Source organism: Leifsonia sp. 1010 (assembly GCF_031455295.1).
In the GTDB taxonomy this organism is placed as follows: Bacteria; Actinomycetota; Actinomycetes; order Actinomycetales; family Microbacteriaceae; genus Leifsonia.
The window spans coordinates 57,078-113,928 of record NZ_JAVDSL010000004.1 but is presented as its reverse complement, the minus strand read 5'-3'; the positions used below and the strand labels follow the sequence as shown (position 1 = coordinate 113,928).

Genomic DNA, 56,851 nt, shown 5'->3' with positions numbered 1-56,851 from the left:
ACTTGGAAGTCGAGCTGGTCGAGCGCGCGGCGGCAGTTGTCGCGGCTGACGGTCGTCAGGGGGTGGTCTTCGCGCGCCACGGCGTGAGTCCATTTGCTCGAGTTAGAGCGGACGAACTCGCGATCGCTATTTTCTGGTTCGACGTTCAGGGCGGCACGCTGGACGGTGTGAACATGCTTGGCCGTGATTTGCTTGCGAAGGCTGCAGCCTCGCCGGACTAACGGTCGGGTCATCGGACGCCGACGGAGGAAGGTTGAGGATCAGGAGCCTTGACGATCTGTGCTGCTGGCGTTCGAGCAGTTCGCTTTAGTTCGGCCTGCGCCGCGGCTCGGGACTTCGCCATTGTCTCTTCGAGTGCGCTTCGTTGCATCATCTCGACCAGTTGCGACTTGGCTGAGTCCGCGGTCGAGGCCACCAGGACTGCGGCATTGTGGTGCTTTCCACGAGTGAGCCCGACATAGAGGCCCGCGGCATCGACACCGGGTCCAACTAGGGCGCGGTCGGTGGTTTCACCTTGGACTCCGTAGACGGTTGTCGCGTAGGCGAGGTGAATGTGCTCTTCGGCGTAAGCGAGACTGACTTTCCGAAGGTCGGTCGTGTCGGTACTGGCGGCAAGAATCACATTGTCGTTGCCGATCGCCTTCACTATCCAGTTTTGACGGTTCTGCACGTCTGCGGTGCTGTCGTTACGTCGCGTCTGGACGACGTCGCCCACGAAGATCGATTGCCCGAACTGCCCGTAAAGTGCACGCCCAGGACGGATCGCCCCGGATTCGAGTCGGCGGCGTTGTATGGCTTCGCTGATCTCCTGCGCTTCGGCGTGGGTCGATGTGACCAGAGCAATAGTTTGACGGCACTGCGCGGCGTCAAGCCATCCTTCGACCATCGCTTCGCGGGCGGACATGTCGCTATCTGCCAATACGACATGCTCCGTCCGGATGAGCTGGTTTGCGACCTCGCGAATTTCGTCTGGGCCGTGTGGATCGCGGAGACGAAGAGCGAGTTGCGCCCACGCTTGGTCGTCAAAACGGTGGGTAGCTGTGAGCTCGACGCGATCAGGTGACCGGCGCCAGAAAAGTGCCATGGCTCCGGAGTGCCCGACCGGCAGTGCTTGGCGCTGGTCGCCGACCAGAGCCACGCCGGCTCTGTTGGCATACGCGACATCCAGAAGTGCCGACGCGGCCTCAAGATCCAGCATTCCGGCCTCATCGACGACAATGCGATCGCCAGGGTTGATGCGGATCCGTGGGCCGCGGTAGCTGGTCCCTGTGTCCGGGTCAACCTCACCGACCAAGAGCCGCCGCCATGCAGTTGCCCCCGATGCGACGGTCGCCCAGCGCCATCCGTAGTCGTACAGGAGTTGGTGCAGCGACGACGAGGAACTCATTGTTTCGCGTCCCGCTACGGCGGACGCCTTCTTAGTCGGCGCGACGATGATCATCCTCTGGCCACGTCGCCGCAGAGCGGCGCCGGCGATCTTGAGCATGGTGGTCTTGCCGGTGCCGGCCGGCCCAGAGATGACGACGTTGCCGGACGTGCCACTGATGGCGGCCGCACCACCGAGCTGTCCCTTATCGAGGGTCCGCTCAGGCTCAATTGCCCGCGCGATCGCGGCCACTTCTTCGATATCGAGCACCTGCCCGGGCGCGGAAAACGCCTCGATCTTTTGGGCGACGGTTGCCTTCAGGGTGGCGGTCGAGACCGCCATGAGGTGTTTGACGTGGTTCGGGGCGTCCGGTTCGGAGATTAGAGTCACGGTTTGCGAGCGCGCCACGACTTCCTGAGCGATGCCGGCGAGTTCGTCTCGGTCGGCGACAACGCCAGTCGCAGCGACGGCGCGGAGCGCACCGGCCCGCACGTCCATGGTGCTAAAGCGGCCACCGCTGGCGGTCGATCGGACGTCGGCGTCGACGACGGCCTTCGCGGCCAGCAACTCGAGGTCGAGATCCTGGACGGCGACGGAAGTCAGCGGCGCAGGAGATCGCTGCATGCTGAGTGTGGGGTCTGCGGCAAAGAGTTCTTCCCGGATGAGCGCGGCCCATCCGCCTTCGTCCAGGTCGCCGGGCTTGTTGGGTCGGCCGACAGCCCACGCCCAGTGGTCGATCTGGCCGAGCACATCGTGCGAGGGCTCCTCCCCGGGGTGCTGCTCTTTCCACCAGGCCGTCCGTGCGGCCTTATTGGCTTCGATCTGTGCGGACCTCTTCGATAGCGGTCGCACCAGGTGCTGAAGTTGGGTGATCTCCCCGTCTTCGTTGAGCGTGAGGCCTTTGGCTGCGAGAGCTTGGATCCAGGCGGGGTCGGTGCGGGAGGCGAGGTCACCTTCGGCGTTGATGACGTTCTGGAATCGCAACGCGACGCGGGTGTCGATGTTGGACCATTTGCCGTCTTGGCCTTGGACTTTGACGTTCAGCCAGAGGTGACGGTGCTTGTGCGGATCCAGGGAGCGCGAACGTTCGTGGCAGAGTTCGACAACCTCGATCCGGGCCAGGTTCTCTCGGACGGCGCCGCCTTTGCCGCGGCGGGCGTTGAGCTCGGATTGCCACAGCTTGATGATTCGGTCCCGGAGCCGGTCTTGGAGGTCCTGGTATGCGACGGCGATGTCGGGGTCGAGCATGGCGGCGATGGAGAACGATTTCGGTGCGTTGATCGTCGCATCCAGAATCAGATCAGCGACGGGGGACTCGAGATCCCGCCCACGACGGTCACCGGTGAGCGGGTCGAGTCCGTCGACCCAGTCCTTGAGCTGCTCCCGGGTGAGGAGGTCGTCGCGGATCGCCCCGTTCTCCACGATGTACCGGGTCATAAGGGCGTCAGCGTAGCCGGCGGCGGCGATGACGCCGTCAGCGGTTCTAGCGGTGAGGGTGGCGTCGCAAACGCCCGAGAAGGCGTAGTTGACCGCTTGCTTGACCCCGTGGGACTGTTGTCCCCGCTTCCATCTGGCTACTCCGCCGCGCACCTGAACTCACCTCCCTCGGCTTCCAAAATTCGGCAGTCTTGCCCCTGTTCGAAAAACTCCCTCTACTTACAAGTTCCGGTTCGGAGGGCATTTTGGCGCGCATTTGGCGCGCACCCGGGTTTTTCCGGCAAGTCGTCCCCTACCGGACCGGCAGGGAATAGCCTGATCCGGTACGCCACCGAGCCCGTCGGCGAGCTGCGCCGCGGTGCGGTCGCCGGAACGAATGCCCTCATACCTACACGTTGTGTTTCCCAGCCGGTTTTGACGCGCAAATCCGAAAGTCGTTGGGTCCAATCCCACGGCAAAGACCTCTACCGGGTGCCCCCGAGCCGGGTCAGATTGACGAAGGGCACACAAGCCGTCTCTGCGGTGAGTGCGGCGAGCCACCCGATAGGGGTGTGCGGGTCGGCGGCGATCGCCCACCCATCCAGTACGTAATGGCTGACGGTCTCCACGCATTCCTGCTTCTCTGTGGCGGTCGGGTTTGTGGACCCTTCGACTCCCAGGAGTCCGCTTTGCAGTTCGGGGGCCATGTCTCTGGTGTCGATAACGAATACCCGCATCTCGCTCACTCCCAAGGTCGATCGTTTTGAGTGCCTTTCCGGCGGGTGATCGAGAGCGAGTGGTAGGTGCGCAGTGCCGGGTCCGTGGAGTACCGGAGGGAGCGAAGCGGAGGGAGGATACGCCGCGAAAGCCCGGTACGGAGCACCGGGAGGGAGCTACGATCGGGCGGCGGAAAGGCCCTCAAACCTCAGCAGAGCAGCGCCGCGTGCGGCGTCTTCGACCAGAGCCCTGAGTCGAAACGGATGCGGCCGCTGGGTCGCGCAGGGGAGGCAATGACGGCCATGAGGCGCGAGTCTGCAGCCCGCAGCGGCAGACAATTTCGCCCTCGTTGCGGGCGGCCCTGCCGCGCGCAATATTGAACTCGGAGCAGTGCGCGGTCCACTGCAACTAGGTTGACACGGAACCCCTGCTGAACCGGGACGCTAGAGGCCCTTCCACTTAAGTGCCTACGTGCATTAGTCCTTGAATTAGTCCTTGACTAGCCCTTGGCTTCCATCTCTCATTGCCTTGGTCTCGTCTGCGTGTATGTCCCTCGTTCTTTCGCCGTCATTCATCCTGCTCTGCTTCATCCGTTCGAATTGAACTCCATTTCTTGATCCGATGCTTCGTTTGGCCTGTCATCGGTGCGCTCGAATTCATATTCCAAACATTCGAGCGACGACGGCGCAAACCGCGGTTCACTCGAAGGTCGGTTCGCCGCAGCGTTTAAGGGCGCAATGCGAAGAATGTCGGTGGCGTTGGGCCGAGCTACAACGCGCGAACGACGGGACGACCCATTACGACCGTGCGCTACTGCGCGTAGGTGACGATTCGCTTGTGCCAGTCCTCAAGCCGCTTCAGTTCCGCCTCCAACTCGTCGCATGAGGGAGCCACGAAGTTCACCTCTTCGCTTTTGTCGTGACGGGGCGCCCATTTTGAGACCTGGCTATAGCCACTCTGGAAGTCGGCGTTGTCGTCGTCAGTGATTCGAGCTAGGAGCTTAACCATCTTTGGACGCACTTCGGTTGTCCCGCGATCGACGACCTTGCCGACTACGTCGTTTCGAACCACGCGCTCCCAGGTCTCGGAGAGCATTCCGGCCCAGAGCTGTACTCGGCGACCATGTTCCTCAGGTGGAAGGTCGACCTGCTCCTTCCTGAGCCTCGCTAGTCCCTCGCGAAGATCGCCCAGTCGCTTCTTTGCGTCCTTGGCTTTCCATGGATGGGTTTCGAGCACGTGGCCGGGGATGCCCTTTCCGTCCTTAGTGATGGATCGCTCCGCGAGCGCCACGTCTTCTTCGTCTGCTGCGCGAATGAGATCCCCAAGGAAAGTGAGGTCATGTGTGAACACGATGACCTGTCGCTCGCCGGCAAGCGCAGCGATCCGCCTCGCCACCTTCTCGCGCCTCCCATGGTCGAGCGACGTGATCGGGTCGTCCAGTACAAGCGCCGACTTCGATGCATCGAAATTGACCTCGGTAAGGAGCCCTGCTAGACCGAGGGCCGTCTGCTCGCCCTCACTCAGCACATCACGGACTGACTTGGTCATGAGGCTCGCACCGAGCAGGGCGGGCTTGTGTCGGAGCTTTCCCTTACCGCCACCCTTGTCATCGAGCTTGACGTGTTCGAGGCCGAGCCGATCTGTCTCGCGGGCAAATCTGTCGTTGACCCGCTCGTTGACGTGAATGCGCGTGAGCGCAGTCGATTGCTTGGTTATCGGTTGAGTGCTGATTCCATTCTTGATTGCCGTTATGTCCCGCACGGTGCGCAGCCGAGCGGCTTCCGTCTTCAACGCAGGCGCATGCTTTGCGAGCTCGATCCGGTCGGCGAGATCGTGCTTTGCGGAAGTCGCCGCCTTCAGTTGTTCGGCGAACTGCGTGGGATCGATTGCTGAAGCTTTCTCCCGAAGTGTCTTGGCCCGGGATCGAAGGGCACCTGTGTCCGGGAGCTGAAGATCCAAAGCGGGCTCGGTGCTCTCCTTCCGAAGCCGCTCACTGATGCGAGTCTTGGCGTTCGAGGCCCTCTCGAACGCCGACCGGAGAGTAGTCGCGAGATCGCGGTCGTCGCCTTCAATTGTGATGAGAGAAGTCGTGATCTCAACATTCATGACTTCGAAGGCCTTGAACGCCGATAGCCCCTGATCAGCAGCGATCTCTGCCGCCCTCGCGCGAGTTGCCGTCTGCTCGTGCACGAACGCCTTGAAGCGAGCGAGCCGTTGTGCGCCGTCGGGCTGAAGAGGCTGTTGGCAGAGCGGGCACCGCGCGCCAGACTCGACGAAGGGAAATTCGTGCTCGTGATAGGCCTCGCCAACGGAGTACTTCTCCGCGGCGTCCCACAGGACGCGCCACGTCTCCGAGCCGACGCCATCGAGTGGCTCGTCGGTGAAGCTCTCCTTGGAGGCGAGATCCGCAGCCGCCCTCAGCGAGCGTGCCGTCTCGATCCCGTCGTCGAGTGCCGCTGCCGCGGTGGGACCAAGCGCAGACTCGAACAAATCAAGATGGTCCGCCACTCGGTCGAGCGCTCTCGCCACATTGTTGAGTCGATTCTGCTCCTTGACGGGACTCGTCGTTTGGAGGCGACTCTCCTCTTGGATGAGTCTTGCCAGGGAAGACTCCGCATCTTCGGGAAGCTCGACGGCGGCATCGATCTCGGAGTCGGTCACATCTGCCGAAAAGTTTGCGCAGAAGTTGCTGGAACTCGTGCCGCTGTTGAGACCGACCACTTGGTACGACGGAGCGTTGTGCCTGGCGAGTTGCGCGTCGATAGCGACGCGAAGGCGATCGGTTGCCTCAATCAGGTCGTCGAGGAAGGCGAGCGCCGAAGGTCGGTAGCTGAGCTCCGTGTCGTTAACGAGGTAGTGGTCCCCACATGCTTCGTCGTAGAAGTGCACCTGCGTAAGTTCGGTGTCTTGCTTCGCCGGCCACGCAAGGGACCGTTCTGCGCCGTTGACCCGATAGATGACAGTGGCGCTCTGCGCCTTGGACGCAATGGGGTCAAACGCGTTCGGCAGGATCGGCTGATGGTGTCGAGCGCCCACCAACTCTTTTACGAGCCGAGCGAATCCCGACTTGCCGCTCCCGTTGTCACCGTAAATCACGGTCAGGCCTGACTGGCCGAACGTGAGGGAGCTACCCTTCTCGAGCGCGTTTACGTTCTCGAGGTCCTGGATGCCTAGAAGCTCCACCGTAGCCCCGGTGCTGACCGTGCTCGGGAAGTCCGCCGCAGCGAATGCCTTGACAGCAGGAGATGGCGTCTTGGCGACGAGCTGCGTCGCGAGAGCCTGGACCGCGGCTTGATCCGCGACTCCATGAGCCATGATGGTAGCCGCCAGATTCTTGACCCACGGAAGTCGGTCATTAAGCCAGGCGGCCAGCTCTTCCTCTACAGACGGCATTATGAAGCTCCCCCGAGTTCCATATCGATCCGGAAGCCATCCACGTCGGTTGTGTTGGTGTAATCGACGCTCGGCACAGGAGCGGCAGCGAAGTGTCTGGCAGCAAAGCGGATACGCATCCGCTCGTCCCATTTGAGGTCGTGAAGGTTCAGGGTGTCCTTGGTCTCGCGAACCAGGTAAAGCCGTTCCGTCCCGTCCTGGTCGTAGACGATCGCCCAGTCCGGCGAATACTCGCCAACAGGCGTGCGAACACGGAAGCGCCGCGGCAGCTTCGTGAAGATTCGAACTTCACCCTCAGCACTCTCGAGACGTTCGGCGAAGTTGCGCTCCACATGGCTGTCGTAGTCGACGTGGTCATATAGGTTGAGGCCTCCTTCGGGCGCCTTGACCACACCAGACTTCGGGTCGGGGTTGGTCGCTGTCGCAGGGACTGGCGTCTTGGTCTCCACCGGCAACAGGACGGTATTTGCGTCCCAGCTGTCGAACGATCCGAGAGGCTCGTAGATGATGCCCTTCACCATCTCCTCGATTGTTACGGTCCGGATCGCCTGCGCAACGATGCGGCCCCAACGATCCGGGTCATCGATCAGCCGGCCCACGTATTCCTCGGGGACGTTCCCTAGGATCTGCGCAAGGGTGCTCCGGGTCAGCCGAAGCGGGAACTTCCCGTACTGGAGCTGATCTTCGACGAGTTGAACAACGTTTGGCAGGTGCTCGCCAACAATCATGATGCGTTCACCGCGTCCCTCCGACACAGCAGTGTCTCGGGTCACGACGTTGCCCTCCTCGTCGTAGCTGAGGTCGGCACTCTGCACCACGTTTGCACGCTTCTGGATGTACCGAAGCTGCTCGAGGATCTCTGAGTCGGCGACCAGCTGCGCGAGCGTCGAGCCGTCAAGGGTGACTCGATAGCGAGCCTTAAAACGGATTCGCTCCCAGAGCTCAGCAAAGGCTGAGCTGTCGAAAAGGTCGGACCGACGTCGGATGATGACCTCGTCATCTGAGTTGTCGAGCTCGGGCGTTTCTGCGTTGGAACCCTTCGGCGCCTCCCTGACGTACTCAGCGTTCAGCCCATCTCGAAACTCAACGAACGACTCATCAACGACTAGTGTGAGGCGGTTAAGCACTGGGTCAAAGACGCGAAGCCCATCCGAGTCGACCGGTAGTCGAAGCCCTCGTCCGATCTGTTGACGGCGTTCGCGGTCCGACTTCGAATGGCGGAGGAACCCAACTTGGAAAACGTTGGGGTTGTCCCAACCTTCTCTTAGCGCGGAGTGGGAGAAGATGAACGCGCGCGGATTGGCGCGATCAAGAATAAGTTCCTTGTTGGCGATGATCTCTTCATATGCGCGCGACTGCTGTTCTTGGTCGTCCTTGGAATTTCCAGTAGCGTCCTTCAGGATCCCGGTCTTCGTAGACGGAAAATACGCGACACGAACGTCCGCAGGGTCGCCGAGGTCGGCTTCTTTCTTGCCCGCTCTGATCCACTCAGCGCGGAACACCTCGTCGAACATGGCAGGCAGAGGTGCGTTATCCCCGACGTAGTCCGCCACCCGCTCAACGAAGAAGAGCGAAAGCACCTTCACTTCGCGCCCCGACCCGTCAAGCTGGTCCTGACGTTCCAGATGTCGCCGAATGGTCTGCCTGATCTGGTCTTTCCACACAGCGAGACTGTCGACGCCGTTCTCGTCGCCGAGCTGCATGACGAGGCCATTATCAAAGATCACCCGGTCGGGCTTGCGAGCGATCTCGTCGACAACCAGGCCGCGGTAGGTGCTCGGCGCGCCGAAGTCCTCGATCAGGTCCGACCCCGCCTGCAGTACGACTCTCTGGCGCTTCGTGCCAGAGCTAGTCGCGCGGTCAATCACCGCGTCTGCCATCAGGCGCTTCTTTACGCTACGGACCTTCTCCACGCGGATGTATGGGGTGCCATCTTCGCCCGCGACTATTCCCTTGACCGACACGCGCTTGACCAATCCCGATTCCGCGGCCTGCTTCGGTCCGAGGCGGTGAACGAGATTGAAGGGTTCCGCGTGCGTAGCGCTGAACCGGAGAGCCACCAGAGGATTGAGTGTGGCGATGGCTTTGCGCCGCAGAGTGGTCGCCATATTCTGCGGCTCGTCGATCAGGACGACCGGGCGCGTCTCGGCTATCTGAGCCACGCCGCTCATCGCGTTGCCCCACAGCTGCGGCTGCTCCTTGCTCGAGTACAGCGTGTTCGTGTCAGGCTTGTCGAGCGACTGGATGCTCGCGATGAGGAACTGGACGTCACTCGAAGGGTCGGCGAAGTCAGTCAGTGCAGCGGTTTCCCCCAGAACGCCCCAGCGGTACTTGAGTGACGGAAACTTAGTCGCGAAATGTTCACTCGTTTGCTCGAAGGTCTTGACGACGCCGGCACGAATCGCGACCGAGTGCACGAGGATCACAAACTTGCGTAGCCCGTATAGCTCGGCCATTCGCAGGGCGGTCTCGATGTAGACGTAGGTCTTGCCCGTACCCGTCTCCATTTCCACGGAGAAGTTCGGGAACGCGCGCTCGACGTCGCGAAGGTCAGTGTCCTCCAGCTGAATCAGTGCATCCTGCCTCGGGACAGACTCTCGGTCCGTCACTTCTGCCAGGTTGGCGGCCAGCGAGTCAAGGTCTAGCCGAAAGTTGACATGTCCCTCGGCGCCAGGCGCAAGGCCGGCAACGAGGTCCAGCGGCGGCAACAGGGCACCCTCGAACAGGTCGACGACTGAAGCTACGGCCGCCGCCTGATGTGGCTGATCGTCAAAGCGAAACTTCACGAGGCACCCGCTCCAGGAGGATCAACTTGGACTGGAGACGCGGCGCAAGCGTCAGGGTCACGTCGTCCGAGATTCGGTCGGTGCGCAGAATCAGGGTGTCACTGTCCTGGAGGCCAATGGCATCAGCGGTGGCGAGTGAGAACGCACCGAGGCTCACAAGGTAACGTGTGCCATCTTCCGGGGAGTCTGCGCGTGCAAACTCGTAGACGTTGACCCCTCCGATGTCGGAAACCGTCACGCGCGCGTCGAGCTGGAGGTTGGTCGCTTTGAGCACGACCTCCCACGCTACGTCGAGCTCGACTGCATCGTCCTTCACCGGCGGCTTTATCGCCCGGTCGATCGCGGCGGTTAGCAGATCCTGACCAGACATCCCCTCGGAAGCGATAATCGGGGACTCTACGACAAGATTTGTCTCCGTGGTGCGGAAGACTCGAATTCCCGGCGCGGAGCCGTCGGCTTGAGGTGTTATCAAGGCTGCACGACGAAGTCGTTCAGCGGTCACTTCAAAAATAGTGGCGTAGCCCTGCTTGATCGCGTTTTTGCCAGACTCGGTGCTCGTGTCGGGTTTCTCGGGGCGTTGGACAAGGACCCAGCGGCGCGTCTTGCCGTCTCGCGGATTCTGCTCCCAGACCGCCTGCCCAGTGGACCCAGAACCAGCGAAGAAGTCGACGATGATGTCGCCGTCATCAGTCATGCTGTGGAAGAGGCGAGCGAGCACGTCTGTCGACTTCGGGTCGTCGAAGACCTTGACTCCCATGAGCTCGTCGAGCGCAGTTGAGGCAGCACGACGATCTCGGTAGAACACCGAAGCCGGGGCCCAGGTCTCACGCATCGGCAAGTAGAACTTGATTTTGACGCGCTTGGTTTTGTCCTCGGGATATACGAGGCGCCCTTCAGAATCGAGCTTCTCCATAGTTTCGCGCTCGTATCGCCACCCGTTTTCCGGAGGCTCATAGCCCTTCCACGTGTAGCGCAGGTTTTCGCGAAAGTTGGGACTCGTGATGTTGTCGCCGAACCAAACTCCGAGGTCGTCGATCTTGTTGTAGTGGGCGTGCGCCTTCGACGGGTCCTCGTCAGAAAGCGATCGATACCATTCACGGAGTGCCGCAGACGCCGCGTCGTAGTCCGCTCCGTACTGGGTCTGGAGCTCCGCAACCTTGGCGTACACAGGCTCGAGGCCTTCCTTACGCTCGCGCCACTTGATGTCGTTGGCCTGGAGAAACGCGCGATCGCGCGCATAGACCAAGATGTAGTCCTGTCCGCCTCCGGTGAGCTTTGCATCGCCCTTTCGCGCGCCGCGCCAGGTCATCATGTCTACGAAGTTTTCGGGCCCGAAGATGGCATCGAGGAGGAGGCGCAGGTGATGAACCTCGTTGTTGTCGATCGACGCGAGGAACACGCCGTCCCTGCGCAGCAAGGTGCGTGCGACAGTGAGTCTTGAAAACATCATCGTGAGCCACGGGTCGTGCTTGCGGCCGCTCGTTTCAAGTCGGCTCGTCATGGCGTTGCCCTGCTCGTCGACCTGGCCGGTTGCTTGAAGGTATTCGCTCTCTGGCACAGCGAAGTCGTCGTTGTACGTGAACGAATCTCCGGTGTTGTAGGGCGGATCGATGTAGATCAACTTGATCTGGCCGGCGTATCCCTTCTTTAGCAGTTTGAGTACCTGAAGGTTGTCGCCCTCGACCAGCACATCTCTGGCGGTGTCCCATTCCACGGACGCGTCTACATCCGGTCGAAGCGTGGCTGTCGTTGCGGCGCGAGCCTCGACTCGAGCCATCTCGATTGATGGCCAAGAAAAAGCGAATGCCGGGGCCGAATCGTCATCAGAGAGCCCCAGCGCGTCGAGAAGGGCTTCGCGATCCAGTGCGCCGCCATCGGCGAACGCCGCGGGGATCAGGTCCCGGAGGTGAGCAAGCAGCTCAGCTCGCGCGTCCTCCGTCTCTCCCGGCACAAAGTCAGTCATATGTAGTTACTCCTTGCGCGCTTGCGCTCGCTAAGTTTCCGATCCTCAGGTGAGGTGAGATCACACTATCGGCGGCGTCAGACCTCGCGCTTGAGTCGGTCCGGCGCGCTCCACATTCGGGAGCGATCCCAACCAGCTGCGAGTGTGTCTCGCCAGTACTCACAACTGCGCGGCCTCGTCAGACCGGCACGGACTCGCATTCTAAGCATCAGGGCTGGGCCAGCGGGAAGACACGCACAAGTGTTACGAGCGTACGTGTCACTGGGTGCGCATAATCTGGCGCTGTGACAATTGGTGATCCCTTTGATTCTCTCCGAGAGCGTCGGTGGGCGTCGCCGCTGGGCTACGGGCTCCTGGTATTTTCGGCGGGGCTGATCGTAGCTGCGTCCTTCACTAGCCATGTCCCCCTTGTCACCCAGGGTCTTTCATTGTTGGCAGGCTTCGCGATCGGGATTGGTTACCAGTTCCAGCCTTTCCTGCATGCTCGTCGTCGGGCGCGCGCCAGTCGGATACTCGGTGCTTCGTTTGTTTGCAGCTCAGCGCTTCTGTTTGTCGTGGGTCTCCTCGTTGTAGGGGCCGGCTGGGCACCCCAAGCCGGGGGCTTGGGCTTGTTGTTGCTGGGTTTGTCGGTCGCCGTGCTACTGCTGGGTTTGACGGAGTTCTATCCGGAGGGTGCGAATCAGCCCGGACTTTTTCTCATCCCGGTCGGCCTTGACGGGCTGATGCTGCAGTCGTTCGCTCCGCTTTGGTCTACCCCGGCTCAATTTGTAATTGCCGTGGCACTATTCATGCCGGGCACGATTGCCGCAGTCGTGCTGACTGTATGGGCGTTCCGTGTTCGGCGCGCCGACAAGGCCAGCTACGCGAAAGCTACGGAAACCGCGCGCGGGGTTCTCTGGGCCTGGGCCCTTCTTGTTGCCGGTGTGCTTGTCTGGACCTGGTTCGGAATCAAGTTCACTGATACGACGTGGATGAATCCGGTGGTGTGGGGCCTGCCATTGGTCACTGTGGGGTCGGTGCTAGCGACGGCGACGGCTGGATGGTCTAAGTACGTGGAGGCGCGAGCCGAGATCGAAGCGACGCGCGACCTTCCCAACGGCTGACACTTTCTGCGAGTCTGTCCGGCGAGAGGTTCAATGAGGCGGTTGATTCACGAGACTCGTCCTCAGGCCAGAACCGCTATCGATGGGTCGAGATGTCAGAACGCTCATGATCCCGCAGTCACTTTTTTTGCCCACAATTTGCCCACAATCGAGTGAGTTCCTAGGTGATCGCAGTCATCTCGAGGGGGATAAAAAGCGCGGAATTCCGCGGATTTTGGCATCACGGGAACGGGGCTTAAAGGGTGGTCGCAGTTTTCGAGTCCCTCCAGGGGCACCTTTCGAGTGCGGGAAAATGGGGCGCGCGCCGCTCGCGTATCACGTGCAGGTTGCTCGTCTCTTGACGCTTCAACGGTTGCTTGATCAGAAGGACGCGGCAAGCTTGAGCCCCGACCAAGAGCTGACACGGGCAGCGTGCCCTGTTCAAGACGGTTGCCCTGCCGGGCGATTGCTCATTCCTCTGGGCGCCGCCCTAGCGATCTATTCGGTCATACCCGGTACCGACCCTAGGGTCTAGATTTCAGGAGTTGCCGCCTTGGGCCACGGGGATGCCGGGCAGCCGAGATACCCTCCTCGTTCGCCACTTCGCCGTGCAGTGACTTTACAGATCGCGTTCCTTCGCCGGCTCTATTCGTCCTTAGCCGGTACTGGAGTCGCGCCACTCGTGGGGCTGAAGATGCCAGGCGCAGCGGCACTAGCAGTGGTCCGCGCCTTGCGGGAAGCGGACGGCCTGGATGATTGATTTTGCCACGTCAAGCGGTGTCTCATGCTCCCAGAAGCGAAGCACAGTCCATCCCGCTTGCTGAAGCAAGATAGTCGTTTCACGGTCACGCTCTACGTTTCGGTCCAGCTTCGGCGTCCAATAATCTGCGTTTGACTTAGGTCTAGTCGCGTGAGCCGGGCAGCCGTGCCAAAAGCACCCGTCGATGAAGACGCAAAGCTTCTGGCGCGTAAAGACAATGTCCGCGCGTCGTCGGCCGCCAATTGGAGCGTAATCGACGCGGTAGCGGAGACCGTCGGCGTGCAGCAGTCTTCGGACGGCAAGTTCCGGTAACGTGTCGCGTCCCCGGTTCGCCTGCATTGAGCGACGGGAGCCCGGAGACGACGCCCAGGACATGTCAGAGAACGTTAGAGAGTTGCCGCCCGATGGCGGCGCCGAGCGGGATCGGGACGGCATTGCCAATCTGCTTAGCGATCGCAGTGCGCGAGCCTACGAAGCGGTGATTATCGGGGAACCCCTGAAGCAGGGCCGCTTCGTAGTGCGTGATTGCGCGGTGCACTTCAGGATCGGGATGAAGGTATCGGCCCTTCTCCGGCTTGAAGAACTCAGTCCTAATCGTCACCGATGGCCGGTTCCAATGCAGGCGTCCCATCACGTCCGCGGAGCCCGTGCGGTGCTTCTTCCAGCATTCGGCCAACAGCGTATCCGGCAGGTCGAATCGATTACCGCCTTCTGGAATTTCGCGGAATCGTCTCTTGGAAAGGTCTGAGTACTCGCGACTCCAGTGCATCTGCCGAGGTGTAAAAGAACCCGCGTACTCCCGGCCTCCGAACTCGAATCTCCAACGGCTGAATTCCTCGTCCATATCCGGGGCGAGCGGCACAGGATTCAGCGCATCCGCCACCGTCTTGTGCTTCGGGAGCGCACGACCGTCTGCCGAATGCGTCGGATCCGGCCATCCGGGGAACGCGACGTCACGGCGCCAGCCGATAACGACGGCCCGTTTCCGAGCCTGCGGGGCACCGAAATCCGCAGCGTTGAGGACTCGGTGTTCGAATTGATAGTCGGCGAGCGATCCTCCAAGACGGGTCGCTGTCGTAAAGTCCTCGAACTGACGCGATTTAGCGAAGGCCGCAACGTTCTCCACGACGAAATAGCGGGGCTTGGCTCGCACGATCGTCTCGGCGTACTCCTGCCACAGGAAATTACGCTGGTCTTCCACATCCTGCTTACCGAGAGTCGAGAAGCCTTGGCACGGAGGGCCCCCCACGATGACATCAACTTCAGGGACGTCCTCTTCAGCGAGCCAATCCTGGATCGGGCCAGCATATGTGAGCCCTCGGCCGAACGTCGCCTCGTAAGAGGCCGCGGCTGCCTTGTCCATCTCCACAGCGCGGACGGTGCTGAAGCGCGTCGACGCTTCATGGAGCCCAGCCGAAAGGCCGCCCGCACCTGCGAACAGATCGAGCACCTTGATCCTTGTGCCAGGTGAGGGGGTCATTCCTCCAATGTTAGAGGCCTGGACTGACGTTCGAGCGCATCAGGCGAGGGCGTGCCGGCCGCACGCGGAAGAGCCCGATCAATGCGCTTGATCAGGTTACGCGGCACTTCGACGGGCCGTTTGGGACTGGAGAGCAGTTGCCACGCTATTGCGAACGGAGTGCGGTTGAAGTGCGCTGCGATGGCCCGCACAGTGCGCCGATCTCGGTACATCTCGAGAATTCGCTCCCGGTCGTCGGGCGTGTACGGCATGCCGTGCATTGCGGCAAGTCTCTGGTCGTCGATGTCGTCGCCTTCGAGGTCGAGCACTAGTGCACAGAGGCGCATCGCGACATCGCGCTGCTCCATGTCCAGCGTCGTCGCGATCGCATCTATATTGGTGCGGCCGCGGTACATCGCCACGATCTCTCGGTCGCCGGGGTGAACGTCCAGAGGTGGGAGCCGTTCGCGGGCCGCCTCCGTCTCGTTGACGTTAGGCTGCGGCGAAGCGGCAAGCTCGCCCGACTCCCTCTCGTGCTCGCCGATATCGACTTCGGCAACCGACTCTTCAGGCGGCGAGAAGGGTTCGTTGACCTGTGATGGACCAGTTGCGCCGTCTTCCGGGCGCTCGACGCTCGAGACCGGCACGACTAGCTCTGCGGTTTCCATCTCCCAACCGGCACTATCGTCGAGCTCTTCCGCCGGTTCGGGTGGAACTTGTCCACGATGGCCTAGGTGTGCCCAACGCAGTTCGATGGACGGCGGGGCGGGGCGTGGGCCGGCCATGATGTTGGGACGCGGTTCCGTGTCCGCCGGGACGGCCTCGGGCTTCGGCCAGTTCGCGAGCGGGTCGTATGCGTTCTCGCTGAGCTGCGCAAGTAGCGCGGCGGACGCGATCGTCTGCCACGCGTCGATCTGATTTTTGGTCACCTGGTTGAGTCGGGACTTCGTGAAGTTGCTCTCGAGGAGCAGGTACACGAGTGTCGGGATGATTGCGGAATTCTCGCCGCCCAGGGCGGAACGGTACCCGAGGTTGAAACGCAACACGCGCCTGTCGTGGTGCATCTCGAAAAGGCGGTCCTCGGGCAGCATCCTCCACTCGATCCGGATGGGCTCCTCGTCCCTCTCACCCAACTCATCTCTGACCGCCTCCACGACGCGGTCCGGCAAACCCGACTCGATCGGTGCCGCGGGCTTGACGGCCTGTTTCTTCACATTCGAGATGCGATACGTCTCCACGGCGTCATCGCGGAACCGGTCGAGCGTCACACCGCTCGCGTTAGTCGCCGCTTCGAGCGCCGCCGTGAACTCCGGCGTGGCAGTAACCCCGCTCTTCTCATGCCGTAGACGGAGGTGGCGTTCCAGCGGTTTGGTCAAGTTCATCCGCATGCGGGCAAGGCGGAGTCGCTTGTCGTCCTGGCGCACGTCAAGCCAGCCGCCGGCCTGAAGAAGCCGGTCGTTGCGATAAACGTAGATCCCCTGCCACTCCACCGGGTTCCGCCCGAGCAGCCAAGCAGATGGCGAGTCCGACCTCGGCGGCAGAATGAAGCATTCAGCGTCGAGCCGTGCGCCGTCGCTGGTCGTCGCCGAGATCGTCGTCGGGTAGCGGGCGTCGCCCGAGAGGTTGAATTGGAACGGATCGCGCGGTTCCACGGTTCGCGGGAATCCCGGAGCTCCTAGGCGGTAGTCCCAAGTGTCTATTGCGATCCGGACACCGCGCTCCTGGATGAGGCGATGGAACGTTAGACCAAGGGTTTGCATCAACGACGTGATCGTCCGCTCGAGCCAGCTGCGGCGTTCGGCTCGCAGTTGTGACTGGTTGATGGTCTCGAGGTCGCGCCACTCAACGACGGTGCCCGTGCTGGCCGGGCCGCGGTCGTCCCAGTCGTAGCCGTTGCGCGCGGCGATGTCGTCCAGAACCTCACCGGTGAACGATCCGCGATGGATTCGCATCGCACAGGGATCCGCGGAGGAGTGCTGCGAATAGACGGTGAGCGTGAGCGCCTGGCTAAGCGAAGCGGCCTTCAACCCGATACCGAAATGTCCTAGGGCTCCGTCCTCCTGTTCTCTTTGCTTCCCCAGCGTCATGGCGTCCTGAAGACGGGCTGGCGTCATGCCGTCGCCATCGTCCCGGATGCGAACGGCCACGAGTCGATCGTCGTCCGTGACGAATCGGATCCGAACGTTCTCTGCTCTCGCATCAACGGAGTTGTCGATAATGTCCGCGACTGCCGTCGCTAGAGTGTGGCCCCGACCGATTGCGTCAGTGATGCTTTCGTCCGGTGGCAGCGTGACGGTGCGCCTGACATCGTCGCCAGACGTTGATTCGCGCAGGACCATTTTCTCAGGGTATCGACCGAGTCATCGTTTGGAGGGCTCGCCGTGCCATGTGAGAATCTCGCGGAAGAGCGTCTGTGTCACGGCGCAGTTGAATATCGAACGCTATGGTTGAGCCGATCCCGACTGATGTCGGCCGTTCCACTCAAGTGCCGAAGCTGGGTGATCGAATATCAGCATGATGGGCCACGAGTCGAGGAGGACAAATCGATGAGCGGTGAAAGCGCGCAGCGCTCGCGATTGAGCGGAGACGATGTCGAGGCCTATTTTCGCGCGGGCTTCTTCAGCCGCCGCAAGGTTCTGGACTCTCCGGAGGCATACATCGAATTCAACCCCGAGCAGGAATGGATTCGTCTTCGGACACCGGCAGCTGAGACCGCGCCCGAACTCAGTGGCTTCGAACGCATCACTGTAGACGTGGTTGACGAGCTCGGCGCGGGAGTTTGGGCCGAGCTGCGAGTCGACGCGCGAGAGATGCATTACGAGGCCTACCTGGTTCTCGCATCCGTGGTCGACCTGATGCGTGGCGGCCTGAGCTTCGCCGCGGCGATTCCGGAAGGAGTCGATTCGTTCCGCGAACTGCTCAGAACGAAGCAGAAGCTCTCGGATGAGGCCCAGATCGGACTCTTGGGGGAGCTTCTTCTGGCAGAGCACTCCCTACGCACCCTGTCTGCGGACGACGTCATGAGCGCATGGCTCGGACCTGATAGAGAGGAGCACGACTTCGTCTTCCTCAGTTTCGACGCCGAGGTGAAGACCACGCGCAGTGAACAGCGCATTCACCTAATCAATTCCGTCACCCAACTAGAGCCGACGCCTGGCAGGCCTCTTTATATGCTTTCGATCCAGGTCACTGCGGCAGGCGGGGCGAAGCAAGGTAGCACGCTCGGTGAGCACATCGCCGCGATCCGGCGCCTCTTAGATCGCCGACTCATCCGGGCTTTTGAGAGTCGACTCGAATCGCTGGGATGGCGAGAATCCGATGCGGATGAATATCCGAAGCAATGGGTGCTTCGTACCCCGCCGAGAGCCTACCTGGTCGATGACTGTTTCCCCGCGATCACGAGCTCCCGTCTGCAAAAGGCCGTCCCCCAACCAGCGCTTGTCGGTAGCGTTCAATATCGTGTAGATGTGACTACCGTCGAAGGATCCATCGCGCCCGAGCCCGTGGCTTCGTTCACCCGATTGGTTGCGGAAGCGTGACCGCGGCCGAGATCTTGAGAGCCGCAACCAAAGGTGCGCTAGAGGGAATGAAGGGGCTAGGACCGCGAGGCCTCCTGGACGAGGTGAATCGGAATCTCGGATTCGCCGACGAGCAGCCCGTGACCGAAAGCGAACTGCTCGAGCTTCTGTTCGCGGAGGGAGAGCCTCAGTCCACCGCATTTCACCTTCAGCTCGGCGCGTGGGATCTAGTCGAAGAGGGCCGGTGGATATCCGACACGAAGCCGCTGACCGACGAGCGTCGCACTCTCGTTCTCTCGAAGCTTGCGTTCTCCGAGCTGGCCGCAGCGGTGGTCAACGAGACTTTCCCGCCGAACAAGGCCAAGAATGTCTTCATCGAGGACGCCGACTGGGAGCCCTGGTATACAGCGGGAGTTCGTCAGGCGCACTCGTTCTACTGGGACGCATATCGGACGGTGTTGGAGAAATCGCTGCCGGCGACTTCGATCCAAAACATCGACGAGACCACGAATCGGATCATCAGTCGACTTTCCGACCCGTGTTCGGGGACTCCTTACCAAGCAAAGGGCCTCGTGGTGGGCCACGTCCAAAGTGGCAAGACGGCGAACTTCACCGGCGTGATCGCCAAAGCCATGGACGCCGGTTACCGGCTCATCATCGTGCTGACCGGTACCTACGACATCCTTCGTGATCAGACGCAGCGCCGGCTGGACAAGGAGCTTGTGGGCCGAGAGAACATTCTCGGCGGCATCGAAGAGGGAGACGTTTCTCAGGCGGTCAACGTCGACTATTGGCGCAGCGACGACCAGGATTGGCACAGCGACAAGTTCGTCCGACATGGCGCGCAATTCTGGGCGACGGGCGGCATTCCGCGCATACGGCGCCTAACCACTTCCACCGATGACTATAAGGCTCTCAAGCAAGGACTCCCGGCGCTCGATTTTCGTGCTGGCAACGAGTTGAAGTTCCCGAACAAGGGAGTCTGGGCGCCCGAGAACCTCTTCACAACAGACGTCCGCCTGATGGTCATCAAGAAGAACTCGTCAGTGCTGGCCAAGATTCTGGGCGACCTGAAGAAGATTCATGCCGACCTTGGCGAAATACCCACCTTGATTCTTGACGATGAGGCGGATCTCGCCTCGGTGAACACCACGCAGCTCGGCAAGGTGGACGCCGAGGGAAAGCGGGAGCGCACAGCGATCAACAAGCGACTCTCCGAACTTCTCGACCTGTTGAAGCGTGCGCAGTACGTCGGTTACACCGCGACCCCGTTCGCCAACGTCTTCGTTGATCCTGACGACGTGTCAGACATCTTCCCAAGGGATTTCGTCTACTCGTTAGAGCCCAGCAACGAGTACATGGGCGGAGCAGCGTTCCATGACCTCGACGGCTTGCCCGATGACGTCTCGCCCACACCCGCGCTCTCGAATAAGGCGGCGTTCGTGCGCGAACTCGACCGCCAGCCAGACGAGGACGCGGACCTTATGAAGGCGATCGATGCCTTCGTGCTGACGGGTGCCATCAAGCTGTGGCGCGAGGCTAACCCGGACCACAACACGGTCAACGCCAAGCCGGTGTCGTATTACCACCACACGATGCTCGTGCACGAATCGGTAACCCAGCAAGCCCACGCCGAGATGGCGAGGCGGATCGACACCATCTGGAATGCCGCGGGCTACAGCATGCCATCCGCAAACGCGCGGCTGCGAGAGTTGTTCGAGAGTGACTTCCTGCCAGTATGGCAATCTCGGCGGGGGACAGGTGAGTGGGGCGCCGTCGTCATGCCGGACGACTTCGCGGACCTGATTCAACACCTCGGGCGTGCCGTTGATCGGATAACGTCACAGGGATCCCCGGTCGTCGTTGTCAACGGAGACACCAATTCGGATTACCAGAAGCTGAATTTCCAGGCCGGCCGTGTCTGGCGAATCCTTGTCGGCGGAGCGAAGCTGAGCCGTGGATTCACGGTCGAAGAGCTCACGATCACCTACTATCGGCGACGTTCTCAAGCGGCCGACAGTCTCATGCAGATGGGACGGTGGTTCGGTTATCGTCGTGGATACCGCGACCTGGTCCGGCTGTTCATCGCCACTCAAGCCAAGGACCCTAAGGGGAAGAGTTTCAACCTCTACGCGGCGTTCGAGGCGATCCTCAGAGACGAGCGGGATTTCCGGGATCAGCTGCTCAAGTTCTCGCTGATCCGCCAGGACGACCGTCCAGTGGTCCGACCGATCGACATCCCGCCGCTAGTATTCCAATCACTTCCGTGGCTTCGCCCCTCAGCAAGAAACAAAATGTACAACGCTGAGCTGGCGTTCGAGGGTGACGGCGGCGTCGTCAAGGACTTCCCGCGCCAGCCCGATAGGAACAAGCGTGTCAACGCCGCACATTTCGCGCTTGTGAAGCCTTGGGCCGAGCAATTGAGTACCCCCGACTCGACGCTCGAGTTCACCTACCGGCTCGCGAACCCCGATGTGGACGACAACCAGCAGGACCTCGTCGACGCCAACTCGTCGGTACGAAGCTTCAAAGCCTGGGCGGTGGTCGCAGACGCGGAGGACGTCCGCGAGCGGCTTTCCGGTTTCAGGTGGGCGAAGGACTACACGTTCGAGCCGACCCTCCACCTAATGGACATGGCGATCGCCGAGGGAACACTAAGCGAATGGGTTATCTTGACCCCGGATCTGACCCCGTACCGCGCGATAGTGGATGGTGTGAGCGTGCCGCTCCTGCAGCGCAGCCGGCGCGAAGATCGGCCCGGGTTCTCAGGCAGCTCCTTCCGCCAGCGCCACGCGCTCCAACACATCGCGGGGAACCCTCGTGCCCGTTACGGCGGCCCCGAGGCAGAACGGCTGATGGGTGACGGCACGCGAGGGGCGATGTTGCTCACCTTCTCCCCGGATCTCGATTTTTCGACGGTTCGAGAGGAGGACCGGAAGGGCGCAGTCAGAGATGCGTTGGAAGGTGGGTCGCTTGCCGCGAACGACATCGCTAGCCTCTTCTCTCTCGTGTTTCCCTACCACTCCGCGCCGGCGGGTCGGGTTGGTTTCAGAGTGCGTCGAAACGACCTTCAAGACATGGCGGTTGTCGACAAGGACTAAGCGGCTGCGGTTTCCGGCTAAGGATCCGAGACCGTTGCGATGCAAGCCGACACCGGCTTGCTTCAGCGGTCGGGACGGAGATCCGACGATGAGCAGCCAGGAGCAGCACTCGCTGCACGGGATAGAGCGATGGTCGACCCTGCTCGGAAGTAGTTCGAATAGCGGCCGATGGATCGCTGACGAGACAATACGAATGGGGTCGCTGTCAAGGATTGCAGCTCCAATTGCATATTGGCCGACGACCAAACTTGCCAACAATCGCGTGAGTTCCCACGAGGTCGCGGTCACCTCCCGGAGCGTAAGGACCGCGGAATTCCGCGGATTTTACCGTCGCAAGGACAGTGCTTAGAGGACGGTCGCAAGTTCGAGTCCCCAGTTCGGCCCATGCTCCCTTTACCCTCGCCCACCCACCCACCGCTCGATCCTCCGGTGGTCCGGCGTGAACCCGTGCTCCACTCCCCACAGCACCGCCTGCGTCCGGCTGCTCGCCCCGATCTTGCGGTAGACGCTGCGGATGTGCGACTTGACCGTGTTCGGGCTGAGGTAGGTGAGCTCGGCGACCGCCGCGTTGCTCTTGCCCTGCGTGATGAGGGCAAGGATCTCGGACTCGCGGTCCGTGATGCCCACCTCCTTGCCGGGCCAGTCGAGTTCCTCGGCGCTGTGGGCGCGGGCGGGGGAGTCACTCACGACGACCTGTCCGGAGTTCACCGCTTCTAGGGCGGCGACCAGCTCTGAGGCTGTGAGGGTCTTCGAGAGGTAGCCGTGGACGCCCTGCGCGCTGGCGCTCTCGATGAGCTCGGGATGGAAGTTCCACGTGTAGACGACGACGTGGCGGGCTCGGGGGTTCCGTACGAGCTCGCCGATCTGCGCGTGACCGGACTCGGGCTGGGCGAACGCGTCGTACAGGACGACGTCGATCGGCTCATCCAGCGGGGCGTTCGCGTCGATCTCTGCGACGACCAACCGGTCGCGGAAGTCATCCAGCATGTGCGCGAGACCCAGCAGCACGACGTCGTAGTCGTCCACAAGGGCGATCGTGAACGGCTTCGTCGCTACGTCCGGGGCTGCCGACATGGCCGCACATTACACCCCTAGGGGTGAGGCGCTGCATCCTCGCTGGTGGTTGCGTGGAGCCATCAACCCCCGACCAGAAAGGGTCATCTGATGAATATCCTGCTCATCGTCATCGCTGTGATCGCCATCATCCTCCTGCTCACGGGAGGGTTCGTCTCGTCGCTGAACTTCCTGCTCTGGGTCGGGATCGTGCTCCTCGTCATCGCGGCCATCGTCTTCCTCGTCCGGATGCTCACGGGAAGCCGGCGCGTCTGACCCAACCCACCCAGGCGGTGCGGGGGAGGAGCGGTCGACCGCTTCCTCCCCGGCCACCGCATCCAGCTCGCCGCCGAAAACGCGGGCGCCGTCAGGTGTCTGAGCGCCGCCGCCGGCGCACCAGCGCGACGATGATGAGCGCGACACCAGCGATGAGCACGATGGGGCCGATGGTGCCCCACACCGGCGATCCGCTCATGACGGAGCCGCCGAGCACGTTCAACCCCTGAAGCGTCCACAGCAGTCCGATGAGGACGAGCACGATGCCGATGACGAGGAACAGCCACTTCGTTTTCACGATGCGAGGCTACGTCTCCTGTCGCGATCTGTGGGTGCTCCGCCCGAATCCCGAGACGCTCAGTCGTGAGGAGGGCGACGCAGCCGCTTGATGTCCGTGCGCCGCTTCTTCGCATCCAGGCGCCGTTCCCTGGCGCCACGACTCGGCCTCGTCGGTCGTCGCGGTGCCGCGGGCGGCCGAAGGGCGTCGGCCACGATGTCGGCCAGCCGAGCGCGCGCGGCCTCCCTGTTGCGCAGCTGTGCGCGCTGCTCGGATGCGGCGATCGTCAGCTTTCCGTCGACGAGGCGACCGCCCAGACGCTCGAGGAGCCGCTCGCGCTGCGCGGCCGAGAGGACGGCGGAACCCGCCACATCCCACACGAGTTCCACCCGGGAGTCGGCCGTGTTCACCCCCTGCCCGCCGGGGCCCGACGACCGCGAGAACCGCCACGACAGCTCGGACTCGGGGATGGTGAGTCCCGAGTCGACCGTGAGGCCGGGGCGGTGAGGGGCGGGCATGAGTCCATCATCCCGCGCTCCCGCTAGCTGGGCCGGAATCGCAGCGCGGTCACCCCTGACCGGAACTCCTGGCGATCCACGAGGTCCAGCTGGATGCGCTCGCGCAGACCCGCAAGCAGCGTAGGCCCGTGCCCGGCGACGATGGGATGCACGACGAGCACGTATTCGTCGATCAGTCCCAGATCCGCCAGCGCGCGGGGGAGCGTGACCCCGCCCACGAACAGGCCATCACCGGGCTGCTGCTTGAGCCGTTCCACCGCTTGCCCCACGTCGCCCTGCAGCAATTCGGCGTTCCAGTCGACCTCGGTCAGCGTGCTCGACACGACGTGCTTCTTCGCGTCATCGATGGCCTCGGCGAAGGGGAGCTGCGAGTCGTCCATCCACTCGGGCCAGGTGCCGGAGGCCGGGCGCCGCCACGCCGACTCCATCATCCCGTAGGTCACCCGCCCGAAGATCAGGGCGTCGGCCCGCTCCATCTCGGCGGTCCAGAAACGCATCGAGTCCTCGTCGGGCGGAAGCCCTGCCTCGTGATGGCAGCAGCCGTCGAGGGTGACGTTGATGGCGTAGCGAAGCGGTCTCATCCGTTCTCCCTTGATGTACGAGGCGCATTCCCTCTGGACCCTACCCGCCGGCGGCGCTAGGCGAGCCCACGGGTCGGGGCCCGAGCCAGCGTTATTGGTGTTCCGGCAGGAGCGGCGTCGACCAGCCGGGATCGTGCCCCAGCTGTGCGGCGCGCGCGACCGAGGTCGCGCCGAAGCGGTCGCGCACGGCGTCGAGCACGGTGTCGAGACGCGCGCCGTCATCCCAGTCGATGGGCAACTCGGGCTGGAAGGTGTCCGATCGGCCCAAATGCGAGAGCGAGATGCCGATGAGGGTGATGCCCCGCTCGGCGATCTCGGGCTGGACCGCGTCGAGCAGGCTGCGCGCCACGGTCAGCAGCACCGAGGTGCGGTCGGACGGGAACCCGAGCGTGCGCGATCGCGTGGCGCGGGTGAAGTCGCCGAAGCGCAGCCGCAGCACGATCGTGCGACACGTGCGATCCCCATCCCGCAGTCGTCGCGCCAGGCGGTCGATGATCTGGGTCAGAATGAGGTCGAGATCCTCCGAGGTGCGCGGGCGGCTTCCCAGAGCGCGCTGCGATCCGATGGAGCCGCGGTGTTTTGTCGCGTTGACCGGGCGGGGGTCGCGCAGCCGGGCCAGGGCGTGCAGGTGCGCACCGGCCGCCCTGCCGAGCAGGCGCTCGGCGGTGGCTTCCTCGAGTTCGGCGAGTTGACCGACGGTGCGGATGCCGAGACGGTGGAGCTTCTCGGCGGTGACGGCGCCGACGCCCCAGAGACGTTCCACGGGGAGGGGGAGCAAGAACTCGTGCTCGCGGTCGGGTTCGACCAGGATGAGCCCGTCGGGCTTGCTCACGGCGCTTGCGACTTTGGCGAGGAACTTCGTCCGCGCGATCCCGACCGAGATGGCGAGGCCGACCTCCGCGCGAACGCGCTCCCGCAGGCGCGTCGCAATCTGCTCGGGTGTGCCGGCGATGCGTCGGAGCCCACCGACTTCGAGGAAGGCCTCGTCGATCGACAGCCCCTCCACGATCGGGGTCGTGTCGCGGAAGATCGCGAACACGTCCTTGCTCGCGGCGGAGTACGCATCCATCCGGGGCGGGACGACGACGGCCTCCGGGCACAGGTCGCGAGCCTGGCGACCGCCCATCGCGGTGCGCACCCCGCGCGCCTTCGCCTCGTAGCTCGCCGCAAGCACGACCCCGCCGCCGACGATGACCGGGCGGCCGCGGAGCTCGGGCGCATCCCGCTGCTCCACCGAGGCGTAAAAGGCGTCGAGATCGGCGTGCAGCACGGTCGCCTCGCCCCGCATGCCGGCCTCCGATCCCTCGAACGTGTGTTCAGAGGAATCGTCGCAGGGACCGCGGACATCGGAGATGCGCGGCGTACTACGTCCTCCGGGTTCCCGGGGAATCAGGCATCGGAGGCGGAGCGATGAGCTTGCAAGACGACTTTGGGCCAAAGTGGTCTACGTGACTATCTCCGAAGACGAATCAGCGTCGATCGTTCCCATTTGGCCTGCTTTCGTCGTCCCTGTCCTGTCTGTACTTGCCCGCGGGGAGACGATGCATCGCCGAGAACTCACCGACGCGGCAGCCGATGTCGCTGGGCTGAGCCCCGAAGCCCGGGAGGAAACTCTTACGTCAGGCGGATACCGCTATGCGCATCGGATCGGCTGGGCACTCAGCCACTTGTCCAAGGCTGGCTGGGTGGATCGGCCGTCCCGTGGGCACTACGCCATCAACGAAGAGGGCAGGCGAGCACTCCACGACAACCCTGGCGGGTTCGACTATGCGCGGGCTCGTCAAGCCTTCGCTCCCTTCTGGCCGGACCCGGTACGGCGGACGACGGATCGCCCGGACGGTGACGAGCGGATGGTGTCTGATCCCGACATCCTCGACCCCGTCGAGCAGATCGAAGACGGCATCAACCGGATCGAGCGGGAGGTCGGCGAGGAACTTCTCTCGCGCTTGCGGGAGAGCCATCCCGACTTCTTCGAGCAGGCGGTCGTCGACCTCTTGCTTGCCATGGGCTACGGAGGGGCGGAACAACGCGGCAAACGCATCGGCGGCCCTAACGACGAGGGCGTCGACGGCATCATCGACCAGGATGCTCTCGGACTCGACCGGATCTATGTCCAGGCCAAGCGGTACAAGGACGGCAACAACATCGGGCGCGAAACGATCCAGGCTTTCGTGGGTGCGCTCCACGGCTTCGGCGCGAGCCGGGGGGTGTTTTTGACGACGAGTTCATTCACGCCCGGCGCAGTGGACTACGCACGAAACGTCCAGTCGCGCGTGATCCTGATCGACGGCCAGCGGCTCGTCGGCCTGATGATCAAGTACCGCGTCGGCGTGCAGGTCAAACGCACTTATGCGTCCGTGGAGATCGACGCCGACTTCTTCGACGAATAATCGCCCCGGGTCCAGCACAGCCCGCGTTCGGTCGTCGCCCTCACGGCAGATACCGCAGCCACTCCTGCCGCGACAGCCGTATCCGGCGTCCGTGGTGGTCGACGATCCACTCGGTCAGGGTCGACGAGATGTAGACCGCGATGATGGTCTCGGCCGTCCACTCCTCGCGTCCGCGCGTCCACCGGATCAGATGGAACTCGGCCCCGCGGCGGGGCGTCAGCCCGATGGGCAGATCGATGTAGGTCACGTCCGCTCCTTCCCCGAACCCATGCCGGCCGGAGGGCCCGAACCGCCGACCGGCATGAGAGTCGCATCACTACACCGAGGACGCTAAGGCGCGGGGGAGCCGGCGGCGTCACCCGAACGGGGTGACCTTATGCAGGTGTTTAGCGGGTGACGAGTGCAGGCGTCAGCGCTCGTCGACCACGGCCAGCGGCTCGAGCAGGCCCAGCTCCGCCGCACGGTCGACCGCGGCCGCGCGCGACTGCACATCGAGCTTGCGGTAGATGCGCGCGATGTGGGTCTTCACGGTGTTCAGGGACACGTAGCCGCGGGCGGCGATCTCGGCGTTGGAGAGGCGCGTCGGCAGGTAGGCGAGGATGGCCAGCTCGCGAGGAGTGAGCGGGTCCGGCAGCTCGTGCGCGCGCGAAATGACGGCCAGCCCCGCGAGCCGGATCACCTCGCGACGGAAGGCGTCGGGAGCACCGGGCAGTTCTTCGATCAGCCCGGCAACGGGACGGCCGGCACGCACGAAGACGTCGATCAGGCCCTCCGGCTCGGCGACGGACAGCGCACGCGCCAGGTGGAGCTCGGAGCCTGCGCGGTCGCCGGACGCGGCCAAGAACCATCCCTGTGCGACGTCGCGCTCGACGCGCTCCACGATCGAGGCCGAAGGTGCGGCGGGCGGCAGTTCCTCTAGGCGACGTCCGGCACCCGCGACGTCGCCCCGCGCCAGACGTCCGACGATCTCCTCGAAGGTGACCGGCGACCACGCGGCCGGAGAGTCGTGCGCCGGCTCCGACTGGCCGGCGAGGCGGGCGCGGCGGAGGCGCAGCGCATCCAGTTCCACCTGCACGATCGGCGGTGCCTCGGTGACGGGATCGGCGACTTCGGGCTCCGCACCGGCCGGCAGCCCCAGCCGCTCGGCCAGCACGGCCAGCCACAGCAGCTGCAGCCGGGCGTTCCACGAGGCGCGCAGCACACCCTCCCGCAGGGACAGGGCGCCGAAACCTGGCCGCCCACGCCGGACGGCGACGAGCGCGAGCGCGATGTGCGCATCCCCGGTGGCGGGATGGTCGAGCAGCGCCGACTCCTCGGCCAGGCGCAGCGCTTCATCGGCCCGGACGGCGGCGCGCACGAGCCGCCCGCTGAAGGCGTCGGCCACGGCCAGACTCCCGAGCGCGTGGATGCGGTACGGCGTGTACTGCCCGCCCGCCGAGTTCAGCATCCGCTCGATCCACTCCTGCGACTCGTCCAGGTTGCCGAGGAACAGCTGCGCACGACCGGCAGCGACGAGCGAGACGGCCAGCAGGAGGTCGCGGCGGTTCAGTTGCAGGAGGTCGGGCAGGACGAGGTCCGGGTCGGCGAGGAGGAGCGCGACGGCGCTCGCCGCCTCCTCGTATGCGGTCTCCGCGGGCGGGTTGAACTGCACGGTGACGCCCAGCCAGGCCATCGCCACGGCGCGACGGCCGGGGTCGACGTCCGGCCGCGCGGCGACGCTGCGGAGGAACTCGGCGGCCTCCCGGGCGCGTCCGGTCATGCCGTACGTGATCGCGTAGATGATCTCCGCATCCACCGAGGTCCGTCGGATGTCGTCCGGCACCGTCCCGAGCCAGCGCGCCACGGTCGCGACGTAGCCGCGCTCGAACACCTCCCGGCCGGAGGTGACGATCAGGTCCATCGCGTCGTCCCAGGCCTGGGCGCGCAGGAGCGCCTCGACGGCCGTCGCGGTGTCGCCGCGCCCGCGCGACCACTCGGCGACGCGCACCAGCAGGGTCCGCTCGAGGCCGGGATGCTCCGCCCGGAGGCGCATCCGCATCAGCTTCCGGAACAGGGCATGGAAGGCGAACCAGCCCGGCTTCTCGGGAAGCGCGGAGAGGAACATCGACTCCCGCTCGAGCCGGCCCAGCAGGTCGACGCCGAGATCCGCCTCGGTGAGGATGGGCACAAGGTCGGGATGCAGTTCGTCGGCGACGGACAGCCGCAGCAGGGCCTCCCTCCGCTCGGGCGATTGCGCGTCGAGCACCTCCTCGCCCAGATAGTCGACGATCAGGCGGTCGGACTCCGCGAGGCTCGCCACCAGATCCTCGCCGGGCCGTGACCGCAGGGTGAGACCTGCGAGCTGGACGCCCGCGGCCCAGCCGTCGGTGTGCTGGCGGACGGTCGCCGCGGTGCGGAGGTCGACCGCGGAGCCGGTGAGCCGCGCGAGGAGGTCTTCCGTCTCGTCGTCCGCGAACGTCAGCTGGTGCTGCCGGATCTCGACGAGCGCGTGCTGCAGGCGGTGGTGGGTCAGCCGCATCCCCGCGTCCGAGCGGGAGGCGAGCACGAGGTGGGCGTTCGGCGGGAGGCGGTCGGCCAGGTTCGACAGGTCGTCCACGAGTTCGGGCAGGAGCACGTGGACGTCGTCGATGACGATCACGATCTCGACATCCGCTTCCGCCAGGGCGCCGACGAGCGCCTCCAGGTAGCTCTCGCCGAGCCCGCCGGTCGCCTCGGCAGCCGGGCGCACCTCGGCCACGGCGGGATGCGCGGCGGTGAGGCCGGCGGCTAGGCGGCGCGCGAAATGCGTGACGTCGCGGTCGGCTCGCGTGGCGTGGAACCAGGCGACGGCGAGATCGGGGCGCGAGGCCGTCCATTGGGACAGCAGCACCGTCTTGCCCGACCCCGCGGGGGCGATGATGACGGTCAACGGACCGCGGACGCCGACATCCAGCAACTCGAACAGCGCGGGGCGGTCGACCGCGTGCACGGGTGCGGGGCGATGGTCTGGCATCGAGGCGGCTCCGGTCGGCGCATGTCGGGTCGGCGCTAGACGAAAATCATCCCACACGGGTGACGACCAGAGAGTGCTCGACCGCGAAGATGACGGCCCCTCCTGCATTTCCAGGATACCGGTCGGGTGGGGGCTTGCGGCAAGGGCCGCCTCATCCACCAGAATTGCTGGTCGCGCGTGAAATCGTGACGCGCAGTGGCTGTGAGGATGGGGAGACGCATGGGTTCTGACGTGTTCGATGTGATCATCAGCGGGGGCGGCCCGACCGGGATGATGCTGGCCGGCGAACTGCGCCTGCACGGGGTGGAGGTGCTGGTGCTGGAGCGGGACGTGGAGCCGACGACCGCGGTCCGGTCGCTCGGTCTGCACCCGCGCAGCATCGAGATCATGGACTCGCGCGGTCTGCTCGACCGCTTCCTCGCGGCGGGAACGAAATACCCGGGAGGCGGGCGGTTCGCCGGCATCCCGAGCCCGCGGCCGGTGCACCTAGACACGTCGCACGACTACATCCTCGGGATGCCGCAGCCGGTTACGGACCGGATCATCGCGGAGCGCGCGGCCGAGTTGGGGGCGCAGATCCGCAGGGGTGTGGAGGTTGTCGGACTTTCGCAGACCGCCGACGAGGTGAGCGTCGAACTCGCATCCGGTGAGTGGGTGCGCGGGCGCTGGCTGGTCGGCTGCGACGGCGGCCGCAGCCTGGTGCGGCGGACGCTCGGGATCGACTTCCCCGGCGAGGCGGCGACCACCGAGTGGATCCTCGGCGAGGTTCAGGCGACCGCGTCGGCGGAGGAGATCGCCGCCGTCTCCGAGGAGGTGCGGAAGACGCACCGCGGCTTCGGGATCGGGCCCAACGGCGAGGGGCTGTACCGGGCGGTCGTTCCCGCCGCATCCGTGTCGGAGGATCGGTCGGTGCCGCCGACGCTCGACGAGTTCCGGACGCAGCTGCGGGCGTACGCGGGGACCGATTTCGGCATCCACTCGCCGCGCTCGATCACGCGGTTCACGGACGCGACGCGGCTCGCCGAGCGGTACCGCGTCGGGCGGGTGCTGATCGCGGGAGACGCCGCGCACATCCACCCGCCGCTCGGAGGGCAGGGACTGAACCTCGGCATCCATGACGCCTTCAACCTCGGCTGGAAGCTCGCCGCGGAGGTCGGGGGATGGGCGCCCGACGGGCTGCTCGACACCTACTTCGGCGAGCGGCACCCGGCGGCCGAGGACGTGCTGACGATCACGCGGGCGCAGAGCGAGCTGATCTCGCCGGAGCCCGGGCCGCAGGCGGTGCGGCGGCTGCTGACCGAGCTCATGGACGTTGACGGGGTGGGGGAGTTCTTCGGCGCGAAGGTCGCCGGGATCGCGGTGCGGTACGACGTGGGGGAGGTGGACGCGGGCTCGGACGCGGGCGGGCTGCTCGGGCGGCGGCTGCGCGACGTCCGGCTGTCGCGCGGACGACTGTACGAGCACCTCCACGACGGACGCGGGCTGCTGCTCGACCAGACGGGAACGCTCAGCGTCGGAGGATGGGCGGGTCGGGTCGATCTCGTGTCGGACGTCAGTGACGAGCTGGATGTGCCGGCGGTACTGCTGCGGCCAGACGGGCACGTGGTGTGGGTCGGGAGCTCGCAGGAGGAGCTGGAGGTGCGGCTGGCGCGTTGGTTCGGGGTCGCGAGTCGTCCGTGACCGTCTCCGTGCGCCTCGAAATGGGGTGTGGCCCGAGCGGGACTGGCGACCCGCGGGTGTGGGAGGCTGTCCTCCGCGCCTCGGTGGGAGGCCGGGATGGGGGACACGCGTGACCGACGCGACAGACGACCGAACTCAGCCGCGATACGGGGAGCTGGCGCCCGCGGAGCCGGCCGCTGGGGAGCCGACGGCCGCGGTGCCCGCGGAGGCGCCTGCGGCGGACTCGGAGACGGACGCGCCGGCGGATGCCGCCGCGGCTTCCGCGGCCGAGTACCCGTCGGCGGAGTCCCTCGCGCCCGGCGGACCGCTCACTCAGCAGGAGCGTGTCGGCCGGGGCCTCGCGCTGGCGCTCGTCATCATCCCGGCCGGGGTGATCGCGTGGACCATCCTGTGGAACATCGGCTTCATCGCCTCCATCGTCTCGTGGGGTGTCGCGGCGGGAGCCGTGTGGTTGTATCGCGCCGGGTCGAAGGCGCGCGTCACGCGCGGCGCCTTCTGGGGGCTCGTCGCGATTGTGGTCGTGACCGTGGTGCTCAGCCTGCTCGCCGGGATCTTCACCGACCTCGTCAGCGCGGTCGGCATCCCGCTGACCCAGGCGCTCACCGACGCGGACTTCTGGGCGCTGTTCGCGGACAACATCTTCAACAACGGCGAGCTGTGGCAGGCGTACCTGCCGCAGGTGGTGCTGGCCCTCGCGTTCGCGTTCCTCGGCTGCTTCTGGACCATGCGGCGTCTCGCCCGCGAGTCCCGCGCCTGACGCCTCCCGCCGCTCCACCCCCACCGTCGAGTCCGCAAACTTTGCACGAGACGCGCCGGGCGCGCGTCAAGTTTGTGCGGACTCGACGGTGGGGGAGGCGGGGTTAGGAGGTGGGGAGGGTCAGTTCGGCGAGGAGGAGTTCGTCGGCGCCATCGGTCCACGTTGTGGTGCGGGCGATGCGGAAGCCGGCGGACTCCACGGTGTCGGCGAGGTGCTCGACCGAGTCGAACGGGGCGTGGTCGATGAACGCCTGCGGCGGGGCGGAGCGGTGCTTCGACGGATCGAAGGTGAGGAACGTCGCCGTCACGGCACGGCCGCCCGGGCGGAGGACGCGCGCCCACTCGGCGATCGCGGCGACGGGATGCGGGAACAGCTGGAGCCCGGTGACGCACGTCACGAGGTCGAAGGTGCCGTCGCCGAGCGGCAGGCGGGTCGCATCCGCCTCGAGGAGGTCGGCGTCGGGGAGGTGTCGGCGGGCCTCGGCGATCATGCGCGGGGAGAGGTCCACGCCGGTGGCGCTGCCCGTGTAGCCGCGGTCGCGGAGGGCGCGGAGCACCAGGCCGGTGCCGGTGGCCACGTCGAGCACCGCATCCACCCCGTTCAGGTCGGCGAAGGCCGCGACCGCGGCGGCGAGGTCGCGGTGCATGGCGCTCTCGTCGTAGGTAGGCGCACGGTCGTCGAAGCGTTCGCGCACGGCCCGGAGGTGTTCGGCGGCGGTCCCAGGATCATCGGTCACAGCATCATCGGCCACAGCATCATCGGTCACGGCGGCCAGCGTACCGAGGTCCGGAGCGGCGAGGCAGGGCCGGACAAGAATTAGCGGCGGCCGGCTCACCCGAAAAAGCCGACCGCCGCGCACCGGGAACGCAGTACAGCTGCCCGCCCCCTGCGGTCCAGCCTGCCATCCGTTGCTTAGTGCACACAGTAAAGGGCTTTCCTGCGTTGTCAACGGGTCTGCGGCTATGAATTGCCGATGTTCATCTCCAGTTCACGCACCGTGCGCGCGATAGCCTCCGGCGCCTCCCACGCGGTGAAGTGGCCACCGTGTTCCAGGCGCTCGAACGAACGGATGTCGGTGTAGCTCTTCTCGGCGAGCGACCGCGGGTAAGCGGCCTCATGGCGCTGGATGATGATCGCGGCGGGCACCTCGACCAGCGGGTGGAGGTCGTCGTCATCGGGCGGCTCGCGGTAGGGGCGGAAGCTCGTTCCGATGGACCGCGTGACCCAGTACAGCGCAACGTTGGTGAGCACGTCATCCACATCAAAGCGCTCCAGCCCCTCGCCGTCACTCCACGCGGCCACCTTCTCGGCGATCCAGGCGAGCAGACCGCTGGGGGAGTCGATCAGGGCGGCGGCGAGCGTGTCGGGACGCGTGCCCTGAATGTGCGCGTATCCCGATTCTTCGGGGCGGTGGACCGCCTGCAGGAACTCCGTCTCCTCGTCGGTCAACTCGACGCCCGGGCGGGTGCGTGCCGAGAAGGACGCGTGCGGGGCGATGATCCCGGCGACCGACTCGGGATGCGTTCCCGCCAGCCAGTCGCTCACCCCGGCGCCGACATCCTCGCCGTAGGTCAGATACCGGTCGTAGCCCAGCTCGGAGGTCATCAGCGTGTTCCAGCGCCGAGCGACGCCCTGGGAGGAGAACGGCTCGGGCAGCACCCCCGAGTAGCCGTACCCGGGCAAGGACGGAACCACCACGTCACGATCTTCGGCGAGCAGGTCGGCGAGATTGAGCATCGATGCGAAGGAGTAGGGCCAGCCGTGCGTGAGGACGATCGGGAGGCCGGACGGGCGACGGGCTGGAAGGCGCACGACGTGCACATCCGAGCCCTCGAGCTGCACCATCCGCTGCTCGTACCCGTCGACCCGCCGCTCGAACGCGCGCCAGTCGTATCCCGTCCGCCAGCGGTCGACGAGCGCCGCCAGCACGCGCGGCGGGATGCCGTTCGACCACTCAGGGCCCGGCGTCGGATCGGGCAGGATCGTCGCCTCCAGCCGGCGTCGGAGGTCGTCGAGCACGGTCTGCGGCACCTCGATGCGGAACTCCATGGGCCGAACGTAGTCGCTGCCACCGACACCGGCCAGGGCGCGGACGCAACCCCCGGCGGACCGTCGGTGGCCGGGCGTAACCTGGACGCATGGCCCGCAACCGCGACGACATCCGTCGCGCGCCTCGGGAGTCCGACCCGCTCGTCGAGGCCGCGCGTTACCGCCTGCGACGAGACGCGGAGGCGCGCGGAGAGCCGGTGGAAGAGGCCAATCCCGGCCAGCCCACCATGGAGCAGCGCGCGCAGATCGTGGAGACCTCGATCCAGCAGGCGATCCGCCGCGGCGACTTCGACAACCTGCCCGGCGCGGGCAAGCCGCTGCCCGGGCTCACCGGGACGCACGATCCGGACTGGTGGATCCGCCGCAAGATCGAGCGCGAGCAGCTGACCGGACTCGGGCCGCCGGCGCTGCTGCTGCGCACGGAGGACGCGGAGCTCGACGACAAACTCGACCGGCTCGCGTCGGAGAGCACCGTGCGCGAGCACCTCGAGAGCTTCAACCGGCGCGTGATCGAGGCGCGTCGGCAGCTGCAGGGCGGACCGCCCGTGATCACGCGCACCCGCGACGTCGATGAGGAGGTCGCCCGGTGGCGGCAGCGACGCGACGAGCGCATCCGCGAGGCCGATGCCAGGCGGCGGGCCGAGCAGGAGGCGTACGCGGCGCTCAGCTGGCGCGAGCGGCGGCGGCTGCGGCGCGGCCGCTGAGGGCCGCATCCACTCTTACCCATCCACTTGACGCGACACGCCGTCGACGCCGTGGCCCCGACGGCGTGTTGCGTCACCTGGGTGGATAGAGGCGGGCCGCTAGTCCGTCAGGTGCTGGTGCGGCTTGGTGAAGTGGATGCTGTCCGCCGTCACCCCGACGAGCCCCAGTGTGACGCGCAGCAGCTGGGGAGGCAGGCCGTCCGCCGGGGGAGGGGTGGACGCGCCGAGGGTCAGGGTCTTGCCGTCGGGGCCGGTCGCGGTCACCGAGTCGAGGTAGACCTGCACGTTGCCGCGCAGCGCCATCTGGTCGGCGGTGGTCGCGAGCTTGGGGCCGGTCTCCTTGCGGACGGTGAGGCTGAAGCCGTCGATGGTGATGCTGTCTGCCGAGATCTTGAGCACGGGGATGCGGCTGCCGTCGGCGAGCGGGACCGTGACGACGCTGATGCCCTTGAGCCCCGAGAACGACAGCGAGCTGCTGCCCAGCTGCGCGGGCGGCTGGGTGAAGACCGGGGCGGTCGCGTCCGGGCCCGCCGGGGCGGCGGGGGTCGCCGGAGTCGTCGGCGTCGGGGTGGGGGAGCCGGGGGCGGTCGGCGCGCCCGGAGCGCCGGGGATCGGCAGCGTGGGGACGCCCGGGATGCCGGTGCCGGTCGGCGTGGGCGTCGGGGTCGGCGTCGGCGAGCTGCACGGCATGATGATCGGGATGCACAGCGCGGCGGGAGCCGCGGTCGGCACACGCGCCGCGCCGAGGCCCGCGAGGGCGGCGGCGATGCACGCGACCAGGGCACCCGCGACGACGCCGGAGCGGCCCCGCCTCATGCGATCGTGCCTTCGGTGGGTGATGCGGCAGGCGAAGCGGTCGGTGTGGCGGCGGCCGGGCCTGCGGCATGCGCGTCGTCGTCCGCCTCGGCGCCCGCCGCATCCGTCTCGGCCTTCTTTGGCATCCATGCCACGGTGAGGATGCCTCCGATGCTGCTCAGCAGCATCCCGATGAAGAACCCGCCGAGGTTGACGCCGACCAGCGAGTAGACGGCGACCGCCAGCGCGATGACGCCGTAGAAGATGCGGTGCGCCGGCATCGCGATCACCAGGATGCCGAGCAGCACGAGCAGGATCGGGATGATTGTCGCCTGCAGCCCCTCGATGCCGAGCTGCACGTGGATCTTGCCGATGTCGAGCTGCCCCGAGAAGAACATCTCGACGCCGCCGATCGCGGTCAGCAGACCGCCGACGAAGGGGCGGCTGCGGCGCCACGCGCGGAACCGCGCGCGGGCGCTCGGGGCCGTCGTCGCCTCGTCGGTCGCGATCGGGCCGTTCGCGTGCGCGCGGGCCACGATCAGAAGCATCCCTTCGAGCCGTCGGTCAGCTCGACGTGCATGCCGCTGAGGGTGAAGACGGAGGCCTGGGTGCTCCACGCGGTCTGCTGGAGGTTCGTGATCGTGACCGTGTCCGCGTCCTGCGCGAAGTCGCCGGCGGAACCCTTGGCCGTGGTGTTCACGGTGGAGGCGTCGACGCCGATGCGGATGTTGTGGAACTCGGAGTCGCCCTTCAGGTCGGTCATGCCGATCTGCAGGTCGGAGGCCGAGGCCGGGTTCCCGCCGCCGCCCGCGGTGATCAGCATCCCGACCTTGCCGAGCGGGGTGTCGGTGACGACGGCCTGGCAGAGGTCGGAGAGCGTGGCCGACTTGATGTTCGCGATGGCGACCTGGTGCTCCTTGCCCGCGGTGTCGGGCGCGACGCCGGCGTACTGCGAGAAGCCGGTGCCGTCGAGCTTGGTGGCGCTGATCTGGAACTGGCTGCCGGAGACGGCGAAGGAGACGGGGACGGCGCCCTGGGCGACGCCGGTCATCAGCACGGTGGAGACGACGGCGACAGGGACGGCGGCGAGCACGATCCGTCCGGCATGCGACCCGGCGAGCTTTCGGAACTTCATCGATCCTCCTGTTCGGGGGACTTGACAGCGTCGGCGCAGTCAGGCCCAGATGCGAGCTTAGACGTTATTGACAGGCTGTCAATAGGAGATCCGGCACCTCAGCGTCCGGGAGGTGGCCGATAGTCTCGAAGCATGGACACCGACCGGCGCACGCGGCTGACGCCGGACGAGCGACGGGCGCAACTCGTCGCGCTCGGAGTGGCGTTCCTCGCCGACAACCCGCTGGACCAGCTCTCCATCGAGGAGTTGTCGGCGCGCGCGGGCGTCTCGCGCGGGCTGCTGTTCCACTACTTCGGATCGAAGCAGGGGCTCCATCGGGAGGTCGTGCGCACGGCCCGCGACAGCATGCTCCACGCCACGGAGCCGGTGGCCGGGCTCGCGCCGCTGGACCGGCTCCACGACACGCTGGAGCGCATCGTCGCCTTCGTGCGCGAGCACAGCGGGACGTTCTATTCGCTGGTGCGCGGCGTCGCCTCCGGAGACACGGAGGTGCGCCAGGTGGTGGAGGAGGCCCGCGGGGAGCAGGCGGATCGCGTGATCGCGGTCTTCCTCGAACTGGGCGTGCCGGATACCGCGCTGCTGCGCATCGCGCTGCGATCGTGGATCGCATTCGCCGAGGAGGCGCTCGTCGAGAGCGCGATCGGCACCGACCTGCCGTCGGAGGAGATCGTCGGCTTCCTCGAGCGGAGTGCCCGCGGAGTGGTGGATGCGCTGGGCTAGATGCCCTCTTCCTCGACGTCCTCTTCGGTCAGCACGCCGTCATCCTCCGGCTCGTCGCCGTGCTCGTCGTAGACCGGCTCGGCCTCGCGGGCCTGACCGCCGGTGGGGCCGTCGTTGCCGTCGCCCGGTCCCGGCCAGATCGTCTCGCCGGCGACCGAGTCGTTCGTGACGAGCTCGTCGGCGAAGTCGGCCTCGGCCTCGGGATCGTTGAGCGCGTAGTCGACGTCGCCGTCGGCCGGATCGGCCCAGCCGGGCGTCTCGCCCGCATCCGTCTCGCCGACCTCTACGTCCTCGACGCCGTCCTCCGGAATCCGATCCATCGCCTCGTCCCTTCCGCTCTCTCGCCTTGTCGCCCCCGACGCTACACCCCGTCCAAAGCCGACAGCTCCTGAGTTTTTCCGCCCGATCGTGACGATTCGGGCGAAAAACTCAGGAGCTGTCGGATGGAGCTCGCTTTACTTGGCGGTGGGGAAGGTGATGGTCTTGCCCGAGCCGGCGTCCTTCACGGCTGCCTGCGTGAACGCGGCGAACTGCGCGGCGTCGGTGAAGCCGCCCTGGTAGCGCTCGCCGTTGACGAAGACGGTCGGGGTTCCGAAACCGCCGGTCGTCGGGTTCTTCAGCTGCGAGTTCGTCGTCGCACCCTTCGTCATCGCGGTGACGAAGTCGGCGTACGTCTGGTTGTTCACGCAGTCGGTGACGGCCTTGGAGCTGACGCCCGCATCCTTGAAGATGCTGAGGATCTCGGCGTTCGTGAGTCCGGTGCCGGTCTGCTCGTCGGGCTGCTTCGCGAAGAGCGCGGCGTTGACGTCCCAGAACTTGTTCGGCTGCGAGTTCGCCACGCACGAGACGGCAGCGCCGGCGCGTGTCGAGTAGTTCTTGTTCTGCACACTGTCGAGGATCGCGACCGGGTGGATCTCGACGGTCGCCGAGCCGTCGGCCATCCACTGCTTGATCTGGTCGTCGTTCGTGGTCTCGAACTGGTCGCAGTAGGGGCACTGGTAGTCGAGCCAGATCTGGATGTGCGCGGTCTTGCCGTCGAGCTCCATCTTGGTCGGCGTCGGCTGGCCGCCCGACGGGATCGCCGGCGTGGTCACGGCCTTGCTCGACGACTCGAGCAGGATGCCGCCGCTGGCCATGTTCTTCGGGTTCGCGGCTCCGGCGCCCCCGGTCCCCACCGTGGTGAAGATGACGACGCCGATGATGGCGAGCACGGCGATGACGCCGGCGATGACCGATCCCTGAACGATGATCTTGCGCCGCTTGGCCTTCTTGGCGGCCTCTTCGCGCATCCTCCTGGCGGTTTCGCGCGCCTCCTCGCGGCGGTCGCGTTTGGTAGGACCAGTCGTCCCTCTGCCAGTTGCCATTCAGCTCATCCCATCGAACAGTGGACAGTTCTCCCATGATCGTAGGGGGACTTTGCTTTGAAGGCGCTGTACCGGGTGCTCTACCGTGGACGCATGCAGTCGACAGACCGAGCCATCTGATGCCGTCGGATTCCGAAGGGCACGGAACGGGCGCGGAGCCGAACGAGGGCCGGGATACCGCGGGCGCCGACTACGCGGAGCGCCTCCGCCGTCTGGACACGAGCTGGTGGCGCCGCACACTGAATGTGCAGGCTCCGTACCGCTGGAACATCCGCCGCCTGCACCTCGGACGGGTTCTGGATGTGGGCAGCGGTCTCGGCCGCAATCTGGCACACCTGGGGAACAACGGCGTCGGCGTCGACCACAATGCGGAGTCGGTGGCGATCGCGCGGGCGCGCGGGCTGACCTCGTTCACGAGCGACGAGTTCCCCTCCACCGAGTACGCGGTGCCCGGTGCGTTCGACTCGCTGTTGCTCGCCCACGTCGTGGAGCACGTCGACCCGGACTTCGCGGTCGAGCTGGTGCAGACGTACCTGCCGTACGTGAAACCGGGCGGCCACGTCCTCTTCATCACGCCGCAGGAGCGCGGCTACGCGAGCGACGCCACCCATGTCGCGTTCACCGACTTCGACGGCCTCCACCGCCTCGCCGACCGCCTGGGCCTCACGGTCGAGCGGGAGTACTCGTTCCCGCTGCCGCGCTTCGCAGGCAAGGCGTTCACCTACAACGAGTTCGTGGTGCTGACCCGCCTCCCCGGCTGACGCGCGCCCCCTGTTCGCGGGCTATACCGAGGAGTTCTCACTTCTCTAGCCTTCAGGTGTCGCCCGGTTCTCGGGCGATCGACCCGAAGGAGTGGATGTGGCGCGCGTAGGAGCGAAGGGATGGGCGGCGATCGGGCTCGGCGCGGCCCTGGTCCTCGGAGTGGGGATCGCGGCGAACGCGGCCAATCGTCCGGCGACGGAGGACGCCGCCGCGACCTCGTCCACCGCGTCGGCATCCGCATCCCCGTCTGCGACGCCGAGCCCGACGCCGAGCGTCGAGGTGCGCACCGAGACGGCGGACGAGGTCATCCCGTTTGCCGCCACGAACGCCGACGACCCCGGGCACGACGTCGGCTGGTCGGCCGTCACCACCGCCGGCGCCAACGGCGTGAAGACGAAGACCTATCGGGTCACGTACGTCGACGGGGTGGAGACCTCCCGCGAGCTGGTCTCCGAGGCGGTGACGACGGCGCCCGTCGATCAGGTCACCAGCGTCGGCAGCAGGCAGCCCGCCCCGCCGCCTCCTCCCGCGCCTGCCCCTGCGCCTGCGCCCGCTCCCGCGCCCGGTGGAGGTTGCGACCCCAACTACGCCGGAGCCTGCGTGCCGATCGCCTCGGATGTTGACTGTGCGGGCGGCAGCGGAAACGGCCCCGCCTACGTGCAAGGACCCGTGACCGTGGTGGGCACCGACATCTACGACCTCGATCGCGACGGCGACGGCATGGCCTGCGAGGGCTGACGCCTGCCGCGACCGATCTGGTTGACGCAACACGCCGTGCGCGAGACTGCGCGCACGGCGTGTCGCGTCAACTCGATGCGGCCGGCGCGCGGCCGAGCTCCACGTCCTCCACGCGCGAGCGCGGCATCGCCAGGCCCGCGGCGATCGTGAGCACCGTGGCGATCGCCACCGCCACGAAGACCGCGGTCGACGCCGACTGGATGGTGTCGGGCGACTTCGCGCCGCCTGCCGAACCGGCGATGATCGCGTTGGCGATCGCTCCGAATACGGCGACGCCGACGGCGCTGCCGATGGAGCGGGCGAACATGTTGCTGCCGGTCACGACGCCGCGCTCGTTCCACGCGACGCTGGACTGAGCGGCGATCAGGGTCGGGGTGGCGATGAGGCCCATCCCGAGCCCGACGATGAAGCAGCTGACCGCGACGAACAGCACCGACGGGGTCAGCGAGGTGAGCGCGAGCGAGATCGCGCCGACGATGGCGATGCTCATCCCGAGCAGGGCGGTGTTGCGGAACCCGATACGCAGGTAGAAGCGGCCGGACAGGCTGGCCGCGATCGGCCACCCGAGGGTCAGCGCGGCGACGGCCAGGCCGGAGACGATGGGCGCGACGCCGATGGTGCCTTCCAGGTAAGTGGGAACGTACGACGTGAGGCCGATCAGGATGGCGCCGACTCCCAGCGAGATCAGCGTGGTCGTCACCAACAGTCTCCGGGAGAACACCCACAGCGGCAGCACCGGCTCGGAGGCCCGGAGCTCAACCAGCACGAAGGCCACCAGCAGCAGGCCGCCCAGCACGAAGGCGCCGATGCTCCACACCGAGTTCCACGCCCACGCCTGCCCGCCCTCGAGCACCGCGAGGATGATCAGGGTCGTGCCGGCGGTCAACAGCACGGCGCCCGGGTAGTCGATGCGGTGCCTGCGGCGCTCGACGGTCTCATGGAAGCTGCGGATGAGCATCCACGCGGCCAGGATGCACAGCGGGATGTTGACGAAGAAGATCCAGCGCCACGACAGGAACTGCGAGAACACGCCGCCCAGGGTCGGTCCGACGACGGAGGAGATGGCCCAGACACTGGCGAGGTAGCCCTGCGTCTTGGCGCGCTCGGCGACGGTGTAGATGTCGCCGGCGATGGTGATGGACATCGGCTGGATGGCGCCGGCGCCGAGGCCCTGCAGGGCGCGGAAGGCGATCAGGGCCGGCATGCTCCATGCGAATCCGCAGAGCACCGATCCGAGGAGGAACAGCGCGATGCCGATGAGCACGATGGGCTTGCGGCCGACGGTGTCGGAGAGCTTCGCGTAGACGGGCACGGACACCGCCTGCGCGAGCAGGTAGACGGAGAACAGCCACGGGAACTGCGAGAACCCGCCGAGGTCCTGCACGATCGAGGGCACCGCCGTCGCGAGGATCGTCGAGTCGATGGCCACGAGCCCGGTCGTCAGCATGAGGGCGATCAGGATGGGGCCGCGTTCGGACCGGAATCCGACGCTCGCTCGGGTGGGTTCGTTCATAGAGGTCAACAACGCGGGGGAGCCGGTCGCATTCCCGGCTTGACGTGAAAGAGGACCAGCGCGACAATCTGAAACATGTCTTTCACAACCGGGTCGGAGGCAGGTGCGGGCGCCGACGTCCCGCGTCCCGAACGGCGCACGACGGTCACCGACCCGCGGGCCCTGCGCGCGCTCGCGCATCCCCTGCGCCTGGCGCTGCTCGACCACTTGATGTCATTCGGGCCGCGGACCGCCAGCGAGTGCGCCGCGGTGGTCGGCTCCACCGCATCCAATTGCAGCTATCACCTGCGCGCGCTCGCCAAGGTCGGGCTGGTCGAGCCGGTGGATGCGGAAGACGGCCGCGAGCGCCCCTACCGGTCGTCGTCGACCGGGCTGACCTTCGGCCGCACCGAGGATCCCGAGTTCGCGATCGGCGCCGACACCGTCGAGCGCGCCCTCGCCGACCGCCAGGTCGACGACGAGGCGGCGCTCGTCCACCGCGCCATCGCGCAGCGCGACGAGCAGCCGATCGAGTGGCGCGAGGCGAGCCTGCTGACGGGGTACGCCCTGAAGCTGACGCCGGGCGAGTTGCGCGAGCTGATGCAGGGGCTGGATGCGCTCATCCGCCCCTACATCGCCCTCATCCGCGTCGATGCGCCCGAGGGCAGCGATGTCGTCGCGCTGCACCTGAACGCCTTCCGGCACCCGGATGCGATCGCGGCGGCGCGGGCCGCCGGCGCCTCGGCCGGGCTGGACGACACGGACCCTGAGGGCGCATCGTGACCGCCACGGCGGCTCGCGAGCGCTCGCCGCTGCTCCGCCGCGACTTCGCCCTCGTCTGGACGGCGGGGCTGGTCTCCGACACCGGCGACTGGCTGCTCATGATCGCGCTGCCGCTGTTCGCCCTGTCGGCGACCGGGTCGGCGCTCGGCGCATCCACCGTGTTCCTGGTCGAGCTCGTCCCGATGCTGCTGGTCGGCAGCTTCCTCGGCGTGCTGGTCGACCGGTGGGATCACCGCCGCACGATCGTCATCGTCGCCCTCTTGCAGGGGCTGCTGCTCCTGCCGCTCCTCGCGGCGAGCGCCGACCGGATGGGCATCGTCTACGCGGTCGCGGCCGTCGAGGCGGTGCTCGGCGCGATCATCAACCCGGCGCGGCAGGCGATGATCCCGCAACTGGTCGGCACCGACCAGCTGGCGCGCGGCAACGCCCTGATCGCCGTGAGCGACAGCCTCGCCCGGCTCATCGGCTCCCCGCTCGGCGGTCTCTCGTTCGCGCTGTGGGGGCTGCCGGGCGTCGTGATCGCGGATGCGGCGTCGTACCTCATCACGGCGGGGCTCGTCCTGTTCGTGCGCCCGCGACCGCGGAATGCCGACGCCGCACCGGCAGCGGACGGCGAGCCTGCGGCGGTCGCCGAGCGGCGCATCCTGCACGAGTGGGTGGAGGGGCTGGCGCTGATCGCGCGGTCCGCCACCCTGCGCACGCTCGCGGGCATCGCCGCGCTCGCCGGCGTCGCGCAGGGCCTCTTCCTCGTGCTGTTCCTCGTCTACGTGACGCAGAACCTCGGAGCGGGCGACACCGGCGCTGGCATCATCCGCGGTGTCCAGGCGATCGGCGGGGTGCTCGGCGGACTCGTGACGGGCGCCCTCGCGCGACGGATGGCACCGCGCTGGATGATCGGCGTCGGCTATCTGGTCTTCGGGACGCTGTCCCTCGTCACCTGGAACCTCGCTCCGTTCACCACGGCGCTGTGGGTCTACGCCGGGCTGTTCATCGCGATGGGCATCCCCGGGGTGACGACGGCGACCGGCGAGATCACGCTCGTTCAGACGACGGTCCCCGCGCGCGCCCTCGGGCGGGTGATCGCCGCGGTCACGACTCTGGACGGCGCTGCGCAGGCGGTCGGGCTGCTGATCGGCGGCCTCCTCGCCGACTCGGGCGACATCGTCCCCGTGCTCGACGTGCAGGCGTCGCTCTACCTGCTCTGCGGGCTGATCGGGATCGTGGCGTTGCGCGACAGGCGGGGTCTTACCGGGAGCGGCGTGGGCACCGAGAGGACCCGTCTTACGTAACGGCCCGCGCGGACGCTAGGGTGCTGCCACCGTGGTCCCCCGGAGGTGGATGATGTCGTACCGCACCCTCTCGCACATCCCGCTGTTCCGCCGCACCGTCGGCGCCGTGGCGCTCGCCGCGGCCCTGACCGGGGGACTGACCGCGTGCGACCTGTTCGCGCCGCAGGACACCCTCGACATCGAGGAGGCCAGCGTCGGCTCGAGCGCCACCGTTGGCGATGTGTTCGTCGGCAACGCCGTGCTGGTCACCAGCGACGACGGCGAGACGGCGAACCTGGTGGTCACACTGGTGAACCAGGGGAACGACACCCAGCAGGTGGAGATCGTGCCGAGCGGCGGGCAGAGCATCAGCGTGTCCCTCGACCCGCGCGACACCCAGCAGCTGGGCGACCCGCCGGACGACGAGAGCCTGGTGAGCGACCTGAATTCGGCTCCCGGCTCGCTCACGACCGTGACGGTCACGAGCGGTGGAGACTCGGTCGGGCTGCAGGTGCCGGTCGTGACGGGCGCGCTCCCGCCGTACGGCACGCTCACCCCGGCTCCCTGATCGCGCACGAGGATCGCCCCTGTGGATCGCGCACGCCGCGACGCGTCGGCGCGCCTGGAAACCCGGGCCGGTATTCCGGCGCATGATATTGACGCGAAACCCGCCCGGGTTCCCGCTGTTTCCGGGGATGTGAACGTAGGGTGTCGGTGTGTGGCGACTGGACAGGAAGACCGAGGATGACGACGCGACGTCGGGCATCCCAGACGATGACGCCCTGAACCCGCGCACGACGACGGCTCCGCACGCGCTCAGTCTGGGCGACCCGGCCCTGGTCGCCGGCAACATCGCCGACCCGGTGTGGAAGCGCTGGCGCGACGAGATCGCCGCGGTCGGCGGGGTCTCTCCGCTGCTCCACTTCGAGGACAGCCCGCGCACGCGCATCGAGCTGAGCACGACGCATCCCGGCGGCCTGCCGCAGTTCATCACCGGGCAGAGCACGCTGCTCTCCAGCCTCATCCGCGACGAGCTGGCGCTCCGCACCGCACGCGCGGCCGCGAATGCGATCACCGCGAAGGGCATCGAGCTGCGCTCCGTGCGCGGCATCGAGTCGGTGCACCTGGCGATCGGCCTGGCGCAGTGGCGTCACGGCTCCGAGGAGTACTTCGCGCCGATCCTGCTGCGCCCGCTCGCCATCCGCCGCTACGGCCGCGACTTCGAGCTGAAGCTGAAGGGCCACACCTTCCTCAACCCCGAGCTCGCGCGCGCCCTCAACGAGCAGTTCCAGATCACGTTGGATGCGGACGCCTTCGTCGCGCTCGCCGTCAGCAACGGCGTGTTCAAGCCGCAGCCGGTGATCGACCGCCTGCGGGGCCTGACCTCGCACCTGCCCTGGTTCAACGTCCAGCCGCGGCTGGTCGCCTCGTCCTTCGCCGACGTCGCCCCGGCGCTGAGCGAAGAGGCGCGCGACCTCGATACCGTGCTGCTGGATGCGCTGGCCGGCAACCCGACCGCGCGCACGACGGTCGAGAGCGCCTTCAACCCGGTGGAGCCCATCCGCCAGGACGAGCGCCCGCCCGCGACCGACACCCTCCTGCTCGACGCCGACGAGGCGCAGGAGAACGTGGTGGCGCAGATCGCGGCGGGGAACTCCCTCGTCGTCAAGACGTTGCCCGGCACCGGCGGCACCCAGACGATCGTCAACGCGATCGGCGCCCTGGTGGCCCAGCACAAGCGCGTGCTCGTGGTGAGCCCGCGGCGGTCGAGCCTCGACGACATCGCCCAGCGGCTGACGAAGGCCGGCCTGCCGGGTCTCGCGGTGACGCCGCGCACGCTGCGCCGTGACCTCATCCAGTCGATCGCCCGCAACGAGAAGGCCACGCAGCCGAAGGTCACCGACGTCGACGAGGCACTGGTGCGGCTCCGGAAGGTGCTCGTCGATTACCGCGCCGCGCTGACCCGCCGCGACCCCGTGCTGCGCGTGTCCGTTCTGGATGCGCTGCGCGAGCTTTCGCGCCTCTCCCTTCTTCCCGCCCCGCCCTCGACGACGGCCCGTCTCGGCCGCCGGGCGATCGAGGGGCTCGCCCGCGACCGTGCCGCGTCGGCGGACGCGCTGATCCGCGCCGCCCGCCTCGGCGAGTTCCGGTACGGACCCAACGACTCTCCCTGGTACGGCGCCTCCTTCACGACGACGGAAGAGGGGAAGGCAGCGCACGAACTGGCCAAGAAGCTCAACCGCGCCGAACTGCCTCGCCTCATCGACCGCGCCCAGGCCCTCATCGGCCAGACGCGGATGCGTCCGTTCGCGTCGATCGCGGAGCTCGGCGTCTACCTGCGGCTCCTGCTCGACATCCGCGAGACGCTCGACAAGTTCACGCCCTCCGTCTACGACCGTTCGCTGACCGAGCTGATCGCGGCCACCGCATCCCGTCGCGAGTCGCCGTCGATGTCGAGCGCCAACCGCCGCCGCCTGCGCAAGCACGCCCTGGAGTACGTCCGGCCCGGCGTGCACGTCACCGACCTCAACGAGAGCCTGCGGCGCATCCAGCAGCAGCGCATCCTGTGGAACCGGTTCGCCGTCGCCGGCGTCGTGCCCGAGGTCCCGGTCGGGATCGCGGACGTGCAGGTCGCCTACCAGCGCGTTGCCGAAGACCTGGCGCGCCTCGACATCCCGCTCCGCCGCACCGGGACGCCGCAGTCGCTCGCAGCGCTCCCCGTGGAGGAGCTGACCCGCCAGATCGCCGGCCTCGCCGCCGAGTCCGAGGTGCTCGCCAACCTGCAGGAGCGCACCGCCCTGCTCACCCAGCTGCGCGAGCAGGAGCTCGACCCGCTGATCTCCGACCTGTCCATCCGGCACGTTCCGGAGACGCAGGTGAGCGCCGAGCTGGAGCTCGCGTGGTGGCAGTCGGTGCTGGAGTCACTGCTCGCCTCGGACCGCGCCCTGCTCAACGCCAACACCGGTGTGCTCGACCGGCTCGAGGCCGACTTCCGCCTGGTGGATGAGGCGCACGCCTCCGCGACAGGCAAGCAGCTGGCGTGGATGCTCGCCGAGACCTGGAAGATCGGCATCGTCGACTGGCCGGACGAGGCCGCAGCGCTGAAGCGCCTCCTGAAGAGCACGACGCCGACGGCGACCACGCTCAACGAGGCGGCGCCGCACCTCGCGCGCCCGCTGGCGCCGGTGTGGCTGATCTCGCCCTACGAGGTGCCGTCGATCGGCCGCGAGGTCGGTTTCGACGCCGTGCTGCTGGTGGATGCGGGTGCGTCGAGCCTCGCCGAGAACGTCCCCGTCATCCGCCGCGCGAAGCAGGTCGTGGCGTTCGGCGACCCGGTGACGCAGACGCCGTCGCGCTTCGACATCGGCGTGCACGAGTACGGCACGACCGTCGAAGACGTCGACGTGGACGCGCTCCACGCCGACTCAGCGCTCGCGCGCCTCTCCGAACTGCTCCCCGTCTACACGCTCAGCCGCAGCTACCGCGCCGGGGGCGAAGACCTCGCCGAGCTGGTCAACCGCCGCTTCTACGGCGGGATGATCGACTCCATGCCCTGGGCCGGCACCTACCTCGGCCACGGCAGCCTGTCGCTGCACTACGTCAGCGGCGGTCAGGGCATGCCGGACACCGACACGGGAGCGGTCGAGTCGACCGACGCCGAGGTCGCGAAGGTCGTCGAGCTGGTGCTCGCGCACGCGACCGAGCGTCCGCGCGAATCCCTCATGGTCATCACCGCGAGCGAGCGTCACGCCGTGCGCGTCAACCAGGCGGTGCTGGCGGCCTTCGCGAAGCGCTCGGAGCTGGCCGACTTCATCCTGGGCGACCGGGCGGAGCCGTTCACCGTTGTCACCCTCGACCAGTCGGTCGGGCAGAGCCGCGACCGTGTCATCTTCTCCATCGGCTACGGCCGCACCCCGCACGGGCGACTGCTGTCGAACTTCGGCGCGCTCGCGGAGCCGGGCGGCGACCGCCTGCTCGCTGTCGGCATGACCCGCGGTCGCCGCGGAATGGACATCGTCTCCTGCTTCCGGCCGGAGGACATCGACGAGACCCGGATGCGGCACGGCATCGCGGCGCTCGCCCAGGTGCTGGGGGAGGCGGACCAGATCCAGGCCGCCGCTCCGGAGTACCTGAGCCCGGACGCGGACCCGATGGTGCTCGACCTCGCCAAGCGCCTGGCCCGTCGCGGCCTCGACGTGCACCTCGGCTACCGCGGCAAGCTGACCCTCGTCGCCTCGCACGGCGGCCGCGCGGTCGCGGTGGAGACCGACCAGGACGTGTCGAAGGGCAGCCTCCGCGAGTCGCTGCGCCTCCGTCCGGACGTGCTGCGGCGCCTCGGCTGGCACTACCTGCGCGTGCACAGCTTCGAGCTGTTCGCCGACCCGGACGCCGTCGCCGGCCGCATCGCCAAGCTCATCGGCAAGACGGAGCCGGACGCCGAGACGGCGCCGATCACGCTGCCGCCGCTCGCGTAGGGCGGGTCCGTTCTAGGCTGGACGGGATGAGCGAGACACCCGGGAGGCGGCGGCACCGCCGTGTGCAGCGCCCGGGCGCGCCCGGAACCGACCCGGCGCCGCGCGTCGACCCGCGCGAGGAGCCTGTGCTGCCGCCGGCCGCTCCCGACTCCGACAACGCCCCCAGCTGGTCGTCGAACGACGAGCAACTCCGCCGCGACGTCCCCCCGCACTGGTAGCCCGCCGCCTCCCGGCGCATCCCGTCTCGCCGAGGTGCACGTAGTTGCGCAGTCGCGCGGCGTGTCGACCGCCACAACGTGCACTTCAGCGGATGGCGGCGCCGGGAGACGGCCCGGCCGCGGTCGTTCGAAATCCTCGAAGTGCACGTTGTGGTGGGTTTGTGCGGCGTGTCGACCGCGACAACGTGCACCTCAGCGGATGGGGGCTGCGGGAGGGGTCAGGGGAGGGGGTCGGCGTGCTTGCCCGACGGCTGCGGCGGCGACTGCTGCGCCTGGAGCAGGTCGCGGATCTCGGTGAGGAGGTCGAGCTCCGTGATGGGGGCCTCCGGCTCGACGACGCCCTTCTTGCGCAGGCGCTCGGCCCGCTTGCGCACCTGGTTGATCGGGTAGACGAAGACGAAGTAGACGACCACGGCGACGATCAGGAAGTTGATGATCGCCGCGAGCACGGCGCCGAACTTGATCTGCGCGTCGCCGATCGTCAGCACCAGCGACGACTCGAGGCCCTGCGTCTTGGCGATCGCGCCGATCAGCGGGTTGATCAGGTTGTTCACGATCGAGTTGACGACCGCCGTGAACGCCGCGCCGATGACGACCGCGACCGCGAGGTCGATCACGTTTCCGCGGAGGATGAACTCCTTGAACCCTTTGAGCATGACCGGAACGAACCCTTCTACGCGGCGGAGCCCGACGACGAGGTCGACGGGGTCGAGGAGGTGGAGGAGCTGGACGACGTGGAGCCGGAGGACGACGAGCCGGAGGAATCCGACGAGCCGGACGAGGACGAACCCGACGACGACGAACCCGAGTCCGACTTCTTCGCACCGCCGCGCGAGTCGGTCCGGTAGAACCCGGAGCCGTTGAACGTCACGCCGACGGTCCCGAACACCTTGCGGAGCGATCCGCCGCAGTTCGGGCACACCGTGAGGGCGTCGTCGGTGAAGGCCTGCTGGATGTCGAAGGCGTGGCCGCAGTCGCGGCACGAATAGGAGTAGGTCGGCATTCTTCTTCCGCTGCGCTCGCTGTCGGGGTCGGGGGTCAGGTGAACTGGACGATGCGGGTCGGGGTGACCGCGCCGTCCACCGGCTGGTCGTGACGCTCGCGCGGCACCTCGTCCACCAGTTCGCCGTCGAAGAGGACGGCGTACACCGGGGGACATTTTTCCATGCTGCCCAGCGTCTTGTCGAAGTAGCCGCGGCCCCAGCCCATCCGCATCCCGGTCGCGTCGACGGCGGCCGCCGGCACCAGGATGAGGTCGACATCGTTGATCGCGATGGGTCCGAGCAGCTCGCCGACCGCCTCGGGCAGGCCGTAGAGGCCTTCGGTCTCGGTCTCGCCGTCGCCGGTGGTCCAGTCGAGCAGGCCGTCTTCGCGCGAGATCGGCAGCAGGACGCGCAGACCCTGCGTGTGCGCCCAGTTGAGGAAGGGGCGCGTGTCCGGCTCCACCGGGGTGGAGAGGTACGCCGCGACCGAGCGGGCGGACAGGTCGGTCGCGAGGTCGACCAGGTTGCGGGTCAGGCCCGCCGTCGCGGTCTGGCGCTCGGTCGTGGTGAGGTTCTGCCGGCGCTCGCGGAGCTCCGCACGCAGGGCGCGCTTGCGATGAGCGGCGGTGTCCGAGTCCATACGGCAATCCTAGGAGATGCCATCCTGTGCTCCGCCGAAATGCGGATACTGTAGGCGGCATGGCAAATCACGACCGCGTTACGAAAGCAGTGATCCCCGCAGCCGGCCTCGGAACCCGCTTCCTCCCGGCGACGAAAGCGATGCCCAAGGAGATGCTGCCGGTCGTTGACAAGCCCGCCATCCAGTACGTCGTCGAGGAGGCCGTGGATGCGGGCCTGCACGACGTCCTGATGATCACCGGCCGCAACAAGAACGCCCTCGAGAACCACTTCGACCGCAACGCCGAGCTGGAGGAGACCCTCACCAAGAAGGGCGACACCGACCGGCTCGAGAAGGTCAACTACTCCACCGCCCTCGCCGACATGCACTACGTGCGCCAGGGCGACCCGAAGGGTCTCGGCCACGCCGTCCTGCGGGCCAAGATGCACGTCGGCCGCGAGCCGTTCGCGGTGCTGCTCGGTGACGACATCATCGACGCGCGCGACGATCTGCTGAGCCGGATGCTGACCGTGCAGTCGCAGCGCCACGCCAGCGTCGTCGCCCTCCTCGAGGTCGACCCCGACTCCATCCACCTGTACGGCGCCGCCGCTGTCGAGACGACGGACGAGGAGGATGTCGTCCGCATCACCGGCCTCGTCGAGAAGCCGGACAAGGAGCACGCCCCCTCGAACTACGCCGTCATCGGCCGCTACGTGCTGCGCCCGGAGGTCTTCGACGTCCTGGAGCGCACCGAGCCGGGTCGCGGCGGCGAGATCCAGCTGACCGACGCGCTGCAGTCCATGGCGGAGGCGCCCGACTGGACCGGGGGTGTCTACGGCGTCGTCTTCCGCGGCCGCCGCTACGACACCGGCGACCGACTCGACTACATCAAGGCGATCGTCCGCCTCGCCGTCGACCGCGAGGACCTCGGCCCGGAGCTGCGCCCGTGGCTCCGCGAGTTCGCGGCGGAGCTCGAAGACGAGCCCGTGGAGTTCGTCGAGGAGATGCCCGTCGACCCGACCGGGCCCATCCAGACGCTGTCCGACCGGTCCCGCTGACGGCCGGCCGAAGGAGGACTCCGTTGGCGCTCGTCGTCCCCACCCTCACCGAGGGTCGCGTGGGGTTGCGTCCCATCCGTCTGCGCGACGCGCGGCCGCTGGAACGGTCGCTGCTCGACAACCGCAGCTGGCTGCGGCAGTGGGAGGCGACGAGCCCGTACGCGCCCGGGTCGTTCGACACCCGCGCGAGCATCCGCTCCCTGCTGGCGAACGCGCGCGCCGGGCACGGCCTGCCGTTCATCGTCGAGTGGGACGGCCGGCTCGCCGGGCAGCTGAACGTCTCGTCGATCGCGTACGGCTCGCTGTCGAGCGCGACGATCGGCTACTGGATCGCCGAGGAGTTCGCCGGTCGCAACATCACCCCGACCGCGGTGGCGCTGGCGACCGACTACTGCTTCTACCAGCTGGGACTGCACCGGATGGAGATCTGCATCCGGCCCGAGAACGGCCCGAGCCTGCGCGTGGTCGAGAAGCTCGGCTTCCGCTACGAGGGGCTGCGGCGCCGCTACATCCACATCAACGGCGACTGGCGCGACCACTTCTGCTTCGCGCTGGTGTCCGAGGAGCTGACCCAGGGCGTGCTGCGCCGCTGGCTCGACCACAACGTCCCCGAGGACGCGGCGGTCGTGCCCGCGGAGGACCGCGCGGCGGCGGCCATCCCGCTGCCGATCGCCCGGCATTACTGAGCCGGTTCTCATCCCCGGGCCGCTCAGCCGGGTGCTTCCGGTGGAAATGTGCTGAAAGCGCGCTGGATCGGGTGACACACCCCCGCGGGTGACCGAGGCTCGGCCGTCGCCGCCCCTACCGTAGAGGACATGAACGGGGATGTGATGGGCGGTGGGGTCGTCGTCGCGCTCGCGGCCGCTTTGTGGCTCGCCTATCTGGTCCCGGTGTGGCTGCGCCGCCGGGAGTACCTCGCCACGGAGCGGAACGCCGTGCGGCTGCAGCAGACGCTGCGCATCCTTGCCGAGACCAGCGAACTTCCCGACGAGGTGCGCCTCGAGGCCACCGCCCGGACGGTCGCCGAGCAGCAGCGCATCCTCCGCAAGTCGGAGCAGAAGACCCTCGCCGCCGCCCGCGCGGAGGCCGCCGCCCACGCACGCCGCGAGCAGGCCCTCGCCGAGGAGCGCCGCCGTGCCGCGGAGGAGGCGGAGCGGGCCGCAGCGGAGGCGATCGCCCTGGAGCGTGCCGCCCGCGCGGCTGCCGCGCAGCGCGCTCGTGTGCTCGCCACATCCACCGCTCGTCCGGTGCTGTCGCCGCAGCGCCGCCGCCGTCTCCGGCGGGCGCGCGGACTCTCGACCCTCGTGCTCGTCGCCGGCCTGATCGGGCTGGTCTCGGGCACGGTTCTGCTCTTCGAGACCGGAGCATGGCTGCTCGCCGCCGCCTCGCTCGGCGCGGTCGCGCTCTCCGGATGGATGCTCGGCCGCCTCGCGCGGCCCGACCGCGCCTCCGCGGTCGCCCAGCCCCTGGTGCGCACGTCCGTCGTCGCGCCGGAGCTCTACGACGACGCTCAGCACGACGACGTCCCGGTGCAGGAGCGGCTGCGTCAGAGCTGGACGCCCCGCCCGCTCCCGAAGCCGCTGCACCTGTCGCCCGGCACGGTCGCGGCCGCCGCGATGGCGTCGGTGGATGCCGCGGCGGAGCTGCGCCGCGCGGCCGCCCGCGCCGAGTTCGAGCGGAGGGCGGCCGAGGTCGCACCGCCCGCTCCGGTGGCTGCGCCGGTGCCGCTGCGGGCCGTGGAGCGGCCGGTCGCGGAGTCGACGGGCCCGTCCGCTGTCGCGTCCGCGGTGGCCTCAGCATCGGCCTCTGCGGTGTCCTCGGCAGTGGCCTCCGCGCCCGCTGCGACGACCGTCCCGAGCCGCTACGCGAGCATGGGGATTCTCGACGAGGCAGACACCGGCAGCATGGACCTGGACGCGGTCCTGCGTCGTCGCCGAGCGGCCAGTTGAGCCGTGCTCGATTTCGACGGGACCCGCGAGGGGTGCTATTGTTTCTAAGCAGTTCCCCGGGGCTATGGCGCAGTTGGTAGCGCGCTTCGTTCGCATCGAAGAGGTCAGGAGTTCGAATCTCCTTAGCTCCACCAGAACCGGAAAGGCCGCCCAGTCGGGCGGCCTTTTTGTTTGCCCGCGTTCGCTCCCATCGCGTTTTGTTGGTACAGTCGTGCTAACACTGAGGGGTTCGGGGGACGAGATGATTCTGCTGGCGATCGTGGCATGCGAGATCGGATTCTGGGTGGCCATCGTCGCCGGCCTGATCGCCCGCTATCCGGCCGGGAAACCCCGCGTGGGCGCCGCGCTTCTCATCGCCGCGCCGCTCATTGATGTCGTGCTGCTGGTGCTGGTCGCCGCCGACCTGATCGGAGGGGCCACGGCATCCTGGCACCACGGCCTCGCCGCCCTCTACATCGGCATCTCGGTCGCCTACGGGCACCGGATGATCGCCTGGGCCGACGCGAAGTTCGCGCAGCGCTTCCGTGGTGCCGAGCCGCGTCCGAAGCCGACGGGGTGGGCGTACACGGTCGCCTGCTGGAAGGACGCCGCGCGAACGCTGCTCGCGTGCGCCGTCGCCGGGGCCATCCTCGGGGTGCTGATCCTCGTGGTCGGAGCTCCCGTGCGCACCGCGGAGCTGCTCGGGTTCTTCCCCCTCCTCGGAGTGATCCTCGGCATCGATGTGCTCTGGGCGGTCAGCTACACGATCTGGCCCAGGAAGACCGCGCGGCCGGCCGTGTCGAGGGGCTGACGATGCCGCGGCTGATCGACCACGAGGAGCGCGACCGCGAGATCGCCGAGGCGGCGCTGCGCGTGCTTGCGCGCGACGGCCTGGCGGGGCTGTCGGTGCGCAATGTGGCGGCCGAAGCGGGCATCGCCACCGCATCCCTCCGCCGGGCCTTCCCCGAGCAGGATGCGCTGCGCCGGTTCTGCCTCGAGCACATCCGGCAGAACGCGACACGTCGCATCGAACGGGTTCGCGGCGAGGGCAGGACGGCCGTGCTCGCCGTCCTGGAGGAACTGCTGCCCCTCGACGAGGAACGGCGCGTCGAACTGACCGCACACCTGCAGCTCGGAGCCCTGGCGCTCAGCAGCGGACAGCTTCGACCGGTGCTGCTCGAGTTCAACTCCGCCATTCGCGAGTTGTGCGCCGGTCTCCTCGCGGAGCTGGACCGAACGGGGGAGCTGCGGGCCGGACGGGATGCGTCGGTCGAGGCGGACCGGCTGCACGCCCTGGTCGACGGTGTCGCGCTCCACCTGCTGTGGGAGGACGGACCGGAGGAGCGCCGGCGGGCCGTCGGCGTGCTGGCGGCGCACCTCGACGCGCTCCGCTGAGCTGCGCGGCCTGCCGGTCTAGACGACCAGCAGGATCGCGAGCACGACCATCAGCACCGCGATCCCGCCGTCGAGGATGCGCCAGGCGATCGGCTTCGCGAACACGGGAGCGGCGAACCGCGCGCCGAAGCCGAGCAGACCGAACCAGAGCAGGCTCGCGGTGGCAGCGCCCGCTCCGAACACCCAGCGGCCGGGGTCGCCGTGCGAGGCCGAGAGCGAGCCGAGCAGCAGCACGGTGTCGAGATAGACGTGCGGGTTGAGCCAGGTGATCGCGAGGCAGGTGCCGACGGCGGCGGCGAGGGATCCGGCTACGGCGCCGGAGGCGGTCAGCGATTCCGGCTTGAGGGCCCGGCGCGCGGCGAAGACGGCGTAGCCGAGGAGGAAGGCGAAGCCGGCCCAGCGGACGACCTCGAGCGCGATCGGAGCGTTCTTCACCAGGACGCCGATGCCGGCCACTCCCGCCGCGATCAGCAGGGCGTCGCTGACGACGCAGATGACGACGATCGGCAGGACGTGCTCGCGGCGCAGCCCCTGACGGAGGACGAAGGCGTTCTGCGCGCCGATGGCGACGATGAGGGATGCGGCCGACCCGAGGCCGGTGAAGAACGTTGCGAGCACCCCTCGACGCTAGGGTGGTGCGTCGACTAAGTACAGCTCAGGTTCGTGATGATGCATTAGCATCCCTTCATATGGCGGCCAACGTGGAGCACCTGCGGACCCTCGCCGCCGTCGTGGACGGTGGAACCTTCGAGGCGGCCGCCGCTGCGCTCCACATCACCCCGTCGGCGGTCAGTCAGCGCATCAAGGCGCTCGAGGAGCAGAGCGGGCGCGTGCTCGTCCGGCGCAGCAAGCCGGTCGAGCCGACCGAGGCGGGCAGCGTCCTGCTTCGCCTGGCCCGTCAGCTGACCCTGCTGGAGGCGGAGGCCGCGGCAGAACTCGCCGGTGCAGACGACACGACCAGCACGCCGCTCCCGCTCGTCGTCAACGCCGACTCCCTCGCCACCTGGGTGCTGCCCGCGCTCGCCCGGCTCGACGGCGTCGCGTACCAGCTGGCGATCGACGACCAGGAGCACACTCTCGACCGTCTCCGTGACGGGACGGCGCTGGCGGCGATCGGGTCCGATCCGGAGCCGGTGCAGGGGTGCACGTCCCGTCCGCTCGGCTCGATGGTCTACCGGGCCGCGGCGAGCCCAGCCTTCGTCGCCCGCTGGTGCGCGGACGGCTGGAGTCCGGAGGCGGCCGCCGTCGCGCCGATGCTGGTGTTCGACCGCAAGGACGCCCTGCAGGACCGCTATCTCGACGCGTTCGCGCCCGGTGCGCGACCGCCGCGCCACTACATCCCGGCGTCCACCCAGTTCGTCGAGGCGGCGGTGCACGGGCTCGGTTGGGGGATGCTGCCCGATCTGCAGGCGGATGCGCTCGTCGCCTCCGGCGCGCTGGTCGTGCTCGACGACGAGCGAACGGCCGAGGTTCCGCTGTACTGGCACCAGTGGTCGCTGCGGTCGGCCGCGCTCGACGCCGTCGCCGCCGCGATCGGAGAGGAGGCGGGCCGCGTCCTCCGGCCTACAGGGTCGCCAGCACGAGGTCGAGCGCGTCCGCGAAACGATCGGCGCTCTCGCGTGTGATGCACAGCGGCGGCTTGATCTTGAGCACGTTCTTGTAGTCCCCGGTCGGCTGGACGATGCAGCCCTCCGCCAGCATGCGGTCGCACACCAGCGCCGCCTCCGCGGTCGCGGGCTGCAGCGTCTCGCGGTCGAGGACCAGCTCCATGCCGAGGTAGAGGCCCATGCCATGGACGGCGCCGACGAGCGGGTGCCGCTCGCCCAGCTCGCGCAGACGCGCGGCCAGGTGGTCGCCGACCGTCGCGGCGTTCTGCTGGAGGCCCTCGTCGCGCATGACGTCGAGCACCGTCAGGCCGACCACCGACGAGACGGGGCTGCCGCCGGCGGAGGAGAAGAAGCTGCCCTCGGCGGCGAACGACTCGGCGATCTCGCGCCGGGTGATGACGGCTCCGAGCGGCTGCCCGTTGCCCATGGCCTTCGCGATCGTGATGACGTCCGGCAGAACTCCCTGCTGCTCGGAGCCCCAGAAGTAGTGCCCGAGCCGCCCGTAGCCGACCTGTACCTCGTCGGCGATGCAGACGCCGCCGCGCGCGCGGATGCGCTCGTAGACGCCGGCCAGGTAGCCGTCGGGGAGCATCAGGCCGCCCGCGTTGCCGAACACCGGCTCGGCGATATAGCCTGCGACCTCGGTGCCGGCCGCATCCAGCTCCGCGAGGTC

At 67.2% G+C, this 56,851-nt stretch carries 50 protein-coding genes and 1 tRNA gene (2 of these 51 only partly in view); 24 read left to right on the top strand and 27 right to left on the bottom strand.

Annotated elements, in window-relative coordinates; translation table 11 throughout:
• Positions 1-221: the 3' portion of a hypothetical protein gene (locus J2Y42_RS16240; protein ID WP_309860549.1), read on the top strand. Its footprint begins 154 nt before the window's first position; only the last 221 of its 375 coding nucleotides appear in the window; its start codon lies beyond the left edge, outside the window; its stop codon occupies positions 219-221.
• Between the two features lie 8 nt (positions 222-229).
• Here J2Y42_RS16240 and J2Y42_RS16235 read toward each other — a convergent pair whose 3' ends face one another.
• From J2Y42_RS16235 to J2Y42_RS16220, 4 genes are all read right to left on the bottom strand, one after another.
• Positions 230-2,803 (bottom strand): AAA family ATPase, encoded by a 2,574-nt coding sequence (locus J2Y42_RS16235; protein WP_309860547.1) that lies wholly within the window; start codon positions 2,801-2,803, stop codon positions 230-232.
• 1,506 nt (positions 2,804-4,309) lie between these two features.
• Positions 4,310-6,892 carry an AAA family ATPase gene (locus tag J2Y42_RS16230; protein WP_309860545.1) on the bottom strand — a complete coding sequence of 861 codons (2,583 nt, stop codon included), beginning with the start codon at positions 6,890-6,892 and terminating at the stop codon, positions 4,310-4,312.
• Entirely contained in the window at positions 6,892-9,678 is a 2,787-nt protein-coding gene (locus J2Y42_RS16225; protein WP_309860543.1) for a DEAD/DEAH box helicase family protein, read from the bottom strand. The genes J2Y42_RS16230 and J2Y42_RS16225 overlap by 1 nt, the downstream gene beginning before the upstream one ends.
• Positions 9,662-11,641 carry a site-specific DNA-methyltransferase gene (locus J2Y42_RS16220; protein WP_309860541.1) on the bottom strand — a complete coding sequence of 660 codons (1,980 nt, stop codon included), beginning with the start codon at positions 11,639-11,641 and terminating at the stop codon, positions 9,662-9,664. Before J2Y42_RS16220 ends, J2Y42_RS16225 begins: the two co-directional genes overlap by 17 nt.
• Before the next feature lie 428 nt (positions 11,642-12,069).
• On the opposite strand from J2Y42_RS16220, the gene J2Y42_RS16215 reads away from it, so the two are divergent.
• Entirely contained in the window at positions 12,070-12,744 is a 675-nt protein-coding gene (locus J2Y42_RS16215; protein ID WP_309860540.1) for a hypothetical protein, read from the top strand.
• Between the two features lie 691 nt (positions 12,745-13,435).
• On the opposite strand, the gene J2Y42_RS16210 is transcribed toward J2Y42_RS16215, so the two are convergent.
• From J2Y42_RS16210 to J2Y42_RS16200, 3 genes are read right to left on the bottom strand one after another with little or no spacing between them, the layout of a single operon-like run.
• Positions 13,436-13,858, bottom strand: a complete 423-nt coding sequence (locus J2Y42_RS16210) for a very short patch repair endonuclease (protein ID WP_396427169.1) — start codon at positions 13,856-13,858, stop codon at positions 13,436-13,438.
• A 1-nt stretch (position 13,859) separates the two neighbouring features.
• Complete coding sequence (locus J2Y42_RS16205; RefSeq protein ID WP_309860536.1) at positions 13,860-14,933, bottom strand: DNA cytosine methyltransferase; 1,074 nt, start codon at positions 14,931-14,933, stop codon at positions 13,860-13,862.
• A 26-nt stretch (positions 14,934-14,959) separates the two neighbouring features.
• Positions 14,960-17,281: an ATP-binding protein gene (locus J2Y42_RS16200; RefSeq protein WP_309860534.1), complete on the bottom strand. Its 2,322-nt coding sequence runs from the start codon at positions 17,279-17,281 to the stop codon at positions 14,960-14,962.
• Positions 17,282-17,440: 159 nt separating this feature from the next.
• Here J2Y42_RS16200 and J2Y42_RS16195 point away from each other — a divergent pair, with 159 nt between their 5' ends.
• The gene (locus J2Y42_RS16195) at positions 17,441-18,481 is read left to right on the top strand and encodes a PD-(D/E)XK motif protein (protein ID WP_309860532.1); all 1,041 of its coding nucleotides are present in this window, start codon (positions 17,441-17,443) and stop codon (positions 18,479-18,481) included.
• A 119-nt stretch (positions 18,482-18,600) separates the two neighbouring features.
• Positions 18,601-21,561 carry a Z1 domain-containing protein gene (locus J2Y42_RS16190; RefSeq protein WP_309860530.1) on the top strand — a complete coding sequence of 987 codons (2,961 nt, stop codon included), beginning with the start codon at positions 18,601-18,603 and terminating at the stop codon, positions 21,559-21,561.
• A gap of 393 nt (positions 21,562-21,954) precedes the next feature.
• Here J2Y42_RS16190 and J2Y42_RS16185 read toward each other — a convergent pair whose 3' ends face one another.
• Entirely contained in the window at positions 21,955-22,635 is a 681-nt protein-coding gene (locus J2Y42_RS16185) for a response regulator transcription factor (protein WP_309860528.1), read from the bottom strand.
• A gap of 90 nt (positions 22,636-22,725) precedes the next feature.
• Here J2Y42_RS16185 and J2Y42_RS16180 point away from each other — a divergent pair, with 90 nt between their 5' ends.
• Positions 22,726-22,890, top strand: a complete 165-nt coding sequence (locus J2Y42_RS16180) for a hypothetical protein (protein WP_309860526.1) — start codon at positions 22,726-22,728, stop codon at positions 22,888-22,890.
• Positions 22,891-22,981: 91 nt separating this feature from the next.
• On the opposite strand, the gene J2Y42_RS16175 is transcribed toward J2Y42_RS16180, so the two are convergent.
• The 4 genes from J2Y42_RS16175 to dinB all read right to left on the bottom strand — a co-directional run bounded on the left by J2Y42_RS16175 (position 22,982) and on the right by dinB (position 25,554).
• Positions 22,982-23,188, bottom strand: coding sequence for a hypothetical protein (locus tag J2Y42_RS16175; protein ID WP_309860524.1), 207 nt, complete (start codon positions 23,186-23,188; stop codon positions 22,982-22,984).
• Between the two features lie 59 nt (positions 23,189-23,247).
• The gene (gene arfB, locus J2Y42_RS16170; RefSeq protein ID WP_309860522.1) at positions 23,248-23,685 is read right to left on the bottom strand and encodes an alternative ribosome rescue aminoacyl-tRNA hydrolase ArfB; all 438 of its coding nucleotides are present in this window, start codon (positions 23,683-23,685) and stop codon (positions 23,248-23,250) included.
• Between the two features lie 23 nt (positions 23,686-23,708).
• Complete coding sequence (locus J2Y42_RS16165) at positions 23,709-24,266, bottom strand: dihydrofolate reductase family protein (RefSeq protein ID WP_309860520.1); 558 nt, start codon at positions 24,264-24,266, stop codon at positions 23,709-23,711.
• Positions 24,267-24,357: 91 nt separating this feature from the next.
• Positions 24,358-25,554: a DNA polymerase IV gene (dinB, locus tag J2Y42_RS16160; RefSeq protein ID WP_309860518.1), complete on the bottom strand. Its 1,197-nt coding sequence runs from the start codon at positions 25,552-25,554 to the stop codon at positions 24,358-24,360.
• A 160-nt stretch (positions 25,555-25,714) separates the two neighbouring features.
• On the opposite strand from dinB, the gene J2Y42_RS16155 reads away from it, so the two are divergent.
• Positions 25,715-26,656, top strand: a complete 942-nt coding sequence (locus J2Y42_RS16155; protein ID WP_309860517.1) for a restriction endonuclease — start codon at positions 25,715-25,717, stop codon at positions 26,654-26,656.
• A gap of 40 nt (positions 26,657-26,696) precedes the next feature.
• On the opposite strand, the gene J2Y42_RS16150 is transcribed toward J2Y42_RS16155, so the two are convergent.
• Together J2Y42_RS16150 and J2Y42_RS16145 are read right to left on the bottom strand one after the other, a co-directional pair.
• Complete coding sequence (locus tag J2Y42_RS16150; RefSeq protein WP_018191719.1) at positions 26,697-26,903, bottom strand: hypothetical protein; 207 nt, start codon at positions 26,901-26,903, stop codon at positions 26,697-26,699.
• A gap of 162 nt (positions 26,904-27,065) precedes the next feature.
• Complete coding sequence (locus tag J2Y42_RS16145; RefSeq protein WP_309860514.1) at positions 27,066-29,648, bottom strand: LuxR C-terminal-related transcriptional regulator; 2,583 nt, start codon at positions 29,646-29,648, stop codon at positions 27,066-27,068.
• A 219-nt stretch (positions 29,649-29,867) separates the two neighbouring features.
• Here J2Y42_RS16145 and J2Y42_RS16140 point away from each other — a divergent pair, with 219 nt between their 5' ends.
• Positions 29,868-31,328: an FAD-dependent monooxygenase gene (locus tag J2Y42_RS16140; RefSeq protein ID WP_309860513.1), complete on the top strand. Its 1,461-nt coding sequence runs from the start codon at positions 29,868-29,870 to the stop codon at positions 31,326-31,328.
• A 109-nt stretch (positions 31,329-31,437) separates the two neighbouring features.
• Positions 31,438-32,085 carry a hypothetical protein gene (locus J2Y42_RS16135; protein ID WP_309860511.1) on the top strand — a complete coding sequence of 216 codons (648 nt, stop codon included), beginning with the start codon at positions 31,438-31,440 and terminating at the stop codon, positions 32,083-32,085.
• A gap of 103 nt (positions 32,086-32,188) precedes the next feature.
• Here J2Y42_RS16135 and J2Y42_RS16130 read toward each other — a convergent pair whose 3' ends face one another.
• Both J2Y42_RS16130 and J2Y42_RS16125 read right to left on the bottom strand, forming a co-directional pair.
• Entirely contained in the window at positions 32,189-32,851 is a 663-nt protein-coding gene (locus J2Y42_RS16130) for a methyltransferase domain-containing protein (RefSeq protein ID WP_309860509.1), read from the bottom strand.
• A 194-nt stretch (positions 32,852-33,045) separates the two neighbouring features.
• Positions 33,046-34,134: an epoxide hydrolase gene (locus tag J2Y42_RS16125; RefSeq protein ID WP_309860507.1), complete on the bottom strand. Its 1,089-nt coding sequence runs from the start codon at positions 34,132-34,134 to the stop codon at positions 33,046-33,048.
• An 89-nt stretch (positions 34,135-34,223) separates the two neighbouring features.
• On the opposite strand from J2Y42_RS16125, the gene J2Y42_RS16120 reads away from it, so the two are divergent.
• Positions 34,224-34,838: a DUF1992 domain-containing protein gene (locus tag J2Y42_RS16120; protein WP_309860505.1), complete on the top strand. Its 615-nt coding sequence runs from the start codon at positions 34,224-34,226 to the stop codon at positions 34,836-34,838.
• A gap of 99 nt (positions 34,839-34,937) precedes the next feature.
• Here J2Y42_RS16120 and J2Y42_RS16115 read toward each other — a convergent pair whose 3' ends face one another.
• Genes J2Y42_RS16115 through J2Y42_RS16105 form a run of 3 tightly spaced genes read right to left on the bottom strand, consistent with a single transcriptional unit; the run spans position 34,938 to position 36,768 of the window.
• A complete protein-coding gene (locus J2Y42_RS16115) occupies positions 34,938-35,654 on the bottom strand; it encodes a hypothetical protein (protein ID WP_309860503.1) in 717 nt (238 codons plus the stop codon).
• A complete protein-coding gene (locus J2Y42_RS16110) occupies positions 35,651-36,181 on the bottom strand; it encodes a DUF6114 domain-containing protein (protein ID WP_309860501.1) in 531 nt (176 codons plus the stop codon). The genes J2Y42_RS16115 and J2Y42_RS16110 overlap by 4 nt, the downstream gene beginning before the upstream one ends.
• Positions 36,172-36,768, bottom strand: a complete 597-nt coding sequence (locus J2Y42_RS16105; protein ID WP_018191711.1) for a DUF6230 family protein — start codon at positions 36,766-36,768, stop codon at positions 36,172-36,174. The genes J2Y42_RS16110 and J2Y42_RS16105 overlap by 10 nt, the downstream gene beginning before the upstream one ends.
• A gap of 132 nt (positions 36,769-36,900) precedes the next feature.
• On the opposite strand from J2Y42_RS16105, the gene J2Y42_RS16100 reads away from it, so the two are divergent.
• Complete coding sequence (locus J2Y42_RS16100; RefSeq protein ID WP_309860500.1) at positions 36,901-37,488, top strand: TetR/AcrR family transcriptional regulator; 588 nt, start codon at positions 36,901-36,903, stop codon at positions 37,486-37,488.
• Here the strand turns inward: J2Y42_RS16100 and J2Y42_RS16095 are convergent.
• Both J2Y42_RS16095 and J2Y42_RS16090 read right to left on the bottom strand, forming a co-directional pair.
• Positions 37,485-37,808, bottom strand: a complete 324-nt coding sequence (locus J2Y42_RS16095; protein WP_309860498.1) for a hypothetical protein — start codon at positions 37,806-37,808, stop codon at positions 37,485-37,487. The two genes, J2Y42_RS16100 and J2Y42_RS16095, sit on opposite strands and share 4 nt — an antisense overlap.
• Before the next feature lie 135 nt (positions 37,809-37,943).
• A complete protein-coding gene (locus J2Y42_RS16090; RefSeq protein WP_309860496.1) occupies positions 37,944-38,852 on the bottom strand; it encodes a thioredoxin domain-containing protein in 909 nt (302 codons plus the stop codon).
• Positions 38,853-38,971: 119 nt separating this feature from the next.
• Here J2Y42_RS16090 and J2Y42_RS16085 point away from each other — a divergent pair, with 119 nt between their 5' ends.
• Positions 38,972-39,613 carry a bifunctional 2-polyprenyl-6-hydroxyphenol methylase/3-demethylubiquinol 3-O-methyltransferase UbiG gene (locus J2Y42_RS16085; RefSeq protein ID WP_018191707.1) on the top strand — a complete coding sequence of 214 codons (642 nt, stop codon included), beginning with the start codon at positions 38,972-38,974 and terminating at the stop codon, positions 39,611-39,613.
• A 97-nt stretch (positions 39,614-39,710) separates the two neighbouring features.
• Positions 39,711-40,352: a G5 domain-containing protein gene (locus J2Y42_RS16080; RefSeq protein WP_309860492.1), complete on the top strand. Its 642-nt coding sequence runs from the start codon at positions 39,711-39,713 to the stop codon at positions 40,350-40,352.
• Positions 40,353-40,419: 67 nt separating this feature from the next.
• Here J2Y42_RS16080 and J2Y42_RS16075 read toward each other — a convergent pair whose 3' ends face one another.
• Positions 40,420-41,865 carry an MDR family MFS transporter gene (locus tag J2Y42_RS16075; protein WP_309860490.1) on the bottom strand — a complete coding sequence of 482 codons (1,446 nt, stop codon included), beginning with the start codon at positions 41,863-41,865 and terminating at the stop codon, positions 40,420-40,422.
• Between the two features lie 75 nt (positions 41,866-41,940).
• Between J2Y42_RS16075 and J2Y42_RS16070 the strand changes: the two genes are divergently transcribed.
• The 5 genes from J2Y42_RS16070 (at position 41,941) to J2Y42_RS16050 (ending at position 48,588) form a co-directional block, all read left to right on the top strand.
• Entirely contained in the window at positions 41,941-42,627 is a 687-nt protein-coding gene (locus J2Y42_RS16070; protein WP_309860488.1) for a helix-turn-helix domain-containing protein, read from the top strand.
• The gene (locus J2Y42_RS16065) at positions 42,624-43,916 is read left to right on the top strand and encodes an MFS transporter (RefSeq protein WP_309860486.1); all 1,293 of its coding nucleotides are present in this window, start codon (positions 42,624-42,626) and stop codon (positions 43,914-43,916) included. Before J2Y42_RS16070 ends, J2Y42_RS16065 begins: the two co-directional genes overlap by 4 nt.
• A gap of 31 nt (positions 43,917-43,947) precedes the next feature.
• The gene (locus J2Y42_RS16060) at positions 43,948-44,463 is read left to right on the top strand and encodes a hypothetical protein (protein ID WP_309860484.1); all 516 of its coding nucleotides are present in this window, start codon (positions 43,948-43,950) and stop codon (positions 44,461-44,463) included.
• Between the two features lie 148 nt (positions 44,464-44,611).
• Positions 44,612-48,370 carry an AAA family ATPase gene (locus J2Y42_RS16055; RefSeq protein WP_309860482.1) on the top strand — a complete coding sequence of 1,253 codons (3,759 nt, stop codon included), beginning with the start codon at positions 44,612-44,614 and terminating at the stop codon, positions 48,368-48,370.
• 26 nt (positions 48,371-48,396) lie between these two features.
• Positions 48,397-48,588, top strand: coding sequence for a hypothetical protein (locus J2Y42_RS16050; protein WP_309860480.1), 192 nt, complete (start codon positions 48,397-48,399; stop codon positions 48,586-48,588).
• A 218-nt stretch (positions 48,589-48,806) separates the two neighbouring features.
• Here the strand turns inward: J2Y42_RS16050 and mscL are convergent, their stop codons facing one another.
• Genes mscL through J2Y42_RS16035 form a run of 3 tightly spaced genes read right to left on the bottom strand, consistent with a single transcriptional unit; the run spans position 48,807 to position 50,211 of the window.
• A complete protein-coding gene (gene mscL, locus J2Y42_RS16045; protein WP_309860478.1) occupies positions 48,807-49,244 on the bottom strand; it encodes a large-conductance mechanosensitive channel protein MscL in 438 nt (145 codons plus the stop codon).
• Between the two features lie 17 nt (positions 49,245-49,261).
• Positions 49,262-49,591, bottom strand: coding sequence for an FmdB family zinc ribbon protein (locus J2Y42_RS16040; protein WP_309860476.1), 330 nt, complete (start codon positions 49,589-49,591; stop codon positions 49,262-49,264).
• A 35-nt stretch (positions 49,592-49,626) separates the two neighbouring features.
• Entirely contained in the window at positions 49,627-50,211 is a 585-nt protein-coding gene (locus J2Y42_RS16035; RefSeq protein ID WP_309860474.1) for a 5-formyltetrahydrofolate cyclo-ligase, read from the bottom strand.
• 59 nt (positions 50,212-50,270) lie between these two features.
• Here J2Y42_RS16035 and galU point away from each other — a divergent pair, with 59 nt between their 5' ends.
• From galU to J2Y42_RS16005, 6 genes are all read left to right on the top strand, one after another.
• Positions 50,271-51,248, top strand: coding sequence for a UTP--glucose-1-phosphate uridylyltransferase GalU (gene galU / locus J2Y42_RS16030; RefSeq protein ID WP_309860472.1), 978 nt, complete (start codon positions 50,271-50,273; stop codon positions 51,246-51,248).
• A gap of 23 nt (positions 51,249-51,271) precedes the next feature.
• Positions 51,272-51,934: a GNAT family protein gene (locus tag J2Y42_RS16025; protein ID WP_309860470.1), complete on the top strand. Its 663-nt coding sequence runs from the start codon at positions 51,272-51,274 to the stop codon at positions 51,932-51,934.
• Between the two features lie 129 nt (positions 51,935-52,063).
• Positions 52,064-53,197, top strand: a complete 1,134-nt coding sequence (locus tag J2Y42_RS16020) for a hypothetical protein (protein ID WP_309860468.1) — start codon at positions 52,064-52,066, stop codon at positions 53,195-53,197.
• Positions 53,198-53,255: 58 nt separating this feature from the next.
• Positions 53,256-53,331: transfer RNA gene (locus J2Y42_RS16015), tRNA-Ala, on the top strand.
• Between the two features lie 107 nt (positions 53,332-53,438).
• Positions 53,439-53,987 carry a hypothetical protein gene (locus J2Y42_RS16010; protein WP_309860466.1) on the top strand — a complete coding sequence of 183 codons (549 nt, stop codon included), beginning with the start codon at positions 53,439-53,441 and terminating at the stop codon, positions 53,985-53,987.
• A 2-nt stretch (positions 53,988-53,989) separates the two neighbouring features.
• Positions 53,990-54,571: a TetR family transcriptional regulator C-terminal domain-containing protein gene (locus J2Y42_RS16005; protein WP_309860464.1), complete on the top strand. Its 582-nt coding sequence runs from the start codon at positions 53,990-53,992 to the stop codon at positions 54,569-54,571.
• 18 nt (positions 54,572-54,589) lie between these two features.
• Here J2Y42_RS16005 and J2Y42_RS16000 read toward each other — a convergent pair whose 3' ends face one another.
• The gene (locus tag J2Y42_RS16000) at positions 54,590-55,189 is read right to left on the bottom strand and encodes a LysE/ArgO family amino acid transporter (RefSeq protein WP_309860462.1); all 600 of its coding nucleotides are present in this window, start codon (positions 55,187-55,189) and stop codon (positions 54,590-54,592) included.
• Positions 55,190-55,260: 71 nt separating this feature from the next.
• Here J2Y42_RS16000 and J2Y42_RS15995 point away from each other — a divergent pair, with 71 nt between their 5' ends.
• Positions 55,261-56,196: a LysR family transcriptional regulator ArgP gene (locus tag J2Y42_RS15995; protein ID WP_309860460.1), complete on the top strand. Its 936-nt coding sequence runs from the start codon at positions 55,261-55,263 to the stop codon at positions 56,194-56,196.
• On the opposite strand, the gene J2Y42_RS15990 is transcribed toward J2Y42_RS15995, so the two are convergent.
• On the bottom strand, positions 56,135-56,851 hold the final stretch of the coding sequence (locus tag J2Y42_RS15990) for an aminotransferase (RefSeq protein ID WP_309860458.1). 2,160 nt of this gene lie beyond the right edge of the window; 717 of the gene's 2,877 nt are visible here — the last part of the coding sequence; its start codon lies off the right edge, out of view; the stop codon is at positions 56,135-56,137. The two genes, J2Y42_RS15995 and J2Y42_RS15990, sit on opposite strands and share 62 nt — an antisense overlap.

Excerpts from the sequence above, each read along its gene's own strand:
- J2Y42_RS15995 (WP_309860460.1), top strand. The coding sequence starts at position 55,261 with ATGGCGGCCAACGTGGAGCACCTGCGGACCCTCGCCGCCGTCGTGGAC.
- J2Y42_RS16210 (WP_396427169.1), bottom strand. The coding sequence starts at position 13,858 with ATGTCCTGGGCGTCGTCTCCGGGCTCCCGTCGCTCAATGCAGGCGAAC.
- galU (WP_309860472.1), top strand. The coding sequence starts at position 50,271 with ATGGCAAATCACGACCGCGTTACGAAAGCAGTGATCCCCGCAGCCGGC.
- J2Y42_RS16100 (WP_309860500.1), top strand. The coding sequence starts at position 36,901 with ATGGACACCGACCGGCGCACGCGGCTGACGCCGGACGAGCGACGGGCG.
- J2Y42_RS16235 (WP_309860547.1), bottom strand. The coding sequence starts at position 2,803 with ATGACCCGGTACATCGTGGAGAACGGGGCGATCCGCGACGACCTCCTC.
- J2Y42_RS16180 (WP_309860526.1), top strand. The coding sequence starts at position 22,726 with ATGAATATCCTGCTCATCGTCATCGCTGTGATCGCCATCATCCTCCTG.
- J2Y42_RS16035 (WP_309860474.1), bottom strand. The coding sequence starts at position 50,211 with ATGGACTCGGACACCGCCGCTCATCGCAAGCGCGCCCTGCGTGCGGAG.
- J2Y42_RS16140 (WP_309860513.1), top strand. The coding sequence starts at position 29,868 with ATGGGTTCTGACGTGTTCGATGTGATCATCAGCGGGGGCGGCCCGACC.
- J2Y42_RS16230 (WP_309860545.1), bottom strand. The coding sequence starts at position 6,892 with ATGCCGTCTGTAGAGGAAGAGCTGGCCGCCTGGCTTAATGACCGACTT.
- J2Y42_RS16070 (WP_309860488.1), top strand. The coding sequence starts at position 41,941 with ATGTCTTTCACAACCGGGTCGGAGGCAGGTGCGGGCGCCGACGTCCCG.
- J2Y42_RS16185 (WP_309860528.1), bottom strand. The coding sequence starts at position 22,635 with ATGTCGGCAGCCCCGGACGTAGCGACGAAGCCGTTCACGATCGCCCTT.
- J2Y42_RS16020 (WP_309860468.1), top strand. The coding sequence starts at position 52,064 with ATGAACGGGGATGTGATGGGCGGTGGGGTCGTCGTCGCGCTCGCGGCC.
- dinB (WP_309860518.1), bottom strand. The coding sequence starts at position 25,554 with ATGCGGGGCGAGGCGACCGTGCTGCACGCCGATCTCGACGCCTTTTAC.
- J2Y42_RS16115 (WP_309860503.1), bottom strand. The coding sequence starts at position 35,654 with ATGAGGCGGGGCCGCTCCGGCGTCGTCGCGGGTGCCCTGGTCGCGTGC.
- J2Y42_RS16095 (WP_309860498.1), bottom strand. The coding sequence starts at position 37,808 with ATGGATCGGATTCCGGAGGACGGCGTCGAGGACGTAGAGGTCGGCGAG.
- J2Y42_RS16075 (WP_309860490.1), bottom strand. The coding sequence starts at position 41,865 with ATGAACGAACCCACCCGAGCGAGCGTCGGATTCCGGTCCGAACGCGGC.
- J2Y42_RS16125 (WP_309860507.1), bottom strand. The coding sequence starts at position 34,134 with ATGGAGTTCCGCATCGAGGTGCCGCAGACCGTGCTCGACGACCTCCGA.
- mscL (WP_309860478.1), bottom strand. The coding sequence starts at position 49,244 with ATGCTCAAAGGGTTCAAGGAGTTCATCCTCCGCGGAAACGTGATCGAC.
- J2Y42_RS16200 (WP_309860534.1), bottom strand. The coding sequence starts at position 17,281 with ATGGTCCTGCGCGAATCAACGTCTGGCGACGATGTCAGGCGCACCGTC.
- J2Y42_RS16110 (WP_309860501.1), bottom strand. The coding sequence starts at position 36,181 with ATGCTTCTGATCGTGGCCCGCGCGCACGCGAACGGCCCGATCGCGACC.
- J2Y42_RS16040 (WP_309860476.1), bottom strand. The coding sequence starts at position 49,591 with ATGCCGACCTACTCCTATTCGTGCCGCGACTGCGGCCACGCCTTCGAC.
- J2Y42_RS16005 (WP_309860464.1), top strand. The coding sequence starts at position 53,990 with ATGCCGCGGCTGATCGACCACGAGGAGCGCGACCGCGAGATCGCCGAG.
- J2Y42_RS16085 (WP_018191707.1), top strand. The coding sequence starts at position 38,972 with ATGCCGTCGGATTCCGAAGGGCACGGAACGGGCGCGGAGCCGAACGAG.
- J2Y42_RS16145 (WP_309860514.1), bottom strand. The coding sequence starts at position 29,648 with ATGCCAGACCATCGCCCCGCACCCGTGCACGCGGTCGACCGCCCCGCG.
- J2Y42_RS16090 (WP_309860496.1), bottom strand. The coding sequence starts at position 38,852 with ATGGCAACTGGCAGAGGGACGACTGGTCCTACCAAACGCGACCGCCGC.
- J2Y42_RS16220 (WP_309860541.1), bottom strand. The coding sequence starts at position 11,641 with ATGACTGACTTTGTGCCGGGAGAGACGGAGGACGCGCGAGCTGAGCTG.
- J2Y42_RS16105 (WP_018191711.1), bottom strand. The coding sequence starts at position 36,768 with ATGAAGTTCCGAAAGCTCGCCGGGTCGCATGCCGGACGGATCGTGCTC.
- J2Y42_RS16165 (WP_309860520.1), bottom strand. The coding sequence starts at position 24,266 with ATGAGACCGCTTCGCTACGCCATCAACGTCACCCTCGACGGCTGCTGC.
- J2Y42_RS16050 (WP_309860480.1), top strand. The coding sequence starts at position 48,397 with ATGAGCGAGACACCCGGGAGGCGGCGGCACCGCCGTGTGCAGCGCCCG.
- arfB (WP_309860522.1), bottom strand. The coding sequence starts at position 23,685 with ATGCCCGCCCCTCACCGCCCCGGCCTCACGGTCGACTCGGGACTCACC.
- J2Y42_RS16120 (WP_309860505.1), top strand. The coding sequence starts at position 34,224 with ATGGCCCGCAACCGCGACGACATCCGTCGCGCGCCTCGGGAGTCCGAC.
- J2Y42_RS16010 (WP_309860466.1), top strand. The coding sequence starts at position 53,439 with ATGATTCTGCTGGCGATCGTGGCATGCGAGATCGGATTCTGGGTGGCC.